Annotated in this window: 58 protein-coding genes (1 of these 58 cut by a window edge); 25 read left to right on the plus strand and 33 right to left on the minus strand. The window is 72.1% G+C overall.

Features of this window, described 5'->3' with window-relative positions:
* On the plus strand, positions 1-279 hold the 3' portion of the coding sequence (gene poxB, locus BJ975_RS11130) for a ubiquinone-dependent pyruvate dehydrogenase (protein WP_179425872.1). 1,437 nt of this gene lie to the left of the window's left edge; the window shows 279 of its 1,716 coding nt (coding positions 1,438-1,716); the start codon falls outside the window, past its left edge; it ends in the stop codon at positions 277-279.
* A gap of 19 nt (positions 280-298) precedes the next feature.
* Complete coding sequence (locus tag BJ975_RS11135) at positions 299-766, plus strand: aminoacyl-tRNA deacylase (protein ID WP_179425874.1); 468 nt, start codon at positions 299-301, stop codon at positions 764-766.
* Positions 767-785: 19 nt separating this feature from the next.
* On the opposite strand, the gene BJ975_RS11140 is transcribed toward BJ975_RS11135, so the two are convergent.
* The 3 genes from BJ975_RS11140 to BJ975_RS11150 form a co-directional block, all read right to left on the minus strand.
* Positions 786-3,620 (minus strand): UPF0182 family membrane protein, encoded by a 2,835-nt coding sequence (locus BJ975_RS11140; RefSeq protein ID WP_269305703.1) that lies wholly within the window; start codon positions 3,618-3,620, stop codon positions 786-788.
* Between the two features lie 137 nt (positions 3,621-3,757).
* On the minus strand, positions 3,758-4,303 hold the full coding sequence (locus BJ975_RS11145) for a PPA1309 family protein (RefSeq protein ID WP_218845860.1): 546 nt from the start codon (positions 4,301-4,303) through the stop codon (positions 3,758-3,760).
* Positions 4,296-5,366 (minus strand): YlbL family protein, encoded by a 1,071-nt coding sequence (locus tag BJ975_RS11150; RefSeq protein ID WP_179425878.1) that lies wholly within the window; start codon positions 5,364-5,366, stop codon positions 4,296-4,298. Before BJ975_RS11150 ends, BJ975_RS11145 begins: the two co-directional genes overlap by 8 nt.
* Before the next feature lie 68 nt (positions 5,367-5,434).
* Between BJ975_RS11150 and BJ975_RS11155 the strand changes: the two genes are divergently transcribed.
* Positions 5,435-6,739, plus strand: coding sequence for a zinc-dependent metalloprotease (locus tag BJ975_RS11155; protein WP_179425880.1), 1,305 nt, complete (start codon positions 5,435-5,437; stop codon positions 6,737-6,739).
* Positions 6,736-7,308: an NUDIX hydrolase gene (locus BJ975_RS11160; protein WP_179425882.1), complete on the plus strand. Its 573-nt coding sequence runs from the start codon at positions 6,736-6,738 to the stop codon at positions 7,306-7,308. The genes BJ975_RS11155 and BJ975_RS11160 overlap by 4 nt, the downstream gene beginning before the upstream one ends.
* Here the strand turns inward: BJ975_RS11160 and BJ975_RS11165 are convergent.
* Positions 7,232-7,738: a M48 metallopeptidase family protein gene (locus tag BJ975_RS11165; protein ID WP_179425884.1), complete on the minus strand. Its 507-nt coding sequence runs from the start codon at positions 7,736-7,738 to the stop codon at positions 7,232-7,234. The genes BJ975_RS11160 and BJ975_RS11165 overlap by 77 nt on opposite strands.
* A gap of 291 nt (positions 7,739-8,029) precedes the next feature.
* On the opposite strand from BJ975_RS11165, the gene BJ975_RS11170 reads away from it, so the two are divergent.
* The 3 genes from BJ975_RS11170 (at position 8,030) to BJ975_RS11180 (ending at position 10,474) form a co-directional block, all read left to right on the plus strand.
* Positions 8,030-8,188: a DUF5679 domain-containing protein gene (locus BJ975_RS11170; protein ID WP_179425886.1), complete on the plus strand. Its 159-nt coding sequence runs from the start codon at positions 8,030-8,032 to the stop codon at positions 8,186-8,188.
* A gap of 96 nt (positions 8,189-8,284) precedes the next feature.
* Positions 8,285-9,076, plus strand: coding sequence for a hypothetical protein (locus BJ975_RS11175; protein ID WP_179425888.1), 792 nt, complete (start codon positions 8,285-8,287; stop codon positions 9,074-9,076).
* 36 nt (positions 9,077-9,112) lie between these two features.
* On the plus strand, positions 9,113-10,474 hold the full coding sequence (locus BJ975_RS11180; protein WP_269305691.1) for an ABC1 kinase family protein: 1,362 nt from the start codon (positions 9,113-9,115) through the stop codon (positions 10,472-10,474).
* Positions 10,475-10,477: 3 nt separating this feature from the next.
* On the opposite strand, the gene BJ975_RS11185 is transcribed toward BJ975_RS11180, so the two are convergent.
* Positions 10,478-12,469 carry an ATP-dependent helicase gene (locus BJ975_RS11185; RefSeq protein WP_179425890.1) on the minus strand — a complete coding sequence of 664 codons (1,992 nt, stop codon included), beginning with the start codon at positions 12,467-12,469 and terminating at the stop codon, positions 10,478-10,480.
* A 151-nt stretch (positions 12,470-12,620) separates the two neighbouring features.
* Between BJ975_RS11185 and BJ975_RS11190 the strand changes: the two genes are divergently transcribed.
* The 3 genes from BJ975_RS11190 to BJ975_RS16985 are packed head-to-tail and all read left to right on the plus strand — an operon-like array spanning position 12,621 to position 13,407.
* Positions 12,621-12,866, plus strand: coding sequence for a mycoredoxin (locus BJ975_RS11190; RefSeq protein WP_179425892.1), 246 nt, complete (start codon positions 12,621-12,623; stop codon positions 12,864-12,866).
* Between the two features lie 49 nt (positions 12,867-12,915).
* Positions 12,916-13,230: a hypothetical protein gene (locus BJ975_RS11195; RefSeq protein ID WP_179425894.1), complete on the plus strand. Its 315-nt coding sequence runs from the start codon at positions 12,916-12,918 to the stop codon at positions 13,228-13,230.
* 42 nt (positions 13,231-13,272) lie between these two features.
* Positions 13,273-13,407 (plus strand): hypothetical protein, encoded by a 135-nt coding sequence (locus BJ975_RS16985; RefSeq protein ID WP_263280662.1) that lies wholly within the window; start codon positions 13,273-13,275, stop codon positions 13,405-13,407.
* A gap of 56 nt (positions 13,408-13,463) precedes the next feature.
* Here the strand turns inward: BJ975_RS16985 and nudC are convergent, their stop codons facing one another.
* From nudC to moeZ, 5 genes are read right to left on the minus strand one after another with little or no spacing between them, the layout of a single operon-like run.
* Positions 13,464-14,327, minus strand: coding sequence for an NAD(+) diphosphatase (gene nudC, locus BJ975_RS11200; protein WP_179425896.1), 864 nt, complete (start codon positions 14,325-14,327; stop codon positions 13,464-13,466).
* 3 nt (positions 14,328-14,330) lie between these two features.
* Entirely contained in the window at positions 14,331-17,459 is a 3,129-nt protein-coding gene (locus tag BJ975_RS11205) for a UvrD-helicase domain-containing protein (RefSeq protein ID WP_179425899.1), read from the minus strand.
* On the minus strand, positions 17,456-20,638 hold the full coding sequence (locus BJ975_RS11210) for an ATP-dependent helicase (protein WP_179425901.1): 3,183 nt from the start codon (positions 20,636-20,638) through the stop codon (positions 17,456-17,458). The genes BJ975_RS11205 and BJ975_RS11210 overlap by 4 nt, the downstream gene beginning before the upstream one ends.
* A 49-nt stretch (positions 20,639-20,687) precedes the next feature.
* On the minus strand, positions 20,688-20,978 hold the full coding sequence (locus BJ975_RS11215; protein ID WP_179425903.1) for an MGMT family protein: 291 nt from the start codon (positions 20,976-20,978) through the stop codon (positions 20,688-20,690).
* Positions 20,979-21,019: 41 nt separating this feature from the next.
* Complete coding sequence (gene moeZ / locus BJ975_RS11220) at positions 21,020-22,192, minus strand: adenylyltransferase/sulfurtransferase MoeZ (protein ID WP_179425905.1); 1,173 nt, start codon at positions 22,190-22,192, stop codon at positions 21,020-21,022.
* Positions 22,193-22,363: 171 nt separating this feature from the next.
* Here moeZ and BJ975_RS11225 point away from each other — a divergent pair, with 171 nt between their 5' ends.
* Together BJ975_RS11225 and BJ975_RS11230 are read left to right on the plus strand one after the other, a co-directional pair.
* On the plus strand, positions 22,364-22,999 hold the full coding sequence (locus tag BJ975_RS11225) for a TetR/AcrR family transcriptional regulator (protein ID WP_179425907.1): 636 nt from the start codon (positions 22,364-22,366) through the stop codon (positions 22,997-22,999).
* On the plus strand, positions 22,996-23,232 hold the full coding sequence (locus BJ975_RS11230) for a DUF3107 domain-containing protein (RefSeq protein WP_317628336.1): 237 nt from the start codon (positions 22,996-22,998) through the stop codon (positions 23,230-23,232). The genes BJ975_RS11225 and BJ975_RS11230 overlap by 4 nt, the downstream gene beginning before the upstream one ends.
* A 13-nt stretch (positions 23,233-23,245) precedes the next feature.
* Here the strand turns inward: BJ975_RS11230 and BJ975_RS11235 are convergent, their stop codons facing one another.
* Entirely contained in the window at positions 23,246-23,944 is a 699-nt protein-coding gene (locus BJ975_RS11235; protein ID WP_179425909.1) for a ferritin-like fold-containing protein, read from the minus strand.
* Positions 23,945-24,114: 170 nt separating this feature from the next.
* Here BJ975_RS11235 and BJ975_RS11240 point away from each other — a divergent pair, with 170 nt between their 5' ends.
* Positions 24,115-25,575 (plus strand): DEAD/DEAH box helicase, encoded by a 1,461-nt coding sequence (locus BJ975_RS11240; RefSeq protein ID WP_179425911.1) that lies wholly within the window; start codon positions 24,115-24,117, stop codon positions 25,573-25,575.
* Positions 25,576-25,683: 108 nt separating this feature from the next.
* Here BJ975_RS11240 and BJ975_RS11245 read toward each other — a convergent pair whose 3' ends face one another.
* Both BJ975_RS11245 and BJ975_RS11250 read right to left on the minus strand, forming a co-directional pair.
* Complete coding sequence (locus BJ975_RS11245) at positions 25,684-26,367, minus strand: L,D-transpeptidase (RefSeq protein ID WP_179425913.1); 684 nt, start codon at positions 26,365-26,367, stop codon at positions 25,684-25,686.
* Positions 26,368-26,453: 86 nt separating this feature from the next.
* Entirely contained in the window at positions 26,454-27,212 is a 759-nt protein-coding gene (locus tag BJ975_RS11250; protein WP_179425915.1) for a ParA family protein, read from the minus strand.
* Positions 27,213-27,371: 159 nt separating this feature from the next.
* On the opposite strand from BJ975_RS11250, the gene BJ975_RS11255 reads away from it, so the two are divergent.
* Genes BJ975_RS11255 through BJ975_RS11270 form a run of 4 tightly spaced genes read left to right on the plus strand, consistent with a single transcriptional unit; the run spans position 27,372 to position 31,393 of the window.
* Entirely contained in the window at positions 27,372-28,202 is an 831-nt protein-coding gene (locus tag BJ975_RS11255) for an ABC transporter ATP-binding protein (protein WP_317628335.1), read from the plus strand.
* Positions 28,199-29,779: an ABC transporter permease gene (locus BJ975_RS11260; protein ID WP_179425917.1), complete on the plus strand. Its 1,581-nt coding sequence runs from the start codon at positions 28,199-28,201 to the stop codon at positions 29,777-29,779. The genes BJ975_RS11255 and BJ975_RS11260 overlap by 4 nt, the downstream gene beginning before the upstream one ends.
* Positions 29,780-29,796: 17 nt before the next feature.
* Positions 29,797-30,555, plus strand: a complete 759-nt coding sequence (locus tag BJ975_RS11265) for an SDR family NAD(P)-dependent oxidoreductase (protein ID WP_179425919.1) — start codon at positions 29,797-29,799, stop codon at positions 30,553-30,555.
* A 4-nt stretch (positions 30,556-30,559) separates the two neighbouring features.
* Positions 30,560-31,393: an alpha/beta fold hydrolase gene (locus BJ975_RS11270; RefSeq protein ID WP_179425921.1), complete on the plus strand. Its 834-nt coding sequence runs from the start codon at positions 30,560-30,562 to the stop codon at positions 31,391-31,393.
* A 21-nt stretch (positions 31,394-31,414) separates the two neighbouring features.
* Here BJ975_RS11270 and BJ975_RS11275 read toward each other — a convergent pair whose 3' ends face one another.
* The 9 genes from BJ975_RS11275 to BJ975_RS11315 all read right to left on the minus strand — a co-directional run bounded on the left by BJ975_RS11275 (position 31,415) and on the right by BJ975_RS11315 (position 38,862).
* Complete coding sequence (locus tag BJ975_RS11275; protein ID WP_317628334.1) at positions 31,415-31,699, minus strand: transcriptional regulator; 285 nt, start codon at positions 31,697-31,699, stop codon at positions 31,415-31,417.
* Entirely contained in the window at positions 31,696-32,124 is a 429-nt protein-coding gene (locus BJ975_RS11280; protein WP_179425923.1) for a hypothetical protein, read from the minus strand. The genes BJ975_RS11275 and BJ975_RS11280 overlap by 4 nt, the downstream gene beginning before the upstream one ends.
* Positions 32,125-32,212: 88 nt before the next feature.
* Positions 32,213-33,037, minus strand: a complete 825-nt coding sequence (locus BJ975_RS11285; protein WP_179425925.1) for a PHP domain-containing protein — start codon at positions 33,035-33,037, stop codon at positions 32,213-32,215.
* Positions 33,038-33,047: 10 nt separating this feature from the next.
* Positions 33,048-33,653 carry a histidine phosphatase family protein gene (locus tag BJ975_RS11290; RefSeq protein WP_179425927.1) on the minus strand — a complete coding sequence of 202 codons (606 nt, stop codon included), beginning with the start codon at positions 33,651-33,653 and terminating at the stop codon, positions 33,048-33,050.
* A gap of 4 nt (positions 33,654-33,657) precedes the next feature.
* Positions 33,658-34,692 (minus strand): MaoC family dehydratase, encoded by a 1,035-nt coding sequence (locus tag BJ975_RS11295; RefSeq protein WP_179425929.1) that lies wholly within the window; start codon positions 34,690-34,692, stop codon positions 33,658-33,660.
* A 46-nt stretch (positions 34,693-34,738) separates the two neighbouring features.
* Complete coding sequence (locus BJ975_RS11300) at positions 34,739-36,043, minus strand: endonuclease/exonuclease/phosphatase family protein (RefSeq protein WP_179425931.1); 1,305 nt, start codon at positions 36,041-36,043, stop codon at positions 34,739-34,741.
* 109 nt (positions 36,044-36,152) lie between these two features.
* The gene (locus BJ975_RS11305) at positions 36,153-36,629 is read right to left on the minus strand and encodes a general stress protein (protein ID WP_179425933.1); all 477 of its coding nucleotides are present in this window, start codon (positions 36,627-36,629) and stop codon (positions 36,153-36,155) included.
* Between the two features lie 74 nt (positions 36,630-36,703).
* Positions 36,704-37,897 (minus strand): acyl-CoA dehydrogenase family protein, encoded by a 1,194-nt coding sequence (locus BJ975_RS11310; protein ID WP_179425935.1) that lies wholly within the window; start codon positions 37,895-37,897, stop codon positions 36,704-36,706.
* A gap of 83 nt (positions 37,898-37,980) precedes the next feature.
* Positions 37,981-38,862, minus strand: a complete 882-nt coding sequence (locus BJ975_RS11315; protein WP_179425937.1) for a DMT family transporter — start codon at positions 38,860-38,862, stop codon at positions 37,981-37,983.
* Between the two features lie 217 nt (positions 38,863-39,079).
* Between BJ975_RS11315 and BJ975_RS11320 the strand changes: the two genes are divergently transcribed.
* The 4 genes from BJ975_RS11320 to BJ975_RS11335 are packed head-to-tail and all read left to right on the plus strand — an operon-like array spanning position 39,080 to position 42,367.
* Positions 39,080-40,312: a magnesium transporter MgtE N-terminal domain-containing protein gene (locus BJ975_RS11320; RefSeq protein WP_179425939.1), complete on the plus strand. Its 1,233-nt coding sequence runs from the start codon at positions 39,080-39,082 to the stop codon at positions 40,310-40,312.
* A complete protein-coding gene (locus BJ975_RS11325; RefSeq protein ID WP_179425941.1) occupies positions 40,305-40,850 on the plus strand; it encodes a DUF1003 domain-containing protein in 546 nt (181 codons plus the stop codon). The genes BJ975_RS11320 and BJ975_RS11325 overlap by 8 nt, the downstream gene beginning before the upstream one ends.
* Positions 40,851-40,893: 43 nt before the next feature.
* The gene (locus tag BJ975_RS11330) at positions 40,894-42,045 is read left to right on the plus strand and encodes an Mrp/NBP35 family ATP-binding protein (RefSeq protein WP_179425943.1); all 1,152 of its coding nucleotides are present in this window, start codon (positions 40,894-40,896) and stop codon (positions 42,043-42,045) included.
* A 10-nt stretch (positions 42,046-42,055) separates the two neighbouring features.
* A complete protein-coding gene (locus BJ975_RS11335) occupies positions 42,056-42,367 on the plus strand; it encodes a sec-independent translocase (protein ID WP_269305639.1) in 312 nt (103 codons plus the stop codon).
* Positions 42,368-42,373: 6 nt separating this feature from the next.
* On the opposite strand, the gene BJ975_RS11340 is transcribed toward BJ975_RS11335, so the two are convergent.
* Positions 42,374-42,934 carry a sigma-70 family RNA polymerase sigma factor gene (locus tag BJ975_RS11340; RefSeq protein WP_179425945.1) on the minus strand — a complete coding sequence of 187 codons (561 nt, stop codon included), beginning with the start codon at positions 42,932-42,934 and terminating at the stop codon, positions 42,374-42,376.
* Positions 42,935-43,084: 150 nt separating this feature from the next.
* Here BJ975_RS11340 and BJ975_RS11345 point away from each other — a divergent pair, with 150 nt between their 5' ends.
* Complete coding sequence (locus BJ975_RS11345) at positions 43,085-43,714, plus strand: O-methyltransferase (RefSeq protein WP_179425947.1); 630 nt, start codon at positions 43,085-43,087, stop codon at positions 43,712-43,714.
* A 12-nt stretch (positions 43,715-43,726) separates the two neighbouring features.
* Here BJ975_RS11345 and BJ975_RS11350 read toward each other — a convergent pair whose 3' ends face one another.
* The 3 genes from BJ975_RS11350 to BJ975_RS11360 form a co-directional block, all read right to left on the minus strand.
* On the minus strand, positions 43,727-44,053 hold the full coding sequence (locus tag BJ975_RS11350) for a hypothetical protein (protein WP_269305635.1): 327 nt from the start codon (positions 44,051-44,053) through the stop codon (positions 43,727-43,729).
* Between the two features lie 24 nt (positions 44,054-44,077).
* Positions 44,078-44,239 (minus strand): DUF3117 domain-containing protein, encoded by a 162-nt coding sequence (locus tag BJ975_RS11355; protein WP_078700305.1) that lies wholly within the window; start codon positions 44,237-44,239, stop codon positions 44,078-44,080.
* Between the two features lie 91 nt (positions 44,240-44,330).
* Positions 44,331-44,843: a hypothetical protein gene (locus tag BJ975_RS11360; RefSeq protein ID WP_179425951.1), complete on the minus strand. Its 513-nt coding sequence runs from the start codon at positions 44,841-44,843 to the stop codon at positions 44,331-44,333.
* A 130-nt stretch (positions 44,844-44,973) separates the two neighbouring features.
* On the opposite strand from BJ975_RS11360, the gene BJ975_RS11365 reads away from it, so the two are divergent.
* Positions 44,974-45,867, plus strand: a complete 894-nt coding sequence (locus BJ975_RS11365) for an SGNH/GDSL hydrolase family protein (RefSeq protein WP_179425953.1) — start codon at positions 44,974-44,976, stop codon at positions 45,865-45,867.
* Position 45,868: 1 nt separating this feature from the next.
* On the opposite strand, the gene dapE is transcribed toward BJ975_RS11365, so the two are convergent.
* The 7 genes from dapE to murI all read right to left on the minus strand — a co-directional run bounded on the left by dapE (position 45,869) and on the right by murI (position 53,004).
* Complete coding sequence (gene dapE / locus BJ975_RS11370; RefSeq protein ID WP_179425955.1) at positions 45,869-46,933, minus strand: succinyl-diaminopimelate desuccinylase; 1,065 nt, start codon at positions 46,931-46,933, stop codon at positions 45,869-45,871.
* Positions 46,934-46,967: 34 nt separating this feature from the next.
* Positions 46,968-47,630 carry a VOC family protein gene (locus BJ975_RS11375; RefSeq protein ID WP_179425957.1) on the minus strand — a complete coding sequence of 221 codons (663 nt, stop codon included), beginning with the start codon at positions 47,628-47,630 and terminating at the stop codon, positions 46,968-46,970.
* Positions 47,631-47,676: 46 nt separating this feature from the next.
* Positions 47,677-48,291: an RdgB/HAM1 family non-canonical purine NTP pyrophosphatase gene (gene rdgB / locus BJ975_RS11380; RefSeq protein WP_179425960.1), complete on the minus strand. Its 615-nt coding sequence runs from the start codon at positions 48,289-48,291 to the stop codon at positions 47,677-47,679.
* On the minus strand, positions 48,288-49,007 hold the full coding sequence (gene rph / locus BJ975_RS11385) for a ribonuclease PH (RefSeq protein WP_179425962.1): 720 nt from the start codon (positions 49,005-49,007) through the stop codon (positions 48,288-48,290). Before rph ends, rdgB begins: the two co-directional genes overlap by 4 nt.
* A gap of 119 nt (positions 49,008-49,126) precedes the next feature.
* Positions 49,127-51,319 carry an immune inhibitor A domain-containing protein gene (locus BJ975_RS17135; protein ID WP_218845861.1) on the minus strand — a complete coding sequence of 731 codons (2,193 nt, stop codon included), beginning with the start codon at positions 51,317-51,319 and terminating at the stop codon, positions 49,127-49,129.
* Positions 51,320-51,439: 120 nt separating this feature from the next.
* On the minus strand, positions 51,440-52,201 hold the full coding sequence (locus BJ975_RS11395) for an MBL fold metallo-hydrolase (protein ID WP_179425964.1): 762 nt from the start codon (positions 52,199-52,201) through the stop codon (positions 51,440-51,442).
* Positions 52,198-53,004 (minus strand): glutamate racemase, encoded by an 807-nt coding sequence (gene murI / locus BJ975_RS11400; protein ID WP_179425966.1) that lies wholly within the window; start codon positions 53,002-53,004, stop codon positions 52,198-52,200. The genes BJ975_RS11395 and murI overlap by 4 nt, the downstream gene beginning before the upstream one ends.
* Before the next feature lie 127 nt (positions 53,005-53,131).
* On the opposite strand from murI, the gene BJ975_RS11405 reads away from it, so the two are divergent.
* Both BJ975_RS11405 and BJ975_RS11410 read left to right on the plus strand, forming a co-directional pair.
* Positions 53,132-54,460: a GH1 family beta-glucosidase gene (locus BJ975_RS11405; protein ID WP_179425968.1), complete on the plus strand. Its 1,329-nt coding sequence runs from the start codon at positions 53,132-53,134 to the stop codon at positions 54,458-54,460.
* Positions 54,457-55,677 (plus strand): MFS transporter, encoded by a 1,221-nt coding sequence (locus BJ975_RS11410; RefSeq protein WP_179425970.1) that lies wholly within the window; start codon positions 54,457-54,459, stop codon positions 55,675-55,677. The genes BJ975_RS11405 and BJ975_RS11410 overlap by 4 nt, the downstream gene beginning before the upstream one ends.
* Positions 55,678-55,737: the final 60 nt, after the last annotated feature.

Below are 55,737 nucleotides of genomic sequence, written 5' to 3' on the forward strand. Positions count from 1 at the left end.
CGCAACCCTGACTTCGCCGAGGTCGCCCGGGCCATCGGCATGCACGGCGCCCGCGTCGAGCGGTCGGAAGACCTCGCTCCCGCGCTCGAGGAGGCCTTCGCGCACGACGGTCCCGCGCTGGTCAACGTGATCACCGAGCGCCAGGAGGTCACGATCCCGCCGTCGGTCAAGGCGTCGCAGCTGAAGGGCTTCTCGCTCTACGCCCTGCGCACGGTGATGTCCGGCCGCGGCGACGAGATCGTCGATCTCGCGAAGGCCAACCTCCGCCAGGTGCTCTGAACGGACCTAGGCTCGGCACATGAGCGAGGAACGCGCGATCGCCGCCCTGGACGCCGCGGGCGTCGCCCACACCGTCACCCGTCACGGGCAGGTGGGCTCGCTCGCCGAGGCCGCCGCGGCACGCGGGGTCGACCCCGACCGCATCGTCAAGACGCTCGTGGTGCGCCGCTCCGGCGACGAGTACCTGTTCGTCCTGGTGCCCGGCGACCGGCAGATCAGCTGGCCCAAGCTGCGCGGCCTGCTGGGCGTCTCACGGCTCTCGATGCCTCCGGCGGAGGACGCCTTCGCGGCCACCGGCTACGAGCGCGGCACCATCACCCCGTTCGGCGCGAGCCACGCCTGGCCCGTGATCGCGGACGAGACCGTGCAGGGCACGATCTCGCTCGGCGCCGGCGCGCACGGCGTCGCCGTGACCGTGGAGGCCGCCGACGTGATCGCCGCGCTCGACGCGACGGTGGCCGACGTCACCGACTCCCCCACCGCCTGAGCGGTGGGGGCGCCGGCGATCACTCCCCGAGGAGTCGCTGCGCGGCCTCGAGGGCCTCGGCCATCGAGTCGATGCGAGCCTGGTACGTGGCCAGGTCGCCGTCCTCGAGCGCGGCCTGCGCCTGGTCGTAGAAGCGCGACGCGTCGGCCAGGTACTGCTCGGCCGTCTTCGTCTCCCCGCCGGCATCGCCACCGGCGTCACCGTCCGGCGCCGGCTCCTCCGGCGGAGGCGTGGCGTTCGGCTCCAGACCCAGCGCCGAGCGCAGCGCCTCGTCGAGGGTCTGGCCCACGCCCACGCCGTCGCCGAACGTGGCGGTGATGAGCTGGAGCACCGGGTACGAGCCCTCGCCCACGCGCTGGATGTAGATCGGCTGCACGTAGAGCATGGCGCCGCCGACCGGCAGGGTCAGCAGGTTGCCGCGCAGGATCCGCGTGTTCTGCGACTGCTCGTACTGCAGCAGCGCCGCTCGCACGCCGGCGTCGGACTCGAACTGGGCCGCGATCTGGTTCGGGCCGCCGACGCGCGTGTCGCTCGGCAGCTCGAGGATCTGCACCTTGCCGTAGTTCTCGGTGTCGGACGCCTCGGAGTTCACGCTCATGAACGACGCCAGGTTCTGCCGGTTGTTGGGCAGGTAGACGCTGGTCAGGCTGAAGCGCGAGGCCTCCTCGCCGGGGCGGCTCATCGAGAGGTAGTACGGCGGCTGCTTCGTGTTGCCAGAGGCCGAGGGGTCCTCGGGGATCTTCCAGCGCTCGCCGTCCTCGTAGAACGTCTGGGCGTTGGTCACGTGGTAGCGGCTGAGCACGTCACGCTGCACCTTGAAGAGGTCCACGGGGTAGCGCAGGTGCTGCAGCAGCGACTCGCTGATCTCGGACTTGGGCTCGACGACGTCGGGGAACACCTTGGACCACGTCTTGAGGATCGGGTCCTCGGTGTCCCACTCGTAGAGCTTCACGGTGCCGTCGTAGGCGTCGACGACCGCCTTGACCGAGTTGCGCATGTAGTTGACCTGGTCGGTCGGCAGCGCGATCTGGCTGGCGCCGTCGGTCAGCGTGTCGCTCGTGGCCTCGTTGAGCGAGCGCGACTCCGAGTAGGGGTAGGAGTTGCTCGTCGTGTAGCCGTCGACGATCCACACGACCCGGCCGTCGACGACCGCGGGGTAGGTGTCGCCGTCGAGCGTCAGCCACGGGGCCACCTTGCGGACGCGATCGCGCGGGTGACGGTCGTAGATGATCTTGGAGTTGCTGTTGACGCGGTCGGACAGCACGATCTTCGGCTCGGCGAACTTGAACGCGTAGAGCACCTGGCGGAACAGCGAGCCCATCTCCACGCCGCCCTTGCCGTCGTACGTGTTGGCGGTGGAGTCGCCGTCGGTGCCGTCGCCCTCGTCGGAGCCGCCGCCGCGCGGCGTGTCGACCTCGATCGGGTTGGCGCCGTCGGGACGGCCCACGATCGAGTACGACGGCGACTTCTCGCCGAAGTAGATCCGCGGGGCCTTCTCGAACTCCAGCTCGCCGGTGGGCGGGATGTCCTTCGCGACCCACACGGGCTCGCCCTGGGAGCCACGCTTGTTGCCGTACGCGGCGATCACGCCGTAGCCGTGGGTGTAGACGGTGTGGTCGTTCGACCACGTGCGCTGCGTGGACTGCAGGCCGTCGAGGTCGACCTCGCGCGCCGCGATGATGACGTCCTGCGGCTGCGGGTCGTCGCCGATCGCGTAGCGGTCGACGTCGAGCGTGCTCTGCACCGTGTAGTAGCCGCGCACCTGCTGCAGCTGCTGGAACGCCGGCGAGATGAGCGTGGGGTCGAGCAGTCGGGTGCTGACGCGCGACTCGGCCGACGCGTTGAGCTCCTGCGGCGTCAGCTCGGTCTTGGCCGAGTAGTCGGCCGTCTCGACGTCGGCGACGCCGAACGCCTCGCGCGTGCCGTCGATGTTCTTCTCCAGATACGGGCCCTCGCGGTCGGGCTCGGACGGGTTGACCTGGAACTGCTGCATGATCGCGGGCCAGGCGGCACCGATCAGCAGCGACGTCAGGAACCACAGGCCCAGGCCCAGCGCGGGCAGGGTCCACGAGCGCAGGAAGATCGTGGAGAAGAACATCAGGGCGCAGAGGATCGCCACGACCATGAGGATGTTCTTGGCGGGGATCTCGGCGTTGGCGGCGGTGTAGGTGATGCCGTCGAACAGACCCGACGTGTCGTAGGACAGCGCGTAGCGGTCGAGCCAGTAGTTGGCGGCGCGCACGAGCATCGCGAGGCCGACGAGGACCGCGACCTGCACCTGCGCGGCGCGGCTGAAGCTCGGGCCCTTGTTGCCCAGGCGAATGCCGCCGAAGACGTAGTGGACGAAGACCACCGCGATGGCCGAGATCAGCAGCAGCGCGAACACGAACGAGACGATGAACTGCAGCCACGGCATGTCGAAGACGTAGAAGCCCACGTCCTTGCCGAAGTGCGGGTCCTTCGTGCCGAACGGCTCGCCGTTGCGCCACAGCTGGAAGGTCTCCCAGCGGCTGCTGCCGATGATGCCGGAGAAGAAGCCGACGAAGGCGGAGACGGCGATCAGCGCCCACTTCGCGATCGGCGTGATCGCCATGCGGTAACGGGCGGCGGGGTCGTCGCGTCGCAGGCCCAGCGGGTTCGGCCGGTTGCGGTGCGCGAGCCAGACGTTGGCGCCCACGACGAGCGCGCCGAACAGGGCGAACACCACGAAGAGCGCCGAGCGCGTCAGCAGGACGGTGGTGAAGACGCCCTGGAAGTCGACCGAGCCGTACCAGAGCCGCTCGGTCCACAGGCTCACGAACAGCGAGCCCAGGACCAGCAGGGCCGCCAGCGTGACGATGGTCGGGATCAGCACCCTCCGCCCGCGGTCGGAACGCGGTTCAGGCTCGCGTCGAGGGGGTGTCGATCCGAAGATGTCGCTCACGGTGCTCCTGGCTCACAGCAGTGTGGGTCTGGTGGCGCAAGCCTACGGGGTGTGGAAGAACCGCGGACTCACGCGTCGTCCGCGAGCGTCCCGGCGACCAGGTCGGTCAGCCCGGGGACGAGGTCCGGGCCCTCGATCAGCGGCGCGTCCTCGGGTGCCCTCGGGCGCACCGCGACGTGTGCCGCGCCCTCGCGCAGCACCGCCGCGACGATGCGCATCTCCTGGCGGTCGGGGTGCTGCGCGGCGAACTCCGCGGCGGCGGCCGGGTCGTCCGGGAGGTCGTCCTCGGCCTCGGCGGGCAGCGTCAGCCGCTCCACCACGACGGCACAGCCGGCGACCTCCTCGGGCCAGCCGATCTCGGCCAGCAGGTCCTCGACCTGGCGGTCGGCGGGCAGCTCCTGCTCGATCGGCGTGTACGAGTCGGGGGCGCCCAGCTCGTCGGCCAGCTCGGGCTGCGCGGCGAGCAGGTCGCCCGTCAGCACGAGGGCGAACAGCCGCGGCGGCTGGTCCCAGCCACCGTCGTTCACGTGGGCCTCGACCTCGAGCGCGGCCTGGCGGACGGGCGAGTCCTCCCCCATGCCGCCACCGGTCACGGTCAGCTTCGGATCACTCACAGCTCGCCACCTTCGCCTTCGGGTCCTTCGCGAGCGTGCCCAGCGCATCGATCGCGTCCTGCAGCGTGGCCACCTTGACCAACGTCATGCCGAAGTCGTCCCCCTCGGCCGCCTCGCGGCAGTTGGCCGCCGGCACGAGGAAGATGTCGGCCCCGGCCTCGGCAGCCCCGGCCATCTTCTGGCGGACGCCGCCGATCGAGCCGACGGTGCCCTCGGGATCGATCGTGCCCGTTCCGGCCACGTTCTGCCCGCCGGTCAGGGCGCCGGGCGTGAGCGAGTCGTAGATCGCCAGCGCGAACATCGTGCCGGCGCTCGGGCCGCCGACGCGGTCGCCGATGTGGTTCTCGATGTCGATCGGGAACTCGAACGTCGAGCCCACGGCGATGCCGACGCGCGCCTGGTCGGGGTCGTCGTCCATCGCGGTGGTGCGGATCGTGACGGTGCCGTCCTTGCCGTCGCGCCGGTAGCCGATCGTGACGTCGTCACCCGGCTCGCGGTCGCCGACCGCCTGGCCGACGGACTCCTGCGTGGCGACCTTCTCGCCGTCCACGGTGAGGATGAGGTCGTCGACCTCGAGCCTGCCCTGCGCGGGACCGTCCTCGACGACGGCCGACACCTTCGGCACCTCGGGGACCGTGATCCCCGCGGCTCGCAGCGCGGCGGCGCGCGAGGCGTCCTGCGAGCTGGCCAGCTGCGCGGCTCCCTCGGCCGTGGACTGCTCGTTCGTCTGGTGGTCGGGGTAGACGAAGTCGTGCGGGACGACGTTGACGTCGGGGTCGAGCCAGCCCTCGATCGCGCCGGCCAGCGACATCCGCGACTCGGCGCGGGTGACCGAGACGGTCGTGAAGTCGAGGCGCCCGTCGGTGGGATAGGTGCGCACGTCGTCACCGAACGTGAGCATCGGGGTGCCGTCCAGCTCGCCGAGCGTGTTGAACACCGGCCCGGGCCGCATCGTCACGAAGGGCACCGGCAGGAACGCCACGAGGCACGTCAGCACCGTCACGACGGACAGGCCCACGGAGAGGGTGAGGGTGCGGCGGCTCAGGCGCAGCGGAGATGACACACCGACACCCTAGAGCCGGGCGGGAAACGCCGGGGCACGCCTCAGGACGGAGCGCCTAGGCTGGCTCCATGGCCGAGGAACCGCGCGAGGACCCCCAGAACCCCTTCAAGGGCACGCCCCTGGAGGGCCTGTTCGGACAGCTGGGCGCAGGTCAGTTCGACCTCAACCAGATGATGTCCCAGATGCAGCGGATGTTCGAGCCGCACGAGGGCACCGTCAACTACCAGCTCGCCGCCGACGTGGCCCGCCACGCGGTCGCCGCCGAGGGCGAGGACCCGAGCCCCCACAGCGGCCAGGCCGGTGCCGTCGCCGACGCCGGCCGACTGGCCGAGATGTGGCTCGACAAGGCCACCGACGTGCCCGCCGCCGCCACTTCCGCGCTGGCGTGGAGCCGCGCCGAGTGGGTCGAGCACACGATGCCCACCTGGCAGGTCATGGTCGAGCCCGTGGCGCAGCACGTCGTGTCCTCCATGGCCGACGCGATGCCGCCCGAGGCGAAGGCGATGGCCGGCCCGCTGCTGGGCATGCTCAACCAGGCCGGTGGCGCGATGTTCGGCCAGCAGATCGGCTCGGCCATCGGGGCCCTCGCCACCGAGGTGCTCTCCTCCACCGAGGTCGGGCTGCCGCTCGGTCCCGAGCACACCGCGGCCGTGCTGCCGCACAACGTCTCGGCGTTCGCGACCGACCTCGAGGCCAGCCAGGCCGACGTGCTGCTCTACGTGATGCTGCGCGAGGCCGCCCACCGTCGTCTCTACGCGCACGCCACGTGGCTGCGCGGCGCCGTGCTCGGCGCGATCGAGGACTTCGCCCGCGGCATCCGCATCGACGTCGGCTCGATCGAGGAGCAGATGCGCTCGATCGATCCCGGCAACCCCGAGGCGATGCAGGAGGCCCTCTCCGGCGGACTGTTCGACCCCGCGCCCACGCCCGAGCAGGAGCGCGCCAAGGAGCGCCTCGAGCTGCTGCTGGCCCTCATCGAGGGCTGGGTCGACGAGGTCGTCGCCCAGGCCACCGCCGGCGTCATGCCCGCCGCTCCCGCGCTGTCGGAGGCGATGCGTCGCCGTCGCGCCACCGGCGGCCCCGCCGAGGACACGTTCGCCTCGCTCGTCGGCCTCGAGCTGCGGCCCCGCCGCCTGCGCGACGCCGCCAACCTGTGGTCGGCGCTGCGTGACCGCCGGGGCGCCGAGGCGCGTGACGCCGTGTGGAGTCACCCCGACCTGCTGCCGACGTCGGCCGACCTCGACGACCCGCTGGGCTTCTGCGAGCGGCAGACCGCCGAGCTGAGCGATGCCGACTTCGACGCCGCCCTGCAGGAGCTGCTGTCGTCCGACGACTCCGGCGACGCGGACGACACCCCCGACGACCGCGCGTGAGCCTGACCGCGGACATCCGCGACGTCCTCGAGCAGTGGTCGGCGCCGTCGGGCGACCAGGACCACCTGCGCGTCCTCTTCGCCGCGTACGCCGGTGCGCATGACGAGCCAGGAGCGCGCGCCTGCGCGCCCGACCACGTGACCGCGAGCGCCCTCGTCGTCTCGGCCGAGCACGACCGTGTGGCCCTGGTGCTGCACCCGAAGTTCGGCCGCTGGCTGCAGACGGGCGGTCACTGCGAGGCCGGCGACCCGTCGCTCGCCGATGCGGCCCGCCGCGAGGCCGAGGAGGAGACCGGCATCGCCGGCCTCACGATCGATCCCGAGCCGGTGCTGCTGTCGCGCCACCCCGTGCGCTGCCACGAGGGCGGCCACCACCTCGACGTGCAGTTCGTGGCGGTCGCGCCCGCGGGCGCCGAGCCGCAGTGCTCGGACGAGTCCGACGACGTGCGCTGGTTCGCGCTCGACGCGCTGCCCGAGCCGACCGACGACTCGGTCAGGGCTCTCGTCGACGCTGCCAGGTCACGCCTTCGAGGAACCCCATCGCCTCGTCCATCCGCGGGTGTCGCCTGACGATCGCGTCGAACCGCGGGCCGTGGCCCGAGACGACGAGGTGGGTGAGCTCGTGCACCAGCACGGCGTCGACGACGTGGTCCGGCATGTCCTGGAGCCGGTGCGACAGCCGGATCGTGCGGTCCACCGGCGTGCAGGAGCCCCACCGCGTGTTCTGGTTGGTGACCCAGCGGACCGACGCGGGCTCGGGAGCCTCGGGCACGTAGCGGGCGGCCAGCTCGGCCGCGCGACGGGCGAGCGCCTCGTCGGAGCGCGGCGCCCGACGGCTCCGCTCGCGCGCGTCGAGCTTCGCGACCATCTCGTCGACGGCGCGTCGCTCCTCGCGGGCGGACATGGTCGCGGGGATCATCACGATCGTCAGATCGCCCTCCCGGCGCGCCGAGACGGTGCGGGTCCTGCGGGCGCTGCGGCGCACCTCGATCCGGGGCATGGACACCAAGGTAGACGGCTGTCCACACGAACCCCACACCCTCCGTCGGCGTTCCCCACACGATGTGCACAGGTTCATCCACAGGCGGTGGACAGAGATCCGACATACCCATTGACCGAGCCCCGGGAGTCGGCCTACCTTGAGCGCAGTCGAAGCCCCGCTCCGACGCGCAAGGGGAAGGCGCGCCGGGTGGGGCTTCGCCCTTGCTTGCCGCCTCTTTGCGCCGATTTGCGCCTAGGCTGATCGTGACCTGTGCCACATTGGGCGGCACACATCGGCAAGGAGGCCGCTATGGCGGAGACATGGACCGGCGAGTTCTACTGCGTGAAGTGCAAGGACAAGCGCGAGACCAGTGGCGAAGTCCAGGTCAGCGAGAAGGGCACCCGCATGGCCAAGGGTGTGTGCCCCGTGTGCGGGACGAAGCTCAACCGCATCCTCGGCAAGGCCTGAGCATCGCGGTGGGGGCGGACCGCCGCCCCCACCGCCGCTCCCCTCCCCTGTGGATCGCTCGGGCGCGCGTCCGCTGACCTGGGCCACGATGGCCCGATGGCGCCCACCCCGATCCGCGGTCCTCGACTCCTTCCGGGCGCCCTGCTGCTGCGTCGCGATGCCCGCACGCTCCAGATCGGCACCAGCCCCGGTGTCCCCGTCCGCGACCGGCCGGGCCTGGCGCGCGTGCTGCGCCTCCTCGACGGCTCGCTGCCGCTGCCCGTCCTCGCCGACCTCGTGGCGCGCGACGTGCCCGAGTTCGCCGACGATCTCCACGCCACGCTGCGCGAACTCCGTGCCGCGGGTGCCGTCGTCGATCCCGTCCCGGCACCTCCCCGTCCGCGCGTGGCCGTGCGCCACGACCGGTCCACACCCGACGTCGCCGCGCTGCTGATCGACTCCCTCGGATCGGCGACCGCCGAGCCCGAGCTCGAGATCCTCCTCAGCGCGGGCGAGCCCGGCCGCTCGACCGTGGAGCACCTCGTCGGCGCGGGGGTCGCCCACCTGCCGGTCGTCCTCGACGAGCGACGCGTGCGGATCGGGCCGCTCGTCGTGCCCGGCGTCACGCCCTGCCTGGGCTGTCACGACGCGCACCGCTCCGCAGCGGACCCGGGGTGGCGGGCCCTCGTCCCCCAGTTCGAGCGAGGACGCCTGCTCGCGTGCGGGCTGGCGCCGGGCGTGCTGTTCCGCGCGACCGCCGAGGTGCTGCACCAGGTCGACTGCCTGCGGGACGGCACCCGTCCGCCGGCGCTCGGGCGGGTCGTGTCGGTGGCCTCTCCGCACGACGCCCCCGAGGTCGAGGACGTGCCGTTCGCGACCGAGTGCGCGTGCCGGCTGCTCGCCGCGTGACCGGTCGGATGCGGCGGGCGCCACTATCCTGACCACGTGGCCGACACCGACCCGGACGACGCTCCCGACACTCCCCTGACCGGCAGTGCCCTGCGACGCGGGGCCCGCCTGGCCAGCCTTCCCGCCGGCTTCGCGGCTCGTACGACCTGGGGCATCGGCCGCAGACTCGTCGGCGCCCCCGCCGCCGCGGTGATGACCGACGTCCAGCGCCGCACCGCCGACCAGGTGTTCTCCGTCCTCGGCCAGCTCAAGGGCGGCGCGATGAAGTTCGGCCAGGCGCTGAGCATCTTCGAGGCCGCGCTCCCCGAGGAGGTCATCGCCCCGTACCGCGAGGCGTTGACGAAGCTGCAGGACGCGGCGCCGCCCATGGGCTCGCCCACCGTCAGGCGCGTCATGGAGCGCGAGTTCGGCGCCGACTGGCCCGAGCGCTTCCCCGACTTCGAGATGACGCCGGCCGCCGCCGCCTCGATCGGCCAGGTGCACCGCAGCGGCTTCGTCGCCGAGCCGGGCGCCGAGCCTGTCGAGGTCGCGGTCAAGCTGCAGTACCCCGGGGCCGCCGAGGCGCTGAACTCCGACCTGCGCCAGATCGGCCGGCTGGCACGCCTGCTCGGCACGATGATGCCGGGCGTCGACGTGAAGGCGCTGGTGCGCGAGCTGCAGGAGCGTGTCGCCGAGGAGCTCGACTACTCCCTCGAGGCCGACGCCCAGGCCCGCTTCGCCGAGGCGTTCGCGAACGACCCGAACATCGTCGTGCCCCGACCGCTCGCGCACACCGAGCGCGCCCTGGTGACCACGTGGCTGCCCGGCGACCGCTCGCTGGCCGACGTCATCACCGACGGCACACCCGAGGAGCGCGACCGGCTGGGCGAGACCTACGTGCGCTTCCTGTTCGAGGGACCGGCGCGTGCCGGGCTCCTGCACGCCGACCCGCACCCGGGCAACTTCCGCGTGCTGCCCGACGGGCGACTCGGCGTGGTGGACTACGGTGCCGTGGCACGACTGCCCGACGGACTGCCCGCGCCGATGGGTCCGCTGCTGCGGGCCGCCGCCGACGGCGACTACGTCACGGTGGCCGAGGGGCTGCGCCGCGAGGGCTTCGTGCGCCAGGGCAGCACCGTCGACCCCGACGTGCTGGGCCGCTACCTCGGTCCGATCGTGGAGCCCGTGGCGGTCGAGGCGTTCACGTTCGACCGCGACTGGCTGCGCCGCCAGGGGCAGCGTCTGTCGTCACCGGGCGCGGAGGGCATGGGCACGGCGCTCAAGCTCACCGTGCCGCCGAGCTACCTGCTGATCCACCGCGTGTGGGCCGGCGGCGTGGGCGTGCTGTGCCAGCTGGGCGCCACCGCGCGCTTCCGCGGGATCGTGGCCGAGGCGCTGCCGGGCTTCGACGCCGCCTGAGCCTCAGGAGCCGGCCACCACGGCCAGCACGTCGTCGCCGTACTTCTCCAGCTTGGACTGGCCGACGCCCGAGACCTGCAGGAGCTGGTCTCCGCTGCTGGGTCGCAGCGCCGCGATGGCCTTGAGGGTGGCGTCGTTGAAGACGGTGAACGCCGGCTTGCTCTCCTCCTGCGAGACCTCCTTGCGCCACGCGCGCAGACGCTCGAACAGCGCCTCGTCGTAGTCGAGATCGGGGGTGGGCAGCTTGACCTTGCGCTGGGGCGCGCGCGAGACCTGGACCTCCTCGGGCAGGAGGCGGTCGAGGAAGCGACTGGGCTTGCGGCGCGCCTGGCCCCCGGCCTTGCGCGCGGCCGACCACGACACCATGAGGTGGCGCCGGGCGCGGGTGAGGCCGACGTAGAACAGCCGACGCTCCTCCTCGACCGAGGCCGGGTCGTCCATCGTGGCGACGTACGGCAGCGTGCCCTCCTGGGCGCCGGCGAGGAAGACGGCGTCCCACTCCAGGCCCTTGGCCGCGTGGAAGGTGGACAGCGTGACGCCGTCGGTGGACGGGGCGTGCGCCTGGTCGGCCCGGCGGTCGAGGTCGGCGACGAGGGCGGCGAGGTCGGCCTGTGGCTGCTCCTGCGCCAGGTCGGCAGCCATCGTGTGGATCGCCTGCAGCGACTCCCAGCGGTCGCGGACGGCGCCGCGTCCCTCCGGCGGGGTCTCGGAGAAGTCCATCGCCGCGAGCACGGCCCGGACGTCGTCGGCCAGCGAGCCCGAGCCCTCGCCCGCGTGGGCCGACCCGCGCAGCAGGGTGACCGCCTGACGCACCTCGGGCCGCTGGAAGAAGCCCGTGCCGCCGCGCATCGAGTACGGGATCTGGAGGCGGCCGAGCGCCTCCTCGTAGACCTCGGACTGGGCGTTGATCCGGTAGAGCACCGCCATCTCGCGGTAGGGCACGCCCTGGCGGTGCAGCGCGACGATGCGGTCGGCGATCGCGTCGGCCTCGGCGGGCTCGTCGGCGAACGGGCGGTAGTCGACGGCGGGGCCGGGCGAGTTCTGCGACTGCAGCCGCACGCCGAGCGTGACCGAGGGGCCGCGCCCGGCGAACACCTCGTTGGCGGCGGCGACGATCTGGGGCGTGGAGCGGTAGTTGCGCACGAGCTCGATGCGGGGAGCGTCGGGGAACCGGCGCGTGGTGAAGTCGCCGAGGATCGTGGCCGAGGCGCCGGCGAACGTGTAGATCGTCTGGCGCGGGTCGCCGACCACGCACACCTCGTCGCGCCCGCCGAGCCACAGGTCGAGCAGCGTGGACTGGAGCGGGTTGACGTCCTGGAACTCGTCGACGACGAACCACTTGTACTGCCGGCGGATCTCGGCCGCGATGGCCGGATCGTCGGCGAGGATCGCGGCGGTGATGAGCAGGATGTCCTCCATGTCGATCCGGCCGCGGTCGCGCTTGACCTGCTCGTAGGCGCGCAGGACGGCGCCGACCTCGCCCGGGTCGATGTCGCCCACCGTGCGCTGGCGGCGGATCGCCTCGGCGCCGTAGTCGTCGGGGCGGACGTTGGACACCTTGGCCCACTCGACCTCGGCCGAGAGGTCGCGCAGCAGCGCCTGGTCGGCGCGCACGCCCACCTGTCGCGTGGCCTCGGCGACGAAGGCGAACTTGGACTCGAGGATCTGCGGGAACTCGGTGCCGTAGACGCGCGGCCAGAAGTAGCGCGCCTGGCGTAGCGCGGCGGAGTGGAACGTGCGCGCCTGCACGCCCGCGGCGCCCAGCGTGCGCAGCCGCTCGCGCATCTCACCCGCCGCCTTGACCGTGAACGTGACGGCGAGGACCTCGGTGGGCTTGTAGACGCCCGTGGCGGTGCCGTAGGCGATGCGGTGGGTGATGGCCCGGGTCTTGCCGGTGCCGGCGCCCGCGATGACGCACAGCGGGCCCCTCAGCGTGGTCGCGACCTCTCGCTGCTCGGGGTCGAGTCCGTTGAGCAGGTCGTCGGCGTCAGACATGGTCTCCCAGATCGTGTGCGGGGGTGGGCAGCGACCAGCGTAGCCGCGCCCGGCGACACGATCGGCGGTCGCACACAGGCCGCCGGGGAATGGGACGATCGACGGGCACGTTGACCATGACAGAAGCAATCGATCGACCGAGAGGGTCCCGATGTCCGACGCATCGTTCGTCCTGTACTCCACGCCATGGTGCGGCTACTGCCACCGCCTCAAGTCGCAGCTGCAGCGCGAGGGCATCGAGTTCACCGAGGTCGACATCGAGCAGGATCCGGACGCGGCCCTGATCGTCAAGCAGGCCAACGGCGGCAACCAGACCGTCCCCACGCTCGTCTTCGCCGACGGCACCGCCCTCACGAACCCCTCGGTCGCGCAGGTGAAGGCCCAGCTCGGGGTCTGAGTTCTCAGAAGCGCCCGCGAGGGCGACCCGCGGCCGGTAGCCTCGCGCCGTGACCCAGCCTCCGCAGCTCCCCCCGCCCGCCTACGGCTACGGCTACGTGCCGCAGCCCGCTCCGAGCGGGATGTACCAAGCGGCGGCCATCATCAATTGGGTGGTCCTGGGCCTCGTCGTCGTGGGCACGTGCGGACTCGGCATCATCGCGGCCGCGTGGTTCATCCCGATGACGATCAACATCCACCGCGGCGCGAGGGATCGTCAGAAGCACACCGCCCTGGCCGTCTGCACCCTGCTGTTCTGCAACCTCGTCTCAGGCATCCTGATGCTCGCCGAGGATTCGAACCGCTCGGAACGCCCGATCTACTGAGTCCTGTGGCGCGACGTCAGTGTTCGACGATAGGACGTCATCATGGCGCGGACCGAAGAAGCACACCTCGACGACGAGACCGCGCGTCGTAGGCGCATCGAACAGATCCAGGAACTCGCGGCCGACCCGCGGTTAGACGGCGAGGAACTCTACGACGCGTCGGGCCTGCCGCGGTAAGTGCTGGGAACGAGCTCTCGGCGCGCCGCTGGTCACTTCTCGAGGCCGGCCGGCGCCTACCAGGCGCCGGGGAGCTCGCCGCCGTACCACTGCTCGACGAGCCAGCGCGAGATCGAGACCTTCGGCGGCGGCAGCACGACCTGCTCGGACTCGACCGCCGCGAGCAGCTCCTCCCGGTTGAACCAGCGGGCCTCGGCGATCTCCTTGGGGTCGAGCACGAGCTCGGTGGTCTCGGCGACGGCGTTGAATCCGAGCATGAGGCTCTGCGGGAACGGCCACGGCTGACTGCCGAGGTAGCTCGCCCGCTCCACCTGCACGCCGACCTCCTCGGCCACCTCGCGGCGCACCGCGTCCTCGAGCGTCTCCCCCGGCTCGACGAAGCCCGCGAGCGTGGAGAAGCGACCCTCGGGCCAGTTCGGGTTCCGCGCCAGCAGGGCGCGGTCGTCGGCGTCGGTGACCAGCATGATCACGGCGGGATCCGTGCGCGGGTAGTGCTCGGTTCCGCACGACGGGCAGACGCGCAGGTGGCCCGCCTGGGCGCTGTAGAGGTACTCGCCGCAGCGCGAGCAGTAGGTGTGCGACTGCAGCCAGCGCGCCAGCCCCACCGCGTGGATCGCCAGGGAGAGCTCGTCGGGGTCGAGCAGCGGCGCCAGCACCCGGACGCTGACCGGATTCAGCTCGCGCGGGACCCGCTGCACCGCCACGGCCGCGTGACGCGTGCCGTTCTGGTCGCCGAGCAGGATCCACTCGCCGTCGGGCGCCTCGTCGACCGGCACCCAGCGCAGCGCGGGCCCGTCGATCGTGGCCACGTGCTCGCCGCCCAGGACCAGCACCCGCGTGTCGGGGGTCCGCCACAGCTCATCGCTGCCTCGCAGGTTTCCCGCTCGGTCGTGCCGGGCCCGTTCGAACGCGAAATCCACGCCTCACCGTAACCCGAGCCGCGTCTCGAGCGCCGCACGCTCGGGCAGGTCGTCGAACGTGTGCGACCGACCGAGGCGGACGTAGTGGAACGTGCCCACGACCAGACGCGGGTCGAGGTCGTGCATCTCGGCCCACGCGAGGCGGTAGAGCGCGAGTTGGAGCGGGTCGGCGTCGGGCGTGCGGTTGGTCTTCCAGTCGACCACTTCGAAGCCGGCCGTGCCGTCGGCGAGCTCGGTGGCGAAGACGGCGTCGATCCGGCCGATCACCTGCTGCCCGCCGAGGCGCAGCGTGAACGGCGCCTCGATCGCGACGGGCTCGCGTCCGGCGAACGGTCCGGACTCGAAGGCCTCCTTGAGCGCCTCGAGGTCGGACTCGTCCATCACCTCGGCGTCGCCGCGGCCCGGGAGCTCGTCGGGGTCGAGCAGCGTCTGCTGGCCGTACCGAGCCTCGATCCAGGCGTGGAACCGCGTGCCGAAGCGGGCCGCCGCCGAGGGCTGGCGCGGCATCGGCCGTGCCAGCGCCCGGACGAACGCCTCCTCGTCCTCGGCCAGCGCGAGGACGGACGTGGCCGACAGCGAGGCCGGGAGCTCGACGTGGATGGCTCTCTCGGCGCGGGCCCGGGCCTCCTCCAGCAGCAGGTCGAGGTCGGTGCGCAGCTCGGCGAGGCGCTCGTCGCCCTCGACCGGAGGCGCCTCCTCCGCGTCGAGATGGCGCCGGACGGCGGCGGCGAGCTCGCGGCGGCGGTCGAACGAGGTCAGCGCGACCGGCCACGGGACGGTCTGGTCGACCAGGTGCGGGTTCTGGTCGTCGTCGACGGGCGCCTCGGCCCACACCACGGGGTCGCTCCCGTGCTCGGCGAGCCAGTCGCGGACGTCGACGAGGAACTGCGACTCGGCGCGCGGCCTCAGCTGGGTGCGGCCCCAGCGGTGGCCACTGACGTGCAGGCGCCGCTTGGCGCGCGTGAACGCCACGTAGGCCAGCCGGATCTCCTCCATCAGCGCGTCACGGCGGGTGTCCTCCTCGAACGCCTTCTTCGCCGGGCTGGTGAACTCGGCGACCTGCGGGACGAACGCGACGTCGCCGCGCAGCGGTGCCGGGAGCGCCTTGGCGACCGTGGGCCAGCGCGAGCGCCCGCGACCGGAAGGGAAGACGGTGCCCGAGACGAAGGGCACGAAGACCTCCTCGAACTCCAAGCCCTTCGCACGGTGGATCGTCAGCAGCTTGATCGAGTCGGCGTCGGACGGAGCGCTGAGCTCCATGCCCTCGTTGTACTCGCGTTCGGCGTCGAGGTGCGCCAGCAGGCCCGGCAGCGAGGCGTAGCGGTCGTGCTGGGCGTAGTCGCCGATCGCGTCGATCAGCAGCGCGAGGTTGTCGGTGGGCACGCCCGCGACCGGCAGCTCGACGTCGAGGTCGAGCTCGGTGACGACGCGGCGGGCGAGGTCGAGCAGCGGCTCGTGCGCGTGACGGCGCAGTCGTCGCAGCATCGCGGCGAGGTCGGCGAACCGCGAGCGCGCCTCGTCGGAGTAGGCGGCGTCGCCCGGGTCCTCGATCGCCTCGGCCAGCGACACGATCTCGGTGGGGTCGACGCCGGTGGTGGCCTCGTCGAGCGCCGCCTGCAGCAGCGCGTCGGGGTCGCTGGCGTCGACGTCTCCCCCGTCGCGCCACTGGCGGCCGAGCTCGGCGGCGCGACGGCCCAGCAGGGCGAGGTCGCGCTCGCCGATCCGCCAGCGCACGCCGGTGAGCAGGCGAAGGACGGCGGGGTTGGCCGTGACGTCGTCGAGGACGGCCAGCACCGACAGCACGTCGACGACCTCGGGCTGCTGGAGCAGGCCGGTGAGGCCCACGATCTCGACGGGCAGGCCCCGCGAGCGCAGTGCCCGCACGATCTCGGGGTTCTCGTTGGTGGTGCGCACCAGGACGGCGATCTCACGACGCTCGGTGCCGCGCTCGACCGAGTCGACCACGAGGTCCACGAGCGCCTCGATCTCCTCGGCGACGCCCTGGTGCAGCGCGACCGACACCTCGCCCGACGGATTCTCGGGCGCGGCCTTCAGTGGCGTGACGATCTCGGCGACGCCCGGCGAGCCGTAGTAGTCGCGGGCGACGTGGCCGGCGAGGTCGATGATCTCGGGCGCGCACCGGCGGGTGACGTCGAGGCTGAACAGCCGTCCCTTCGCGCCGCCGGCGCCCGGGAAGTCGTCGAGGAACGCCGTGAGGTTGCCCGAGGCGGCGCCGCGCCAGCCGTAGATGCCCTGGGCCGGGTCGCCGACGGCGCTGATGGGCCGGCCCGCGAACAGGGCCTGCAGCAGGTCGCGCTGGGCCACCGAGGTGTCCTGGTACTCGTCGAGCAGGACGACGTCGAAGCGCTCGCGCAGGACCTGCTGGACCTCGGGCAGGGTGGCCAGCTGGGCGCCCCAGGCCATCTGGTCGGAGAAGTCCATGACCCCCGCGTCGGCCTTGGCGGCGCGGTACTCGTCGACGAGGTCGGCCAGCTCGTCGCGCTTGAGGCAGGCCGCGACGATCTCCTCGTGCCACTTGAGCTGCTTCTCGGCGGACTGGGCGCGCTCGATCGTGGCGCGGTCGAACTCCCGCAGCTCGTCGGTGGTGACGAGGTGCTCCGACAGCTGGCCGTCGAGCTCGAGGAGATCGCCGATGACGGTGGGCAGCCACGCCGAGACGTGGCGCAGCGGGCCCTCGTGACGCCGGGCGGTGCGGGCGGCGATCTGGAAGCGCGTGGCGTCGGCGAGCACGCGCAGGTCGGGCTCGATCCCCATCCGCAGGCCGTGCTCGGCGATGAGGGTGCCGGCGAACGCGTGGTAGGTGGAGACGGTCGGCTCGCCGAACTCGGAGAAGTCGCCGACGAGCTCGAGCGACTCGCGCACGCGGCCGGCCAGCTCGGCCGCGGCCTTCGACGTGAAGGTCAGTCCCAGCAGCCGGTCGGGGGCGTAGCCGAGGTGGCCCACGAGCCACACGACGCGTGCGGCCATCACGGCGGTCTTGCCGGCACCGGCGCCCGCGATGATCGCCTGCGGCTGCGCCGGGTCGGCGGTGATCGCGGCCAGCTGCGCCTCGCTGAAGGGGATGCCGAGCACCTCGCGCAGGTGGTCGGTGTCGCGCACGAGCGGCGTCACTCGGCACCTCCGATCGTGGGACCGGTGAGCACGGGACACAGCGTGCGGAAGTCGCAGAAGCCGCAATGGTCGTTCGGGCGGGCCACGAGGCGCTCGTCGCGGACCGCGCGCGCGGACTCGGCCAGCAGGTCGAGGGCGAAGAACGCCTCGTCGGGCGCGGGCGGGGCCTGCGGCTGCACCTTCGGCGAGTCGGGGTCCTTCGCACCGGCGGGGGTGCGCAGCTGGACCAGCTCGGCGCCGCCGGAGCGGGCCTCCTCGACGCCCAGCGACGCGACGGCGCCGTGCTCGACGGCCACCTGGTAGATCCCCAGCTGTGCGTGCTCGGCGATCTTGCGCGGGCCGGGGGCGTTGCGGCTGGTCTTGAAGTCGACGACGTGGACGTGGCCCTGGGCGTCGATCTCGACCCGGTCCATCGAGCCGCGCAGCAGCACCTCCTCGCCGCCCACGACGAGCGTGGTGGTGAAGGCGTGCTCGGCCGCGAGCGGCGTGCGCGGGTTGGCGCGGTGCCAGCGCGCGAAGCGGGTGAGGGTCTCGTGCGCGGCCTGCCGCTCGCGCTCGCCCAGCCAGGCCGCCTGGTGGTCGAGCCGGTGCCAGACCTCGTCGAGGCGTGCCGCCATCGCGATCTCGTCGGGCTCGACGCCGCGCTGGACGACGTCGGCCGCGAGGGCGTGGACGATCGACCCGAAGCCCTGCGCCGAGGTGGACGCGGACTCGCCGTGCGCCTCGCGTCCGAGGAACCAGCGCAGCGAGCACGCCGTGATCCCCTCGACCGCCGAGCCCGACAGAGCGAGCGGCTGGTCCGCCGGGCGCCACGGCGACTCGGCCTGCGTGGGCTCGGCCAGGCCCCACCAGCGGGCGGGGTCGGCGGCGCGCGTGAGGGCGAGGTCGGCGCGCACGATCTCGGCGAGCATCGCGGCGGCCTCGTCGCGCACGGTCTCGTCGTCGGACTGCTCGCCGATGCGGCGCAGCTCGGCCACGACGCCGCGCAGCGAGACGGGACGGGCGGGACGGCCCAGCGGCAGGTCGGCATCGACCCCGAAGCCCGCGGCGATCAGCTCGGTGACGAAGCGCGAGGGCTGGTCGCCGTCGTCGGTGGGCGTCTGCACGGCGGTGACGACGAGGCGGCTGGTGGCGCGGGTGCACGCGACGTAGAACAGCCGGCGCTCCTCGCGCAGCTGCTCGCCCCGGGCGCCGGGGCCGACCGGCCCGTCGAGGTGCTCCGAGCGGAGCAGGCTGCCGCGCGACCTCAGGTCGGGCCAGCGGTCGGCCTGGACGCCGGCGACGACGACGAGCGGCCACTCGAGGCCCTTCGAGCGGTGCGCGGTCATCAGTCGGACCGCGTCGGGTCGCGCGGCGCTGGTCTCGAGCTGGTCGGCCGGGATCTGCTGGGCGCGCAGCTCGGCGACGAAGTTCACGGTGTCGCGACGACGACCGCCCTCCTCGGCGCGCGCCGCGTGCCGGAACAGCGCGCACACGGCGTCGAGGTCGCGGTCGGCGTGGACGCGGCCCTCGACGGTGCCCCACTGCTCGCGCAGGCGCGCGGGCCAGCGAGTGCCGTCCCACAGCAGCCACAGCGCCTGCTCGGGCGGCTCACCACGGCGCAGGACGGCCGCGGCACGCCCCAGCAGCGCCGCGAGGTCGCGGGCGGCGCCGACCGCGTCGGCGGTGGAGGGGTCGGAGGTGTCGACGCCCAGTGCGGTGGGGTCGTGCAGGGAGGCGGCCACGAGGTCGCTCGAGGGCGTCTCGGGGTCGCGGCGGCGCAACGCGCGTCCGAGCCGGCGCATCGCGGGTCCGTCGAGCCCCGCGAGCGGACCCGTCAGCAGGGCCTCGGCCATCTCGGGGTCGAGCGGCTCCTCGCGCGCGATCCGGTCGGCGGCCTCGAGCGCCAGCAGCAGGGTGCGGACGGACGGCTGGGCGACGAGGGGGACCTCGTCGCCCGCGACCTCGACCGGCACACCCGCCGGACCCAGGACGCGCTGGAGACGCGTGAGGTCGGCGCCCGTGCGCACGAGGACGGCCATGTCGGACCACGCCAGACCGTCGTCGAGGTGGGCGCGGCGCAGCACCCCGGCGATGTGCTCGGCCTCGGCCGTGGCGGAGGCGTAGGTGACGACCTCGACCCGGCCCTCCTCACGGGCGGCCGAGTGCAGGTTGCGGTGCTGGCCGGCAGCGCGTGCGTCGAGCCCGGGCGGGACCGGCGGGCTGCCCAGTGCGACTCCGGCCGCGGCGAGGATCCGCGGTCCGAAGCGACGCGTGGTGGTGAGGGCGACCGTGGGGGCCGGCCGGTCGGCAGCGCCGAACTGCTGGGGGAACCGCGTGATCGCACTCGGATCGGCGCCGCGGAAGCCGTAGATGGCCTGGTCGTGGTCGCCGACCACCACGAGGTCGCGACCGTCGCCGGCGAGGTCGTGCAGCAGCCGCACCTGGAGCGGATCGGTGTCCTGGTACTCGTCCACGACCACGAGGCGGTACCGATCGCGCAGCGCGCGGCGGTGGTCGAGGTCGCCCGCGATGGCGGCGGCACGCGTGACGAGGTCGGTGTAGTCCGTGCGGTTCTGGAAGTCGATGACCTGGTGGTACTCCTCGATCGCGTCGGCGACGCGGGCCCACTCCGGCCGCTCGCGCGTGGCGGCGAGGGCACGCAGGTCGTCGGGACCGAGACCCCGGGTGACCGCGGCGGCCATGAACGACTGGAGCTCGGCCGCGAGGCCGCGGGTGCCGAGCGCCTCGCGCAGCGACGCGGGCCAGGACGACGCGTCGTGCCCGCCGAGCAGGTCGGCGACCACCGCGTCGCGCGTGGGCGCGGTCATCAGCTCGGGCGGTGCGGCGAAGGCCTCGGGGTCGCTGAACTCGCGCACGAGGGCGTAGCAGAACGCGTGGAAGGTCATCGCCGGAACCGTGCCCGACGTCGCCGACAGCCGGCGCCCGATGCGGTCGCGCAGCTCGCCGGCGGCCTTGCGGCTGAAGGTCAGGACAAGGATCTGGTCGGGAGTGAGCTCGCCCGACTCGATGCGGTCGACCACGACCTCGACCAGCGTGGTGGTCTTGCCCGTTCCGGGCCCCGCGAGGACCAGCAGCGGGCCGCCGCGGTGGTCGACGACGGAGCGCTGCGACGCGTCGAGCGCGGGCGCGTCGGCGCGCACGGGCTCGGGCCGCTGCAGGACGAACTCGGGTGGCACACGCCCATGGAACCAGACCCCGCCGACAGTCCTCGGGAGCCGGGGAGGATCAGAAGTCCGGCGCGAGGGCGTCCTTCACGATCACCCGGCCGCTGCGGACGGGAGTGCCCTCGTCGCGCCAGTGCTGCTGGGCGTCGATCACGAGATGAGCGGGCAGGGAGCCGTCGGCGCGCACGACGCGCCACCACGGGACGCCGCCGCCCTCGAGCGACATCACGCGTCCGACCTGACGCGCGCCGCCGCGCCCCAGCCGCTCGGCGATCAGGCCGTAGGTGGCGACGCACCCCGGCGGGATCTGCTCGACGACCTCGAGGACGGCCTCGGTGAACTCCTCGTCCATGACCCCGATCCTGTCAGCAGGACCGGGGCCACGACGAGCGGTCAGTAGTTGGGCTGGCTCGGGTCGATCTGGTTGACCCAGGCCACGACGCCGCCGCCGACGTGCACGGCGTCGGAGTAGCCGGCGCCCTTGAGCACCGCGAGGGCCTCGGCCGAGCGGACGCCCGACTTGCAGTGCAGGACGACCTGCTTGTCCTGCGGCAGCTGGTCGAAGGCACGGCCCGCGAGGACCTCGCCCTTGGGGATCAGGACCGATCCGGGGATGCGGTTGATCTCGTACTCGTTCGGCTCGCGCACGTCGACCAGGACGAAGTCCCGACCACCGTCGCCGCGCTCCTTGAGCCAGCTCTCGAGCGTGGCGACCGAGATCGTCGAGTCGGCCGCGGCGTCGGCGGCCTCGTCGCTGATCGCGCCGCAGAACGCCTCGTAGTCGCCCAGCAGCTCGGTCGGCAGCACGCCGTTCGGGTCGCGGCGGACCTTGAGCGTCGTGTACCGCATCTCGAGCGCGTCGTAGACCATGAGGCGGCCGATCAGCGGATCGCCGATGCCGGTGATCAGCTTGATCGCCTCGGTGACCATGATCGAGCCGATCGAGGCGCACAGGACGCCCAGCACGCCGCCCTCGGCGCACGACGGGACCATGCCCGGCGGCGGCGGCTCGGGGTAGAGATCGCGGTACTGCGGACCCTCCTGCGCCCAGAAGACCGAGACCTGGCCCTCGAAGCGGTAGATCGAGCCCCACACGTACGGCTTGTTGAGGATGACGGCCGCGTCGTTCACGAGGTAGCGCGTCGCGAAGTTGTCGGTGCCGTCGAGGATCAGGTCGTACTGGCTGAAGATGTCCAGCACGTTGTCGTTGTCCAGGCGCACGTGGTGCGTGATGACGTTGACGTAGGGGTTGGCCTCCGCGACCGCCTCCGCGGCGCTCTGCACCTTCGGCTTGTCGATGTCGGACTGCCCGTGGATGATCTGGCGCTGCAGGTTGGACTCGTCGACGACGTCGTCGTCGATGATGCCCAGCGTGCCGACGCCGGCGGCGGCCAGGTACAGCAGCGCGGGGCTGCCGAGACCGCCCGCGCCGATCACGAGGACCTTCGCGTTCTTGAGGCGCTTCTGTCCCGTCATCCCGACGTCGGGAATGATCAGGTGACGGCTGTACCGACGGACTTCGTCGATCGTCAGTTCGTCGGCGGGCTCGACCAGGGGCGCGACCACGGGCTTCTCCTTCGATTGCGGGGCTCACCGGGCTCAACCCGGCGCCGACGACCATTGTTCCCGTCCGGTCCCAGCATGTGGCGGGCCGTCCGCTGGGTGGACAGCACGCCACACGGCCCGCAACGCCGCGCTGCAAGCGACCGGTGGGTAACCGACCGCTAGGGTTGGGGCGTGACCCAGACCCCTGAGGCTCGGCCCCGCGCTGGACGGCTGCCGCGCACCGCTCGGCGGGCCCAACTGCTCGACGTGGCCCTCGACGTGTTCGTCGAGCAGGGCTACCACGCGGCCTCGATGGACGAGATCGCCGAGCGCGCGGGCGTCTCCAAGCCCGTGCTCTACCAGCACTTCCCCGGCAAGCTCGACCTCTACACCGCGCTGGTCTCCTCGGCCGTCGACACGGTGATCGAGGGCGTGCGCGAGGCGCTCGCGTCCACCCAGGACAACCGCGAGCGCGTCCAAGCCAGCATGCGCCTGTGGTACGACAGCGTCGCCGACCGGGAGAAGGCGTTCCGCCTCGTCTTCGAGTCCGACCTCACCAGTGATCCCGAGGTCCGCGAGCTCGTCGACCGGGTCACCTCCGAGTCCGCCGCGGCGATCGCCGACGTGATCGTCGAGGACACCGGCCTGTCGCAGGGCGCCGCCGAGCTGCTCGCCGCCGGCCTCGTCGGCATGGGCCACGTCGGCGCCCGCGCCTGGCTGTCCGGCGCGTCGGGCCTGTCGCGCGACGACGCCGTCACACTCGCCTCGACTCTCGCCTGGCGCGGGATCGGCGGGTTCCCCAAGCCCACCAACCAAGGAGATGAGTGACCGTGGAGGTCAAGATCGGCGTGCAGAACGCCGCCCGTGAGCTGTCCGTCGACACCGACGTCGAGCCCGACAAGGTGCTGGCGACCCTGAACGACGCCCTCAAGGACGACTCGCTGTTCACCCTGACCGACAGCAAGGGTCACACCGTGGCCGTGCCGGCCGACAAGGTCGCCTACCTGTACTTCAACGCCGACAGCGGCCGCAAGGTCGGCTTCGGCCTCACGAGCTCCTGAGCCGGCGCCCGCCTCAGGCGTCCAGCCCGAGGCGGGCCATGCGCTCGGCATGGGCCTCGGTGATGCGCGTGAACATGCGCCCGATCGAGGCCAGGTCGAAGCCGCCCGGTCGATCCGCGGCACCGACCACCACGGCCGTCAGCACGTCGCGCTCGGCCACCACCATCTGGGCCTGGCTGAGCGCCTCGCCCATCAGTCGCCGGCCCCACAGCGCGAGCCTTCCGGCCACCCGCGGGTCCGCGGCGATCGCCTCGCGCACCTGGTCGACGACGAACTCGCTGTTGCCCGTCTGGCTCATCGTCTCCAGCACCAGCTGGCGGGTGTCGGCGTCGAGGAACGCCGCGATCTCGCGGTAGAAGTCGGCCGCCAACCCGTCGCCCACGTAGGCCTTCAGCAGGCCCTCGAGCCAGTCCGACGGCTCGGTCTTGCCGTGGAAGCGGCTGAACGTGGTGCGGAACGAGTCCATCACCGCGTAGGGGTCCTCCCCCAGCTCGACGAGGCGGTCGCGCAGCTGCACGAAGTGGCTCCACTCCGACGCGGCCATCGTCTGGATCGCGACCTTGGTGCGCAGGTCGGGCGCCTCCTGGGCGTCCTGGTTGAGCTGCTCCACGGCGCTGAGCTCGCCGTAGCTGAGCAGGGCCAGCAGCTCGACCACGCCCGCACGGTAGTCGGGGTCGTCGAGGGGTCCACCGGGGGTCGCATCGGAGCTCATGATCGGGACTGTAGCGCGGCGTCCGCCCGGCCCGAGGCACGCGACGTTACAGTGGAGGGGTATTCGCCGATCCTGTCGCCACAGGATCCAAGCCATTTCAGATCCGCTGACAGTAGATCGCGCACAGAAACCAGAGCAGACCCCTGACTACCTTCACCGAACTGGGCGTCATGCCCGAGATCGCCGACGCCCTCGCCGACAAGGGCATCATCGAGGCCTTCCCCATCCAGGAGATGACCCTCTCGGTCGCCCTCGTGGGCACCGACCTCATCGGACAGGCCCGCACCGGCACCGGCAAGACGCTGGCCTTCTCCATCCCCGTCATCCAGCGCACCGTGGCGCCGCACGACCCCGACTACGACCAGCTGGTCGAGCCGGGCAAGCCCCAGGCCCTCATCGTCGCGCCGACGCGCGAGCTCGCGATCCAGGTCGCCGGCGACGTCGCCACGGCCTCGAAGAACCGCGGCACGCGCAACCTCACCATCTACGGCGGCGTGCCCTACGAGCCGCAGCTCGAGGCCCTCGAGGCCGGCGTCGACATCGTCGTCGGCACCCCGGGCCGCATCCTCGACCTCGTCAACCGCGGCGCGCTCGACATCAGCCACGTCAAGTCGCTCGTCCTCGACGAGGCCGACGAGATGCTCGACCTGGGTTTCCTGCCCGACGTCGAGTCGATCCTCGCGCGCACGCCCGAGACCCGCCAGACGATGCTGTTCAGCGCGACGATGCCGTCCTCGATCGTCACCCTGGCGCGCAAGCACATGCGCCACCCGATGAACATCCGTGCCGAGTCGGCCGAGGCCGGCCAGACCGTGCCCGCCACGAGCCAGTTCGTCTGGCAGGCGCACGACATGGACAAGCCCGAGGTCGTCGCCCGCATCCTGCAGGCCGACGACGTCGAGCGCGTCGTGATCTTCACGCGCACCAAGCGCCAGGCGCAGCGCGTGGCCGACGACCTGGCCGACCGCGGCTTCCCGGCCTCGCCGCTGCACGGCGACATGGCCCAGAAGGCCCGCGAGAAGGCGCTCGACGGCTTCCGCGAGGGCAAGGTCAGCATCCTGGTCGCCACCGACGTCGCCGCCCGCGGCATCGACGTGGCGAACATCAGCCACGTCATCAACTACACGTGCCCCGAGGACGACAAGACCTACGTGCACCGCATCGGCCGCACCGGTCGCGCCGGCGCGACCGGCACCGCGGTCACGTTCGTCGACTGGGCCGACATCCAGCGCTGGAAGCTCATCAACAAGGCGCTCGACCTGCCCTACGACGAGCCGCAGGAGACGTACTCCACGTCGGACCACCTGTTCCACGACCTCGGCATCGACCGCAACGTCAAGGGTCGTCTGAAGCCGCCGGCGCCGAAGGAGCCCCGCTCCGAGGGCGGCCGCGACGGCCAGAAGCGCGACGGCGATCGTCGCGACGGTGGCAGCCGCAACCGCAGCCGCAGCCGTCAGCGCACCCGCGGCGGCCAGCCCGTCGAGGGCGCCGAGCGTCCCGCGGCCGAGACGGCCTCCGCGACCTCGGGCGAGGACAAGCCGGCCGGCGAGGGCCAGGCGCGTCGCCGCCGCCGTCGCCGCCGTCCCTCGGGCGAGCAGGCCTCCGGCTCCACCCCCGCCTCCGCGTCCTGACGCGACGTGACAGTTTCCCCGGTTAACCGGGGAAACTGTCACTGAGCGAGGTTTGCGAACCCTGTGAAGTGACAGGAAACCTCGTGAAGTGGGCCGGGCTCGTCGCCGTCACGCCGTGACGACGACCGGAGTGCCGTCGGGTGCCCAGTCCCAGAGGTACTTGGCGTCCGACTTCTCCTGGCGGATGCAGCCCGCCGACAGGGCCTGGCCCAGCTGCTCGATGGTCTGTTCCGGCTTGCCGTTGTTGTAGACCGGGATCGAGTGGAAGCCGATGGGCGCGTTCTGGCCGGTCGTGAACTGCACGAAGTACTCCATCGTGCCGGTGTAGTCGAAGCTCGTGGCGTGCCGCGTGCGCGACTGCACGGCGTAGCTGCCCGGCTGGAGGTTGTCGAAGCGGCTCCCCGAGACGAGGTAGGTGCGGTCGACGGTCCCGTCGGCCTCGATCAGCCAGACCCGCTGGTCGGACTGGTCGAACACGATGCGGCGTCCCTCACCGGAGCTCGCCGGGGGCGGCGGGCTGGCCTTCGCCTTCGCGGCCTGCTGCTTCGCCTTCTTCTCGGCCAGGGCCTTCGTGCGCTGGGTCTGGAGGGCGAGCTCGCGCGTGGTGTGCGCCTGCTCGCCGGCGGCCGTGATCACGGGAGCCACCGTCTCGACGACGGCGGTGCCGGTTCCGGCGGTGGCGGACGTCGCGGGCTCGCGCACGAGCGAGACCGCGGAGACGGTGGCGGTGAGCGCGACGGCGCCGATGAGCGCGGCGACGCGGCCGAGACGGACACGGGGCGGGGAAGCCATGTCCTCCACGGTAGGCGCGACCTTGCGCCGATGGCCGACTTCGCGCGGTGTGCGCGTGGCGGACTCGCCGGGCCCGTCGGGTCCGGTCATCGGGCCCCGACCAGGACGCGGGCGACGGCGCGGTAGGCGTCGGCCCCCTTGTGGGCACGCGCCGTGCTGAGGATCGAGCGGCCGATCGCGGGCGCCTCGGCGAAGCGGATGGTCTTGGGGATCGGGGGCTCGAGGACCTCGAGGTCGTAGGTGTCGCCGATGGCCGCCAGGACGTTGCGCGCGTGCGCGGTGCGGCCGTCGTACATCGTGGCCAGCACGCCGCGGATCACCAGATCGGGATTGATGAACTGGCGCACGTCGTGGATGGTGTCGAGCAGCTGGCCGACGCCGCGGTGCGAGAGCGTCTCGGCCTGCAGCGGGATGACCACCTCGTCGGCGGCCGACAGCGCGCCCACCGTGAGCACGCCCAGCGCGGGCGGGCAGTCCAGCAGGATCCAGTCGTAGTCGTCGGCGATCTTCGCCAGCGCGACCCGCAGCCGCTGCTCGCGGCCGGTGCGGGTGACGAGGTTCTCCTCGGCCTCGGCCAGCGCGATGTTCGCCGGTAGCAGGTCCAGGCCCTCCTCGGTGGTGACGATCGCGTCGCCGGCGGGCGCCTTGCCCAGCAGCACCTCGGCGATCGTGACGTCGAGCTCCTCGGGGTCGATGCCGAGGGAGAACGTGAGGCTGCCCTGCGGATCGAGGTCGACCAGGAGCACGCGCTGTCGCTCCTCGAGGAGCGCGGCCCCGAGCGACGCGACGCTGGTGGTCTTGGCGACGCCGCCCTTCTGGTTGGCGAGGGCCACGGTGGTGGTCACGCGGCAATTGTGCCATCGACGGGCGACCGTCGGGACGCGGACGAGCGCGCGTCCGCCACGTGAACCCGCCGGCTGCCTAGCGTGGCGGCATGGACGACGTGGTGGCCGTGCGCGGTCTCGTGAAGATCGTTCCGCGCGCTGGACGCGTTCGACCTGACCGTGAAGGCGGGCGAGGTGCACGGGTTCCTCGGCCCGAACGGGGCCGGCAAGTCCACGGCGCTCCGCTGCCTGCTGGGCCTCCTGCGTCACGACGCCGGCACCGCGACGGTGCTCGGGCTGGACCCGTGGAGCGACACGGTCGCCCTGCACCGGCGACTGGCGTACGTGCCGGGCGACGTCGTGCTGTGGCCGAACCTGACCGGCGGCGAGATCGTCGACCTGCTGCTGCGGACCCGCGGCTTCGAGCCGCGCCGCACGCGCCGGGACGAGCTGGTCGACGCGTTCGAGCTCGACCCCGCGAAGCGGGCCCGCGCGTACTCGAAGGGCAACCGGCAGAAGGTGGCGCTGGTCGCCGCCCTGGCCGCGCCCAGCGACCTGCTGCTCCTGGACGAGCCGACGTCCGGGCTCGACCCGCTGATGGAGCAGGTGTTCGTCGGCTGCGTGGCCGAGCACCGCGCGGCCGGGTCCACCGTGCTCTTGTCGAGCCACGTCCTCGGCGAGGTCGAGCGACTGGCCGACAGCGTCACGATCATCCGCGAGGGCCGCACCGTGGAGAGCGGCGCCTTGGCCGACCTGCGTCACCTGCGCCGCAGCCGCGTGACGGCGACCGTCGCCCGGCCCGAGGCGGTCGCGGGGCTGCGGCTCGACGGCGTGCACGACGTCCGCGTCGAGGGCTGCACCGTGTCGTGCACCGTAGATGCCGAGGCGATGACACCGCTGCTGGGCGCCCTGGCCGGGGCCCAGGTCGAGTCGCTCACCAGCACGCCGCCGACGCTGGAGGAGCTGTTCCTCGACGCCTACCAGTCCACTCCGGCCGAGCAGGTCCCATGAGCCAGACCTTGGCCGGCGCGCCCACGCTGCTGCGGCTGGCGGTGCGACGCGACCGGTGGTCGATCCCCGCGTGGCTCGCGGTCCTGACGCTCGTGTGCGGCACGTCGGCGGCGGTCACCCCGGGCCTCTACCCGACCGAGGCCGACCGGGTGGCCGCGGCGGCCGGTCTCAACGCGAGCGCCGGCATCGTCGCCCTCTACGGACCCGTCCTCGACCCGACGAGCCTCGGCGAGCTCGCGATGACCAAGATGACCGTGACCTACTCGGTCCTGGTCGCCGTGATGACGCTGTTCCTCGTCCGCCGACACACGCGGAGCGAGGAGGAGACCGGTCGCGCCGAGCTCCTCGGCGGCGCCGGCGTCGGACGGCTCGCGCCGCTGGTCACCGCGCTCGGCCTCGCGGCCGTGGTCTCCGCCCTCCTCGGGCTGCTCGTCGCCGTGACGAACGCCCTCGCGGGCCTGCCGTGGACCGGCTCGGTGGCGTTCGGCGCGGCATGGGCCGGGACGGGACTCGTGGGAGCGGCGATCACCGCCGTGTGCTGCCAGGTCTCGGCGAGCGCCCGCACGTGCGCCGGGCTCGCCGCCGCGGTCCTCGCGGTCCTGTTCGTCGCCAGGGCCGCCGGTGACGCCTCCGGCGCGGAGTGGCTGAGCTGGCTGTCGCCGTTCGGGTGGAACACGCGCCTGCAGGCCTACGGGGACACCCGGTGGTGGGTGCTGGGCCTGTACGTCGCGCTGGCCGTCGCGGCGGCCGCCGTCGCGGTCGCGCTCGCGGCCCGGCGCGACCTCGGCGCGGGCCTGCTCGCGCCGCGGCCGGGTCCGGCCCGAGGTCCGGGCTGGCTCGCCGGTCCCCTCGCCCTCGGCGTGAGGTCCCACGTGGCGCCGCTGTGGGGCTGGACGGCCGCGGTCGCGCTGATGGGACTGCTGTTCGGCGCGATCTCGCCGAACCTCGACGGCATCCTGTCCGACGAGACCGAGCGCCTGCTGGAGGGGCTCGGCGGCACGGGTGCCCTGCGCGACACGATGATCGCGTCGATCGCCTCGATCGCGGCGCTCATCGTGTGCTGCTTCGGCATCACGATCCTGACCCACGCCGCGGACGACGAGCGCGACGGGCGCACCGAGATGGTCCTGTCCACGCGGGTGACCCGCGCCCGCGCGTACTGGTCGGTCGTGACGCTCGCGCTGGGCGGCGTCACGTGGCTGCTGCTCGTCGCGGGGCTCGCCCTGGCACTCGGCGTCCGGCAGGGCACCGACCACTCCCCGGCCCGGATCGTCGAGGCGGCCCTCGGACAGGCGCCCGCCGCCTGGGTCACGGTGGCCGTCGGGGTGCTGCTGTTCGCGTGCCGAGCCCGCTGGGCCGTGGTCGGCTGGGGCGTCCTCGTCGCCTTCGGCACGCTGGGACAGATCGGGGAGCTCCTCGGCCTGCCCGACGCCGCCCTGTGGCTGTCGCCCTTCACGCACGTCCCCCACCTCCCGCTCGAGGGCGCCGATCCCGTGTCGACGCTGGCTCTCTCGGGTGTCGCGGCCGCCCTCCTCGGGGTGGGCTGGTGGGCCTACCGGGGCCGGGACCTCGCGTGACTGGCATGCTGGGCTCCATGACCCGCACGGCCCTGATCACCGGCGCCACCGCCGGCATCGGAAACGCGTTCGCCCGGCAGCTGGCGCGACGGGGGACGAACCTCGTCCTCGTCGCCCGAGACACCGTCCGGCTGGAGCAGGTCGCGGCCGAGCTGACCGACGCGCACCGGGTCGAGGTCGAGGTCATCACCGCCGACCTCACCACCCTGCAGGGCATGGATCGCGTCGCCGACCGCCTGTCCGAGTCCGGCCGCCCGATCGACCTGCTGGTCAACAACGCCGGCGCCTCGCTCGCCGGCTGGTTCGGCACCACCGACATCGCCGACGAGGACCGCCAGCTCGACCTGCTGGTGCGAGCCCCGATGCACCTCATGGACGCCGCCATCAAGTCGATGTCCGGACGCGGACAGGGCGGGATCATCAACGTCGCCAGCGTCGCCGCGTTCACCCCGCGGGGGGCCTACTCCGCGCACAAGGCATGGCTCGTGAACCTCTCCCAGTGGGCCAACTGGCACTACTCCGACGTGGGCATCACCGTGCAGGCGCTGTGCCCGGGTTTCACCCGCACCGAGTTCCACCAGCGGATGGGCGCCGAGATCGGCGACGTGCCGCGGTGGATGTGGCTCAAGGCCGACGCCGTCGTCAAGGGCTCGCTGCGCGACCTCGAGCGCGGCAAGGCGATCTCCGTGCCGTCGGCGCGGTACAAGGTCCTCGCCGCGATCGCCCGCCATGCTCCGGCCACGGTGGTCGCGAAGATCGCGCAGCGGGGTCGATGACCCGGTGAGCGTTCCCAAGACCCTCGACATCCCCGAGGGCGTCGAGGTCCTCCGCGCCGAGACGTCCCGCACCGAGCACGCCGTGCACCTGGCCCGCGCCACCGGCGAGCGGCTCGGCTCGATCCTGCTCGTGCCCGGCTGGACCGGCAGCAAGGAGGACTTCACGCCCGTCCTGCCGCTGCTCGCGGCGCTCGGGTACGACGTCGTCGCCTTCGACCAGCGCGGGCAGTACGAGTCGCCCGGTGACCCGCTCGACGACTACTCGCTCGACGCGCTCGCCGAGGACGCGCTCGCCGTCGCCGACACCCTTCTCGAGGACGAGCGGTTCCACCTCTTGGGCCACTCGTTCGGCGGGCTCGTGGCGCAGACCCTGACGATCGCGCACCCGCAGCGGGTCCGCAGCCTCAGCCTGCTGTGCACGGGCCCGGGCGCGCTCGGCGACTCCCCCACCCGGCCGCTGCAGCGGATCGCCGCGGCGATCGGCAAGGTGCCGCTGCTCGACATCCACCAGCTGCGCGAGCAGGGCATCAAGCGCCCCGCGCAGATCACGGCCTTCCTCGCGAAGCGGTTCACGGCCAACGCGCCGGCCTCGCTCAAGGCGATGACACAGCACCTGCTGGACGCCCCCGACCGGGTGGACGAGGTCGCCGCCACCGGCGTGCCCGTGTGGGTCGCGCGCGGCGAGACCGACGACGCCTGGCCCCACGACGCGCAGGCCGAGATGGCCGAGCGCCTGGGCACCGAGATCGTCGTGCTGCCCTCCGCGGCCCACTCCCCCGCCGTCGAGGCCCCCGAGGAGCTCGTCGACGACTGGCGCGGCTTCCTGCTCGCCCACTGACGCCTTCCGGAGCCGCGGCGGTCAGCCGACGATGGCGCGGAGGGCCTCGACGTGGCCGCGGTAGGCGGCGCGGCCTGCCTTGGTGAAGGCGGCCCAGGAGCGGACCCGACCGGCGCGGGTGGCCTTGGTGACCTTGACGTAGCCGGCGTCCTCGAGCGCCTTGACCTGCTTGCTCAGCACCGACTCGCTCACGTCGAGCCGCTCGCGCAGCAGCGCGAACTCCGTCTTGTCGACGGTGTCGAGGATCGCGCAGATCTGCAGCCGGTGCGGGGCGTGGATCAGCGGGTCGAATCCGTCCGAGCTCACGGCTGCTCCTCGATGCTGCGCACCCAGTCGGCGTCCCAGCGCGGACCGAGCACGGCCCACGTCGCGGTGGTCACCAGCGCGGCCACGGCCGCGACCACGGGCCCGAGGAACGCCAGGCCGAGCGAGACCAGCGAGACGGCCACCATCAGCCACGCACGCCAGGCGCCCGGCTCGCGCAGCGTCGCGAACGTGACGATGCCCGTGTGCTTCGTGTACCAGGTCATCGCCCCGAAGGTCGTCGCCAGGCCGACCGCGTAGAGCAGCCAGCGGACCCAGCCGTCGAGCCCCAACCCGAGGATCACGAGCCCCATCCCGAAGCCCGCCACCGCGTAGTAGCCACGCGGGCTCGCAGCCCGGTGCGCCGTCTCGCGCCGCGTGGCGGCGATCTGCTCGAGCGCCTCTCGCGCCTCGTCCCGTTCCGTCATGATGCCTCCGTCTCGACTTGCCAACACGGAAAGTCTAGACCCCGACTTTCCATTGTGGCAAGCCACTGCGGCAAGCCGATACGGAAAGTCAGCCGAGGAGGCGCTCCAGCTGCTCGGGATCGGTGAGGTTCGCGCCGAGGTGGAACGCGGAGCCCTTGCCGGTGCCGTGGTGGTCGCTGGAGCCCGTCCGGGCGAGGTCGAGGTCGGCGGCGATGGCCGCGAGCTCGGCGCGGGCGCGGGCGTCGTGGTCGGGGTGGTCGACCTCGATGCCGGCGAGGCCGACCTCCGCGAGCTCGGCCAGCAGGTCGGGGGTGACCTTGCCGCGGCTGTCGCGCGCCCAGGCGTGGGCGATCACGGGCCGTCCGCCCGCCTCGCGCACGAGCCGCACGGCGTCGAAGAGGCTCGCGGCGTAGCGCGCGACGTACGCGGGCTTGCCGGGAACGAGCCAGTCGCGGAACGCCTCGTCGCGGTCCTGGATGTAGCCCTTGGCGATCATCGCGTCGGCCACGTGCGGGCGCCCCCACGCGGCGGCGTCGCCGGCCACCGCCAGCACCTCCTGCTCGGTGAGCGGCATCCCCAGCGCCGCGAGCTTGTCGAGGATCCGCGGCAGGCGCTGGTTGCGGCCACCCAGCACGCGCTCCAGCTCCTCCACGAGCGGCGCGTACGTCGGGTCGAACTCGTAGCCCAGCAGGTGCACGCTGAGCCCCTCGAACTGCGTGGAGATCTCGATGCCGCGGATGAGCCGCAGGCCCACCTCGTCGGCGGCCTCCTGCGCCTCGGCCCAGCCCTCGGTCGCGTCGTGGTCGGTGAGGGCGATCGCGTCGAGTCCCTCGGCCTTCGCCTTGCGCACGAGGTCGCCGGGCGTGTCGGTGCCGTCGGACCGCGTCGAGTGGGTGTGGAGGTCGATGCGCACGTTCAGAAGACTAGGCCCTGCTCGCGCGACCGCCCTGCTGGACGTTCCACTGCTGGACCACCGGCTGACCCCGGTCGTCGCCGAGCACCGAGTAGGTCGCCGTGTCGATCGCGAACACCCGTCCGTCGGCCACCTCGAGGCCCAGCCAGCGCGCCGCCAGGACGCGCAGCGAGTGCGCGTGGGCGAACACCAGCGTGCGCCCGCCGAGCGACCGCGCCCGCTCCACCACGCGGTCGAGGCGCGCGCCGAGCTGCTCGGCCGTCTCTCCCCCGGGCGTCGGGTGCGACCACACGGTCCAGTCCGGCACGGTCTGGCGGATCTGCTGCGTCGTGATGCCCTCGTACTCGCCGTAGTTCCACTCGACGACGTCCTCGACCACCTCGGGCTCGAAGCCGGCCAGCTCGGCCGTCACGAGCGCGCGACGCCGCGGGCTGCTCCAGACGCGGTCGAACCGCACGCCCGACAGCTGCGGGCGCAGCGCCTCGGCCTGCTCGCGCCCGAGGGCGGTCAGCTCGACGTCGGTGACCGACGTGTGCTTCCACGAGCGGCTCCACTCCGTCTCGCCGTGACGGACGAGCCACAGCTCGCTGGTCTCGGGCTCCTGCTCGGCGCTCATGGACTCAGCGTGGCACGAGGACCCAGTAGTCGAGGTCCAGCAGCACGCCAGGCGCGTACTTGCCGTCCTCGCCCCTGAGGGTCATCGCCTCGTCACGGCCCTTGGTGGCGACGAGCCGCAGCCGCAGCGCGCCGACGCCGGGCGCGGAGGTCTCGGCCTTGTCGAGCACCTCGCTCCACGCGTAGATCGTGTCGCCGGCGAACGCGGGCGACGTGTGCGCGCCGGCGTTGATCGCGGCGATCAGCTGGGCGTTCGCGAGACCGTTGAACGACAGGGCGCGCGCCAGCGAGATGACGTGGCCGCCGTAGACGAGGTTGTTGCCGTCGGGACGCGCCTCGACGTTGAAGTGCACCTTGGCCGTGTTCTGCCACAGGCGCGTGGCCTGCTGGTGCTCCGAGGCGGTGAGGGTGACGCCGTCGACGTGATCGATCCGCTCGCCGACCTCGTAGTCGTCGAACCGGTGCGGCTCGCCGGCGGCGACGAAGTCGTACCCGGTGAAGTCGAGCCCCTGCGGGACGACGAGTTCCTCAGGGGCCACGAACGGCGCCAGCTCGGGGATCACGGTCTCGGGCGCGGCGGCCTCGGTGTCGCGCTTGTGCACCATGACCCAGCGCGCCCAGTCCAGGACGACCTCGTCGCGCTGGTTCGTGGCGGTGGAGCGCACGTAGACGACGCCGGACTTGCCGTTGGAGTTCTGCTTCAGGCCGATGACCTCCGACGAGGTGGAGATCGTGTCGCCCGGGACGATCGGCGCGTGGAAGCGGCACTCCGCGTAGCCGAGGTTCGCGACCGCGTTGAGCGAGACGTCGGGCACGGTCTTGCCGAACGCGACGTGGAACCCGATGAGGTCCTCCACCGGGTGCGGGTCGAGGCCCACCGAGGCGGCGAACGCCGCGGACGAGGGCACCGCGAACCGCGTGGGGTACAGCGAGCCGTAGACGGCGCGGTCACCCTCGGTGATCGTGCGCGGCGTGGCGTGCTGGATCACCTGTCCGAGCGTGAAGTCCTCGAAGAAGTTGCCCGGGTTCGTCTTGCTCATGTCGTCCTCACTGTCGCCGATGGTGCGGGACCATCATGGCGGATCGTCAGAACGCGAGCGTCGCCGCGACCATGTGGTGGTCCGACGGCGGGGTCGCGCGGTAGCGCGCGGTGCGCAGGTTGGCGTCCACGACCGTCTCCCAGCCGCGCGCTCGGATGCCCGCCGCGAGCACGTAGTCGATCCGCGTGCCCTGGTGCTTGTAGTACGCCGCCGGCGTCGAGCCGCGCGGACGCTTGAGCTTCTTGTCGCGGTACATGCACGTGTTCTTCGCGCTGCCCGGGCCCTTGCCCGCGACGGCGTTGGACGAGTTGTACGAGACGTTGATGCGTCGCTTGACGTGCAGCGGCACGCGGGCGAAGCGGGTGGCGGACAGCGACGAGGTCACGCCGACGGACTTGCACGAGCCGCGCCACTTCGCGCTCTTGGAGCGGTAGACGCGGCGGTCGGTGCCGAGCAGGTCGACCAGGCCGGCGCGCGTGAAGTCGTCCACGGCGGTCGTGCTGCGGGTGCGGCCGTTGCTGTTCAGGTCGCCCACCAGGACGGCCGGCAGGCTGCCCGCGCGCAGCTGCTTGACGGTCGCGAGCACCTGGGCCGCCTGCTTGCGGCGGAACGAGTTCGACGCCGAGGTCGTGATGGCCTTGCCGCGGTAGCGGGCGTCGAGGTGCGTGTTGGCGAAGAGGAACTGCTTGCCGGTGGCGCGGACGCGGAAGATCGTCCAGTCCAGCGTGCGCTTCGTGCTGGTGGCGCTGGACAGCGGGCGCGAGCCGTGGCGCACGACCTCGAGGACGCGCGAGTCGTAGACGGTGCGGTTGTCCGAGGAGCTGGCCGAGGCCGAGGTCGTGCACGTGCGCCACGGGGCGCGCTCGCCGTGCCACGTGCCGTTCCAGACGGCGGGGTTCGGGCCGGTGGTCGGGCACGACTTCCGGTACGTGTTGGTGACGCGGTACGGCGCGCCGGGCGTGCGCGCATTCATGAGGTCGACGACGTGCTCGAACTGCGCGTGGTTGCGCGAGCCGGGCGGGCGGCGCTGCATCCAGGCCTCCGAGGCCTCCTGCAGGCCGATCACGTCGGGCGAGCAGCGCATGATCATGCCGACCACGCGGTCGGCGCGCGACTCCCAGCCGGGCATCGTGCCGGCCGAGGCGTTGTAGCCCGCGATGTTGTACGACGCCGCGAGCAGCGGCGTACGCCCGGCGAGCACTCCGCCGGCCGAGGTCTCGCGGACCACGTCGTGGTACGCCGCGCAGCGCGCGTTGGCCGCCGACGCGGGCGCGACGGCGGCGAGCGGGGCGACGAGCAGGCCGGCGGCGACGGCGAGGGCCAGCGCCAGGGCAGCACGAGGGGAACGCACGGGAGACCTCCGGAGGACGTGCGACCCACCCGGTCGCACGGTCTCCCATCCTACGTTCCCACGCGTCACTCCAACAAAAAACCGTCACATCCGCCGCAGCGGACGCGCGTCAGAACGTCGGGGTGGCGCCGGGCAGGCCCGCGAGCAGCTCCTGGCCCCGCGCGAGGTGCTTGTGCTCGACGAGCAGCTCGTACTTGCTCGGCAGGATCGTCTTGACGCTGCTGAAGTCGCGCTGCCCGCGGGTGGAGGCGTAGCCCACCGCCGCGATGATCGCGCCCCACACGACGCCGAGCAGGATGCCGGTGAGGACCGCCGCGAGCCAGTCGCCCTCCGCGGCGAAGATGCCCAGCAGCAGGCCGATGAGCAGGCCGAACCAGGCGCCGCCGAGCACGCCGCTGAGGATCACCCGCCCCCACGTGAGGCGCCCGGTGACGCGCTCCAGCTGCTTGAGCTCGGTGCCGACGATGAGCACGTTCTCGACCGGGAAGTCGTGGTCGGAGAGGTGGTCGACGGCCTTCTGCGCCGCGTCGTAGTCGTCGTAGACGCCGAGGGACTGCGGGTACTCCAACGAGAAGATCTGGGCCATGCGGCCAGCCTAGACCCGTGAACGCACGAGAACCCCGCGTCCACGGAGTGGATGCGGGGTTCTCGTCGCGGGACTCAGAGCTTGTAGTCCTTGAGCAGGTTGCGCCCGATGATCATCTTCTGGATGTCGGACGTGCCCTCGCCGATCAGCATGAAGGCCGACTCGCGGTAGAGCCGCTCGATCTCGTACTCCTTGGAGTAGCCGTAGCCGCCGTGGATGCGGAACGACGCCTCGACGACCTCGTTGCAGTACTCGCTCGCGAGCATCTTGGCCATGCCGGCCTCGACGTCCATGCGCTTGCCCGAGTCCTTCAGGCGCGCGGCCCGCACGACCATCGTGTGGGCGGCCTCGACCTTGGTGGCCATCTCGGCCAGGCGGAACAGGATGGCCTGGTGCTGGGCGATCGGCTTGCCGAACGTCTCGCGCTGCTGCGCGTACGCGATGCCCAGCTCGAAGGCGCGGTTCGCGATGCCGACGGCGCGGGCGCCGACGTTGACGCGGCCGACCTCGACGCCGTCCATCATCTGGTAGAAGCCCTGGCCGGGCGTGCCGCCGAGGATCTGGTCCGCCGAGATCTGGTGCTTCTCCAGGATCATCTCGGTGGTGTCGATGCCCTTGTAGCCCATCTTCTCGATCTTGCCGGGCACCGTGACGCCCTGGGCCGTCTCGCCGAAGCCCGGCTCCTTCTCGATGAGGAAGGTGGTCATGTTCTTGTAGACGCTGTCCGAGCCCTCGTCGGTCTTGGTCAGCACCGCGACGAGCGTGGACGAGCCGCCGTTCGTCAGCCACATCTTCTGGCCGGTGATCTCGTACGAGCCGTCGTCCTGCTTGGTGGCCTTGGTGGAGATGGCCGAGACGTCGGAGCCGAGCGAGGGCTCGCTCATGCTGAAGGCGCCGCGGACCTCTCCGGTGGCCATCTTCGGCAGGTACTTCTGCTTCTGCTCGTCGGTGCCGTGCTGGATCAGCATGTAGGCGACGATGAAGTGCGTGTTGATGACGCCCGAGACGCTCATCCAGCCGCGCGCGATCTCCTCGACCACGAGCGCGTAGGTCAGCAGCGACTCGCCGAGTCCGCCGTACTCCTCGGGGATCATCAGGCCGAAGATGCCGAGCTCCTTGAGGCCCTCGACGATGTCGGTCGGGTACTCGTCCTTGTGCTCCAGGTCCGTCGCGACCGGAATGATCTCCTTCTCGACGAACTGGCGAACGACCTTGAGGATCTCGACCTGCTCTTCGGTCAGGCCCTCGGTGCTGACAAGACGCCCCATGACGGTGCTCCTCGAATCTCGGTGGGAATCGGGGCGAGCCTACAGTGGCGCGCTGCCGGGCACCGGGTGGGGACCGCGCGGATTCAGTCGGCGACGAGGGTCTCGGCCCGGCGCGCCCGCCCCGTGGACGCGGTCACCACGGCGAGGCCGGCGAGGATCAGCACGATGCCGCCGTACGTCAGCCACGGCAGCGACTCGCCCAGGAACGCCGCGGCCAGCAGGGCCGCCCCGGGCACCTCGAGCAGCAGCATGAGCGACACGACCACGGGCGACATGACGGCCAGCAGGTGGTTGATGACGGAATGCCCGAGCAGCTGCGCGCACACCATGACCGCCACGATCATCACCCAGGCCCGGGCCGACCAGCCGCCCAGCGGGACGCCGGCGACGAGGCAGACGACGAGCAGGATCGCCGAGCAGATGCCGTAGCAGGTGAAGGTGTAGGCGGTCGTCGAGAGCGTCTCCCGCACGCGGGCGCCCACCACGACGTAGATCGCGGCGAACAGGCCGCCGGCGAGCGCCAGCGCGTCGCCCCACAGCGCCTCCTTCGACAGCGAGAGGTCGACGCCGGAGATCGCGGCCACGCCGACCACGGCGAGGAGGGAGCCGGCGACCACGGCGGGCGCGGCGCGCCGACCCCGCAGCGCGTCGATCGCGATGACGAAGAGGACCTGCATCGAGACCAGCGCCGTGGCCGCCGCGACCGAGGTCAGCTTGAGCGAGCCGACCCAGCAGGCGAAGTGCGCGGCCAGCGCGGCGCCCGCGACGATGGCCAGCGTCCACCCGTGCCGGTCCTGTCCCGTGATCGCGGTGCGGTGCCGGGTCAGCGCGATCGGCGCCAGCAGGCCCGTGGCCATGGCGTTGCGCCAGAAGGCGATCGCGAGCGCCGGTGCCGCCGTGGCCGCCATCAGCGGACCCGACATCGACACGCCGATCACCGCGACGAGCGCGAGCAGATAGTTCACCGCGTCAGTCTCCCCCGCCCTTCCGGTGACCCGCGTGCTGGGGAGGCGGTGAGTCCTCAACCCTTCCCTCGCTCGGGCGGTGCGCCATCAACCCCATCGGCCTTCGGTCCGGTTGCTGGCTCACCGCCCATCAGCCGTCCGCCGACCGTAGGGTTGACCACTCACCGCCCCACCAGCCCCCAGCGGCGGGCGACCCCCGGCCGGTAGCCTCGGACCCGTGAGCAGCCAGCCGACCCGGATCTTCGTGTCCCGTCTCGTCGGGCAGGCCGTCTTCGACCCCGTGGGCGACCAGGTCGGCAAGCTGCGCGACGTCGTCGTCGCCGTCCGCAGCGCCACCCAGCGCCCGCGCGTGCTCGGCCTCGTCGTCGAGGTCCTCGGCCGGCGCCGCGTGTTCCTGCCGATCACCCGGGTCACCTCGATGGATTCCGGTCAGGTCATCACCACGGGCGTGCTGAACCTCCGTCGCTTCCAGCAGCGCTCCACCGAGACCCTCGCCGTGCACGAGCTGTTCGACCGCCAGGTCACGCTCGCCGACGGCACGCCGGCCGCCCTCTACGACATCGCGATCGAGCAGGACCCGCGCCGCGACTGGTACGTCTCCGCCGTCGCCGTCGCCGAGCCCCACAAGCGCTTCGGCCGCCGCGGCACCAGCCACGTCGTCGAGTGGGACGAGGTCCGCGGACTGGCCAGCGAGACCGCCGCCCAGGGCGCCACCCACCTGCTCGCGATGATGGACGAGATGCGCCCGGCCGACATCGCCAACGCGCTGCGCGACCTGCCGCCCAAGCGCCGCATGGAGATCGTGCGCGAGTTCGGCGACGAGCGCCTCGCCGACGTCCTCGAGGAGATGCCCGAGGCCCTGCAGGTCGAGGTGCTCGGCATCCTCGACCCGAGCCGCGGCGCCGACGTGCTGGGCGAGATGGACCCCGACGACGCGGCCGACCTGCTCGGCGAGCTGCCCGCGCAGACCGCCGAGGAGCTCCTCGGCCTCATGGAGCCCGACGACGCCGAGGACGTCCGACGCCTCCTCTCCTACGAGGAGCGCACCGCCGGCGGCATGATGACCACCGAGCCGGTCGTCCTCGACCCGAGCGCCACGATCGCCGACGCGCTGGCCCTGGTCCGCGAGCCCGAGCTGAGCGTCGCGCTGGCCTCGATGGTCTACGTGTGCCGGCCGCCGCTGGAGACCCCCACCGGCCGCTTCCTGGGCGCCGCCCACTTCCAGGCGCTGCTGCGCGAGCCGCCCTCCACGCTGGTCAGCCAGATCATCGTCAACGACATCGACTGGCCGCGCCCGGAGGCCTCGCTGGCCGAGGTCGCGGGCCTGCTGGCGGCGTACAACCTCGTCGCCGTCCCGGTCGTCGACGAGAACCAGCACCTGCTGGGCGTCGTGACGATCGACGACGTGCTCGACCACCTGCTCCCGAAGGGATGGCGTGAGCATGGCTGACCGCGAACGCCTCGACCAGCCGCGCGACCTGCGCCGGGGCCTGCGCCGCAACCTCGCCGCCCGCAAGGACGCCGATCCCGAGCGCTTCGGCCGCTTCGCCGAGTCCGCCGCGCGCTTCCTCGGCACCGCCACGTTCATCGCCTGGATGACGCTGTTCATCTTCGTGTGGATCGTGTGGAACGTGCCGTACGGCCCCGACCGTCCGCGCTGGGACGAGTACCCCTTCATCTTCCTCACGCTGATCCTGTCGTTGCAGGCGTCGTACGCCGCGCCGCTGATCCTGCTCGCGCAGAACCGGCAGGAGGCGCGCGACCGCATCGCCGCCGAGCAGGACCGCGAGGCGGCCAGCCGCTCGCACGCCGACATGGAGTTCCTGGCGCGCGAGGTGGCGAGCCTGCGGATCGGCCTCGGCGAGGTCGCCACCCGCGACTTCCTGCGCAGCGAGCTGCGCGGCTTCCTGGCCGAGCTGGACAAGGACGAGGAGCCCGACGAGCAGGACCGGACCCGGCCCGACCGGCCCTCACCGTCCGGACCTTGACGCGACCCCCGGACGTTCGATAGGGCCCCGTAGACTTCACGGCATGGCTGACGTCACCCAGGACCAGATCACCGAGGCGCTCTCGACCGTCAACGATCCCGAGATCAAGCGCCCGATCACCGAGCTGGGGATGGTCGACACCGTCACGATCGGCGAGACCGAGATCGTCGTCCGCCTCCTGCTCACCGTCGCCGGCTGCCCGCTCAAGGACACGCTGACGCGCGACGTCACCGCCGCCGTGGCCAAGGTCGCCCCGGCCCACACGGTCCGCGTCGACATGGGCGTCATGACCGACGAGCAGCGCAAGGCGATGCAGGAGCACCTCCGCGGCGGCCGCGCCGAGCGCGAGATCCCCTTCGCCCAGGCCGGCTCGCTCACCAAGGTCTACGCGATCGCCTCGGGCAAGGGTGGTGTCGGCAAGTCGTCCGTCACCGTGAACCTCGCCGTCGCGATGGCCAAGCGCGGCCTCAAGGTCGGCGTCGTCGACGCCGACATCTACGGCCACTCGATCCCCGACATGCTCGGCGTGGGCGACCAGCGCCCCACCCAGGTCGAGGACATGATCATGCCCGTCCCGGCCCAGGTCGGCGACGTGTCGCTGAAGGTCATGAGCATCGGCATGCTCAAGCCCCGCAAGGACCAGGTCGTCGCCTGGCGCGGCCCGATGCTCGACCGCGCGCTCGTGCAGATGCTGGCCGACGTCTACTGGGGCGACCTCGACGCCCTCTTCCTCGACCTCCCGCCGGGCACCGGCGACATGGCCATCAGCCTCGGGCAGCACCTGCCCAACGCCGAGGTCGTCGTCGTCACGACCCCGCAGCAGGCCGCGGCCCAGGTGGCCGAGCGCGCCGGCACGATGGCCTCGATGATGCACCAGCGCGTCGTGGGCGTCATCGAGAACATGTCGTGGCTGCAGCTGCCCTCGGGCGAGAAGCTCGAGGTCTTCGGCTCGGGCGGCGCCGCCGAGGTGGCCACCACGCTGACCGCGCGCCTGGGCTACGACATCTCCCTGCTCGGCCAGGTGCCGCTGGAGGAGAAGCTGCGCGAGGGCGGCGACAGCGGCTCCCCGATCGTGATCGAGGATCCTGACGCCGAGAGCGCCAAGGTGCTCCAGCAGATCGCCGACGGCCTCAGCGGCCGTTCCCGTGGCCTGGCCGGCATGCAGCTCGGCCTCGCCCCCGCCGGCCGACTGTAAGGTCGCGCCCGTGGGCCTGGGCTGGATGGAGATCGGTGCGATCGCCGTCGTCGCCGTCATCGTCTTCGGACCCGACCGGCTTCCCGGTCTGGCGCGTCAGGCGGCGCAGTTCGTCAAGACCGTGCGCCAGATGGCCGAGAGTGCCAAGTCCGAGCTGGGCAAGGAGCTCGGCGACGAGTTCAAGGACATCAACCTGCGCGACCTCGACCCGCGGGCCGCGGTGCGCGACGTGATCCTCTCGGACACGACTCCCCCGCCCGTCCCGAGCGTGCGCATCCTGCGCCCGGGCGAGATCCCGCCCTTCGACTCCGAGGCGACCTGATTCCGGTCAGATGCCGAGGGCGCCGAGGACGCGGGTGCGGCCCGCGCGGGGCTCGCGGTGGGCCAGCTCGCGACGCAGCGCGGCGCGGCCTCGGTGCACGCGCGTGCGCACCGTGCCGGGCTTGACGCCCAGCAACAGCGCGATCTCCGCGTGCTCGAGCTGCTCGACGTCGGACAGCACCACGGCCACGCGCAGCTGGCTGGGCAGCGTCGCGAGCGCCGCCTCGATGTCGGGGTCGAAACCGGCGTCGTGGACGAGGTCGTGCGGCAGGTCGCCGTCGTCGACGAGGCGCGACTCGTGCGCGTCGGTCAACGCCGCAGTGGGCTGACGACCCGCGCGGCGGGCCCGGTCGAGGAAGAGGTTCGTGGTGATCCGGTGGAGCCAGCCGGCCAGGTTGCGGGCCTCGTAGCGGTCGAGCGAGGTGAACACGCGCTCGAACACGTCCTGCGTGAGGTCCTCGGCGTCCTGACGGTTCCCGGTGAGGCGCGTGGCGAGGCGACGGACCTGGGTCCCGTGCTGGGCGTAGATCTCGGCCTGGTCCTGCAGCGTGGGCTTCCCGTCGGGCATGCCACGATCCTCGACCCTCAACCTGAGAGCAGTCGAAGAACGCCCTGACGGTTGGCGAAGTCCGGTGGGCCCTGACCCGCGCGTCCCCTGCGCTCCCGGGGCTCCGCGTCGATAGGCTGGACCCACCCGCCGAACGATTGCGAGGGGACGATGACTTCCGAAGCCAGCCAGGCCTACGTCGAGCAGTACCGGTCCGAGGACGACCACCTGCGCACTGCGCGCCAGCACGCCGAGACCGTCGGCGTGGTCCCCGTCCTGCCCGGCGCGCGCGCCGCGCTGACCTTCCTGGCGGGCGCCGCCGGCGCCAAGAGCATCGCCGAGATCGGCACGGGCACCGGCGTCTCCGGACTCGCCCTGCTGCGCGGCATGCTGCCCGACGGCGTGCTGACCTCGGTGGACCTCGAGGCCGAGAACCAGCGCCTGGCCCGCCAGGTCTTCCTCGCCGCCGGCATCTCCCCCACGCGCTTCCGCCTCATCACGGGGTCGGCGCTCGACGTCCTGCCGCGGCTCAACGACGGCGGCTACGACCTGGTGTTCTGCGACGGCGACAAGGTCGAGTACGGCGAGTACCTCGACGAGGCGCTGCGCCTCACCCGCGCCGGCGGCTTCGTGGTGTTCGACAACGCCCTGTGGCACGACCGCGTGGCCGACCCCTCGCAGCGCGACCCCGAGACCGTGGCCATCCGCGAGCTCGTGGAGCGCGTGGGCGCCGACGAGGACCTGTCCTCGCTGCTGCTGCCGCTCGGCGACGGCCTGCTGGTGCTGCAGAAGCCGCACTGACGCGGCGGTCGGTCAGCCCTCGAAGCGCGCGGAGGAGCGGAAGCCCGCCGGGCCGCGCACGACGGCGACGACCTCGAACGGCTCGATCTCGGGCAGGGCGCCGATCAGCGCGGTGCCCGGGGCGTCGGCCGCCCGGGTCTCGAAGTCGGCCTGGAACGCGGCTCGCGCCTCGTCGCTGACGAAGACGTAGGTGCCCTCGAACCACTCGCCCTCGCGGGCTCGCCACGTCTTGAAGCGCAGGCCGGCCAGGCCCGCGAACTTCGCGTGGGACTCGGACTCGACGTACTCGTGCAGCTGCTCGAGCACGCCGTCAGGCGCGTCGGCCAGGGGCCAACGCACGGAGAGTCCGTACATCCAGCGTGCTCAGACGGCCTTGAGGGCGTCACCGAGCGTGGCGGCCTCGTCGTTGTTGAGCTCGACCACCAGACGTCCGCCGCCCTCGAGCGGGACGCGCATGACGATGCAGCGTCCCTCCTTGGTGACCTCCATCGGTCCGTCGCCGGTCCGAGGCTTCATGGCGGCCATCTGTACCCCTCTCGTTGGTCGCCCGAATTTTCGGGCCGGGATCCATTATCGCGCATCGCGACGACGGAATCACGCCAAGGGGGCGAAAGCGTCAGGCGGAGCGCAGCTCGCCGGACGCGTCGCCCCGCTCCGCGCCCTCGGCCTCGGCGGCCGGGGTGACGATGCGGGGGTCGATCTCGGGGCGCACACCGAGCATCGCGACGAGCTCCTGCTCGGTGGCCAGACGCTCCTCGAGCTCGTCGATCTGGGCGCTGCCCGCGGCCAGGTCGGCGCGCAGGCGGGAGATCTCGGCCTCGCTCGCTCGCAGGCGCTCGGAGACGGCGCGACGGAAGGACGCGTCGACGTCGAGGTGCTCGCGCTCGCGCTCGGCGATGACGCGCGCGTCGCGCACGCGGTCCTTCGCGAACTTCTGGCGAACCTCGCGGATCTCCTCGGACATGAGAACGGTCGACGTGATGCCGGCCGAGAGGGCCACGCAGGAGGCCATGATGAGGGCCGGGATCGTCTGCATCGCGACAGCGGCGATGACGACGACGGCGGCCAGAGCAAGCACGATCGCGGCGGATGTCACGCGCAGCGAGCGGGGAAGTGTGCGGCTGGACATGCGGCCCAGATTAGGCGGGGCGCGAGGTGGACTCGTGACGGCACGCCGACGGCGGTCCGACAAACTTTCAGGTGAAGCCTGAGGCTTGCTCCGAGTGGACGTCGCGGCGCCGAACACTACGGTGGGACGGGTGCGATCTTCCACGACGCTGCGGCTGGCCTGCGCGCTGGCCCTCGCCCTCTCGGCCCTGACCGCCTGCTCCACCCGGGTCGCTCCCCCGGCCTCCGACGCACGGCCGCAGTACCTCGCGATCGGCGACTCCTACGCCGCCGGCTACCGGCCCGCTCTCGACGGGGAGCCCGCGCAGAACACGACCTCGGGGTTCGCCTGGAAGGTCGCGCGCGACCGCGACCTGGAGCTCGTGAACGTCAGCTGCGCGGGGATCACGGCGGTCGCGTTCGTCGGGGGCGAGACGTGCGACGAGGAGTTGCGCGGACCCGACGCGCCGCCGCTGGACGGCGGGTCCCCCGCGGACGCGGTGGTGCGTCACCTCGACCGCTACGGCGACGACGTGAGGCTCGTCACGGTGGTGCTCGGGGCGAACGATCTGCGAGGCTGCTCGCTGGACGCCGAGCTGCGCTCGTGCGTGCAGGCGGCCGTTCCCGAGACCACCGCCGCCATCGATGCGCTGCTGGGGCAGATCCGCGAGCGCGTGGGCGCCGACGTGCCGATCGTCGGGTTGACCTACCCCGCCTTCTGGACCGGTGAGCCGGTGCGCCGGCCCGACTCCGACGTCGCCCGCGCCGTGGCCGACGAGACCGTGGACATGTTCCGCACGATCCTCAACCCGGCGCTGCGCGCGGTCTACGCCAAGCACGATGCGGCGTTCGTCGACGTCACCGAGGAGTTCGGGGCCTACGCCTCACCCGACGCGACGGTGGTGTCCCCCGACTTCGGGACGATCCCCGCGCGCGCCGAGGACATCTGTGCCCTCACCTACTACTGCGCGCTCGGGGACATCCACCCCACGAGCGCGGGCCACACCGTGATCGCGCGGCTCGTGGAGGGGGCGCTGCGGTCCTGACTCACGCGTCGCCGCTGAGCCAGCGACGCAGGCGGTCGTGCACGCGGTGCAGGTGCTCGACCGGGACCTGCTCGTCGGCCTTGTGCGCGTAGATCGGGTCGCCGGGACCATAGTTGACCGCCGGGACACCGAGCAGGGTGAACTTCGCGACGTCGGTCCAGCCGAACTTCGGCCCCACCTCGCCGCCGACGGCCTCGACGAACGCGGCTGCGGCCGGTCGCTCGAGGCCGGGCAGGGCGCCGGGCGCCGAGTCGGTGACCGTGAGCTCGAAGCCGTCGAAGACCTCGCGCAGGTGGACCAGCGCGGCCTCCTCGTCGCGGTCGGGCGCGAAGCGGTAGTTCACGGTGAGGACCGCCTCGTCGGGGATCACGTTGCCGCTCACTCCCCCGCGGACGCCGACCGCGTTGAGTCCCTCGCGGTAGGTCAGTCCGGCGATGTCGACCGTGCGCGGCTCGTAGGTCGCGAGGGTGGCCAGCACCGGCGCGAGGTCGTGGATCGCGTTGTGCCCCATCCACGAGCGGGCCGAGTGGGCGCGCTCGCCGGTGGTGCGCACGTCGACGCGCATCGTGCCCTGGCAACCGGCCTCGACGCCCGCGTTGGACGGCTCCATGAGGATCGCGAAGTCGCCCGCCAGCCACTCGGGGTGCTCGCGCGCGATGCGGCCGAGGCCGTTGTGGACGGCGGCGATCTCCTCGGCCTCGTAGAACACCCACGTGACGTCGCGGACCGGTTCGGCGAGGGCCGCGGCGAGGCTCAGCGCGATCGCGACGCCGCCCTTCATGTCGCACGTGCCCAGGCCCCACAGGATGTCGCCCTCGAGCCGCGAGGGCATGTTGCCGTTCTCGGGCACGGTGTCGAGGTGACCGGCGATGACGACGCGCTCGGACCGCCCGAGGTTCGTCCGGGCGATGATCGTGTGCCCGTCGCGAACCACCTCGAGGTGGTCGTGCGACCGCAGCGCGGCCTCGACCGCGTCGGCCAGGACGGCCTCGTCGAGGCTCTCGGACGGCACGTCCACGACGGCGCGGGTCAGGGTGACGATGTCGACGCTCAGGTCCAGGCTCACGCCCTCCACCCTAGGCCCCCGCCCGCGCGGCGGATCAGGCGTCGAAGACGCAGAACTCGTTGCCCTCGGGATCGGCCATGACGGTCCAGCGGCGGTCGTCGCCGGGTGGCAGCAGCACCGTGGCGCCGCGCTCCACGAGGTCGTCGACCGTGGCGTCGCCGACCAGCCTGACGTCCCAGTGGATGCGGTTCTTGACCGTCTTGGGCTCGGGCACCGTGACGAAGTCGAACGACTCGGTGGGCGAGCCCGGGATGTCGTCGACCCACGAGTACTCCTCGTCGCTGCTGTAGCTGGCGCCGAAGACGTCGGCCCACCACGCGCCGATGGCGGCATGGTCGATCGCGTCGACCACGACGTCCTTGAGGCCGTCGGGACGCTCGCCGCCCTCGAAGACGCAGAACTCGTGGCCCTCGGGATCGAGGAAGGTCGTCCAGCTGAACTGGCCGGGCTCGGTGAGGCGCTCCAGACCCTCGAAGGGCGCGAGGTCGCGCGCGACGATGTCGAGGTGGACGCGGTCCTTGACCGTCTTGGGCTCGGCGGGGTTGATCCAGATCGTCTGCCCCGGGTCGTCGCCACGCAGCACGGCGCCGACCTCGTCGGTCTCGCCGCGCAGGTGCAGCCAGCGCCCCCACCGCTCGGCGGCGGCCGCCGGGTCCTCGACGTCGATCACCAGGTCCTTGAACTCCACGAGTGCCATGGAGCCCACGCTAGGGGCGACCACCGACGGCGTCACCCCGAGCGCGTCAGGACGTGAGCGCCTCGGCGACCACGGGCGCGATCGCGCGCAGGGCGCGACCGCGGTGGCTGATCGCGTCCTTGTCCTCGCGCGAGAGCTCGGCGGTCGACACCTCGTGGCCCTCGGCGGCGAACAGCGGGTCGTAGCCGAAGCCGCCCGCGCCGCGCTCCTCGCGCAGCACGCGACCGGGCATCTCGCCGACCTCGACGACCTCGGTGCCGTCGGGCAGCACGAACGCCATCGCGCACCGGAAGGTGGCGCCGCGGCGCTCGTCGGGGACGTCGGCCAGCTGGGCCAGCAGCAGTCGGTTGTTCGCGGCGTCGCCACCCTGGTCCTTCGGAACGCCGGACCAGCGCGCGGACAGCACGCCGGGCATGCCGTTGAGCGCGTCGACGCAGATGCCCGAGTCGTCCGCGAGCGCGGGCAGGCCGGTGACCTGCGCGGCCGTGCGCGCCTTGATGAGGGCGTTGCCCTCGAAGGTCGGCTCGGTCTCGGCCGGCTCGTCGTAGGGCTCCACGTCGGCCAGGCCCAGCACCTCGACGCCCGGCACGAGCGGCTCGAGGATCCGGCGCAGCTCGTCGAGCTTCTTGGCGTTGCCCGAGGCCAGGACGACGCGGGTCACGAGGCGAGCGCCTCGCGCTGCAGGCGGGTCAGGTCGGCGCAGCCCTTCTCGGCCAGGCCGAGCAGCGCGTCGAGCTCGGAGCGGTCGAAGGCCGCGCCCTCGGCGGTGCCCTGGACCTCGATGAACTTCCCCGATCCGGTCATCACGACGTTCATGTCGGTCTCGGCGCGCACGTCCTCGACGTAGGGCAGGTCGAGCATCGGGGTGCCGTCGATGATGCCGACGCTGACGGCGGCGATGGAGTCGACGAGCGGGTCGCCCTTCACGGCGCCCTGGGACTTCAGCTGGGCGATCGCGTCGACCAGCGCGACGTAGGCGCCGGTGATCGCGGCGGTGCGGGTGCCGCCGTCGGCCTGGAGGACGTCGCAGTCGATCGCGATGGTGTTCTCGCCGAGCTGCGAGAGGTCGACCGCGGCGCGCAGCGAGCGCCCGACGAGACGGCTGATCTCGTGCGTGCGGCCGCCGACCTTGCCCTTGACCGACTCACGGGCGGAGCGGTCGTGGGTGGCCTGCGGGAGCATCGCGTACTCGGCGGTGAGCCAGCCCATGCCCGAGCCCTTGCGCCAACGCGGCACGCCCTCGGTGGCGGCCACGGCGCACAGCACGCGGGTCTTGCCGAACTCGATCAGGCACGAGCCCGCGGCGTGGTCGAGCCAGCCTCGGGTGATCGTGATCGGTCGCAGCTCGTCGGGGGTCCTGCCGTCTTCTCGGGTCACCCCGCCACGGTAGCGGCCCGCAGTTTCCCCGGTTAAGTGGGTTTCCTGTCACTGAACGAGGTTTGCAAACCTCGCGAAGTGAGAGTTTCTCCACTTAACCGGGGAATCCGTCAGTCGGCTCAGCTGCCGCCGGGCTGCAGCTCGCCGTTGACGGTCAGCTTGTACGGCGCGTACTGCTGGACCATCTCGGTGGAGTCGTCGTAGCTGACGATCGCCACGATCTGCTTGGCCGGCTTGAGCGCGATCAGCGAGAGCTTGTCGAGCTTGACCGAGCTCTTGCCGTCCGAGGCCACCTGGGCCACGTACGGGACCTTGCCCGGGCGGATGCCGACCAGCTTGACGTGCCAGTTCTCGACGGGCGTCGGACGGATCTGCGTCGGCGACTGGAAGTCGTCGAGGTTCGAGCCGTCGCTGATCGTCGTGTCACCGACGACCACGTTGTCGATCTTCAGGCCGCCCTCGTTCACGCCGCCGTCCGAGATGTACCGGAAGGACAGCAGGATCTCCTGGCCCGCGTAGGCCGAGAGGTCGAACACGTGCGGCTCGAAGCCGTCGGTGGTGCCGGCGAGCGCCGGACCCTGCGGGCCGTCGACGGTCTTGTCGCCGGCGAGCGACGTGTAGGTGGCGCCGCCGTCGGTGGACACCTGCACGTAGCCGTAGTCGTAGCCCTCCTCGGCGCCGTACTTGGCGTCGAGCGTCAGCGTGGGCGAGCCCGCCGGGACCGTCACCGGGGTGACCGCCGCGACGTCGAGGCTGTTCTCGTTGCCCGAGAACAGGACCGCGTCGCCGGGGCGATCGCTGTCGTCGGTCACCGAGGTCCAGCGCAGCGGCTGGGCCGGGAGCGTCTTGGCGCCCTCGAACGTCGCGCTGCGCAGCTGGGCGCCGGTGATCTGCTTGCCCTTGACCGTGAGCGGGACGTAGTCGGCGCCGTTCGGGGCCGCACCCGGCGTCGCATAGGCGGCGGGGTTGTCCAGGTTCACCGACGAGCGCAGGCTCGGCGTGGTGACCTTCGACTTCGTCGTGCCCACGATGAGCGCCTTCTTGGCGTCGCCGACCAGCTGGTCGAGCAGCGTCATCGACTGGAAGTCGTGGAACACCTTGCGGAAGCTGGTGCCCTTCGCCTTGAGCTGCTTGTCGATCGCGGCGATGCCCTGGGCCTCGCCGTCGCGGTGCAGCTCGGAGATGAAGTCCTCGCCGAACCTGTCGCCCAGGTACAGCATCAGCTGGTACGCGTGGCCGTAGTCCGCCAGGACGCCCGAGGACGTGTTGCCCTCGTCCCAGAGATTGAAGGAGTTCTCGGGGCCGCCGCAGTCACGCGGGTTCGTGTTGTACGGGGTCTGGACGGTGCCGTAGCCCTGGAAGCAGTAGAGGTGGCCGTCGCCGCCCTTGTCGTAGACGGTCTTCGTGCCGTCGACGTAGCCCACGAGGGTCTGCGCCCAGTCGGACAGGCCCTCGTTGACGGCGATGCTCTCGCCGGGATCGGTGTAGTACTGCAGCAGGTGCTGGTACTCGTGCGCGAACGTGCCCTCGTAGAGGTGCGGGCGCGCCGGACGGCTGGTGCACACGTCGCCGGTCGGCTCGTCGGCCGGGTCGGCACCGGTGCGGTGCTCCCAGTCGAACGCGTCGATCGTCATGATGTTGCGGTCCATGTACTCGTTGAAGATCGACCAGAAGAAGCCCGCGATGTAGGTGGGAGCCGCCGGGAAGTCGTAGTAGTTGTCGTCGCGGACGTTGTCGACGAGCGTCACGATCTTCTCGCCGCCGCCGCTGAAGTCGCCCTCGATGAGCGCGTTCGACCCGTCGCGGGCCGGCGGCGTGCTGAACGCCTCGGACTCCTTCGGGTAGATGTTCGAGTCGAACTCCTCGACCAGGCTCTCGACCTGGGCGTCGGTCACGACCGTGGCGTCGTCACCGCGGCAGTCGCCCTCGGGGAACGCGATGTCGTTGGCGACCCACACCTCGATGTTGTCGCCGGACCCGCGCAGTGTGTAGTCCTTGTAGTAGATCGAGCCCTGCACGTCGTCGAGCGCGAGCCACTCGCGCACGGTGCCGACGGGCGGGGTCTCGCCCGCCGGGGCGGCCGAGCGGCTCTGGGCGCGCTTCCCGGCCTTGTACTGCGTGGTGGTGTCGACCTTCTTGCCCTGGAAGGTGAGGTCCTTCAGGTCGAGGTCGGGGTGGAACGGCTGGGGATCGGCGGCCTTCGCGGAGGTCGGCGCGGCCGCAGTGGCCGTGCTGCCGGCGATCGCCGGCCCCGTCAGGGCCGAGGCCGCGAGTGCTGCGGACACGGCGAGTGGCTTCCATGAGATCTTCACGATCTACCTCTCTTGGTGCCCGTCCCCCCGGACGCACACGCCGTGCCCTGATGGCACGGTGGCTGGGCACCGAGAGTCACTTAACCCTCTGGCGCCCCGCCAGGGCAATGCCCCGGAGAGTTACAACTCGACTACGTCACCCGATCGCACGAGCGTGTAGTCGCCGGTGTAGGTGGTGAGCAGGTCGGCCTCGACCTCGGCGCGGTCGGTCCACGGCGGGATGTGCGTCAGCAGCAGTCGCGCGCTCTGCGCCTTGGTGGCGAGGCGGCCCGCGTCGGCTCCGGTGAGGTGCAGGTCGGGCGGGTTCTCGGCCGACTCGACGAACGACGCCTCGCACAGGAACACGTCGGCGCCGGAGGCGAAGTCGGCCAGGTCGTCGTCGGGTCCGGTGTCGCCGGAGTACACCAGGACGCTGCCCTCGTGCTCGATCCGGACGGCGTAGGCCTCGACGGGGTGCGGGGTCCGCCGGGCCTTGAGCGTGAACGGCCCGATCGTGGTCTCGAGGCCGTCGGCCAGCTCGTGGAACTCGAACGGCAGGGTCATCCCGTTGGGGGCCGTGGTGCCGTAGGCGTTGGACAGCTGCCAGTCGCTGCCGGGCGGCGCGTAGACCGGGATCTTCGGCGGCGGGCCCGACGGGTGGTACTTGCGCACGACGTAGAGGCCGCTCATGTCGAAGCAGTGGTCGGCGTGCAGGTGCGACAGGCTGATCGCATCGATGTCACGCAGGTCGATGACGTCCTGCAGCGGCCCGAGGGCGCCGGAGCCGAGGTCGAGCAGCAGCCGGAACGTGCGGCCCTCGAACGGAGCCTCCACGAGGTAGCAGCTGGCGGCCGACTCGGGTCCGGGGAAGGAGCCGGAGCAGCCGACGATCGTGAGCCTCACGTGGCCACCCAGGCGAACTGGTCGACCGACTCGACCTCGGGACCGAGGAAGCGACGGCCGAGGTCAGCGAACTCGGCGGGATGCCCCGTGGTGAGGAAGCGGTGCTCGGGCGGCGGCAGCGCGCCGTCGCGCTCGAGGCCGTGCGACGCCAGCAGGCGGTACACGTCCTTCGCGGTCTCCTCCGCACTGGACACGAGGGTCACGCTATCGCCCATCACGTACGCGAGGACGCCCGTCAGGAGCGGATAGTGGGTGCAGCCGAGCACGAGCGTGTCGACACCGGCCTCCTGGAGGGGCGCGAGGTACTCCTGCGCGACGGCGATCAGCTCGGGCCCGCCGGTGATGCCGGCCTCGACGAACTCGACGAAGCGCGGGCACGTGCTGGTGTGCAGGTCGATGCCGGGATTGGCGGCGAACGCGTCGTCGTAGGCGCCCGACGTGGCGGTGGCGGCGGTGCAGATGACGCCGACCCGGCCGTTGCGCGTGGCGTTCACGGCGCGGCGCGTGGCGGGCAGGATCACCTCGACCACGGGGACGTCGTAGCGCTCGCGCGCGTCGCGCAGGACGGCGGCGCTCGCGGAGTTGCACGCGATCACGAGGGCCTTCACGCCCAGCGCGACGAGGTGGTCGAGGCACTCGAGGGCGTACTCGCGGACCTCGGAGATCGGCTTCGGCCCGTAGGGCTGCCGGGCCGTGTCGCCGAGGTAGACGATCGGCTCGTGCGGCAGCTGGTCGAGCACGGCCCGGGCGACCGTGAGGCCTCCGAAGCCCGAGTCGAAGATGCCAATGGGTGCGTCGCTCACACGTCAGAGGGTAGACACCTCGCCGCCCCGACGGGCAATCGAACGGGCGTGAGGTCCGTCATCACGGCGAGACGACGGTGTCGCCGAGGGTCCCCCGCGGGTGCAGGTTTCGGTGCAGGATGGGCGCATGCGTGATCTGCCTCACTTCGGACCCGACTTCACCTGGGGCGTCTCGACCGCCTCGTACCAGATCGAGGGGGCGGTCGACGAGGACGGCCGCGGGCGCTCGGTGTGGGACGAGTTCAGCCACACTCCCGGCCGCATCCTGAACGGCGACACGGGCGACGTGGCCTGCGACCACTACCACCGCTACCGCGAGGACGTGGCTCTCATGGCCGACCTCGGGGTGGACGCGTACCGCTTCTCGATCGCCTGGCCGCGGATCCAGCCCGACGGCGTGACGGTCGAGCCACGCGGGCTCGACTTCTACGACCGGCTCGTCGACACCCTGCTGGAGCACGGCATCGAGCCCAGCGCGACGCTGTTCCACTGGGACTCGCCGCTGGCGCTCGAGGCGGGCGGCGGCTGGGAGAACCGGGACATCGCCGACCGGTTCGCCGAGTACGCGCGGATCGTCGGCGAGCGCCTCTCCGACCGCGTGACGCGCTGGTTCACGCTCAACGAGACCGTGGTGTTCACCCTGCTCGGTCACGCCACCGGCATCCACGCGCCGGGCAAGGAGCTCGGGTTCGGCGCGCTCCAGGTCGCCTGGCACCAGCTGCTCGCCCACGGCCGGTCGGTGCAGGCGCTGCGCGCGGCCGGGGCGCAGCAGGTGGGACCGGCGAACAACCACTGCGAGGTGCTGCCGATCGAGGACACGCCGGAGCACCGCGACGCCGCGGGCCTGTTCGACCTGATCTACAACCGCGCGTTCCTCGACCCGATCCTGCGGGGCACGTGGCCGCTGGCCGGGATCGTCGACCCCGTCGCGCAGGACGGCGACCTCGAGCTGATCTCGCAGCCGATCGACTTCCTGGGCGTCAACTCGTACAACCCGCAGTACGTCGCCGCGGCCGAGCCCGGTGCCGAGATCCCGTTCGAGATGGTCACGCCCGAGGGGCTGGAGTACAACGACTTCGGCTGGCCGATCATCCCCGAGGGCTTCACGCGGATGCTGACGGGACTGAAGGACACCTACGGCGACGCGCTGCCGCCGATCCTCATCACCGAGAACGGCGGCGCGTTCAACGAGACGCCCGGCGAGGACGGCCGGGTCCGCGACCAGCGCCGGATCGACTACACCGCCGCGCACCTCGGCGCCCTGCACGACGCGATCGACGCCGGGGTCGACGTGCGCGGCTACTTCCACTGGTCGTTCATGGACAACTTCGAGTGGGCCGAGGGGTACTCGCAGCGCTTCGGCCTCACGTACGTCGACTACGAGACGCAGCAGCGCATCCCGAAGGACTCGTTCGCCTGGTACCGGTCGGTGATCGACGCGCAGCGGGATCGATGACCACGCCCGTCGAGCGACGGGCGCCCGTGCGCCTGCCGTGGCTGCTGTCGGTCGCGGTCGTCAACCTCGGCACGTACGTCGCGTTCTTCGGCCCCCTCGCGGTGCTGCTGCCCCAGCAGACCGAGGCGATCGTCGGCGACGGCAAGGAGACGGCGCTCGCGATCGTCACGGGCATCGGCGCGGCGATCTCGATGGTGGCCAATCCCCTGTTCGGCGCGCTGTCCGACCGCACCCGGTCGCGCTTCGGCCGACGGGTCCCGTGGATCACGGCCGGCTCGGTGGTCGGCGCGCTGGGCCTGACGATCCTGTCCGGCGCCAGCGAGTTCTGGCAGGTCGTCGTCGGGTGGTGCCTCGTGCAGGCCTCGGTCAACGCCTCGCTGGCCTCGATCACGGCGACCCTGCCCGATCGGGTGCCGGTCGCCCAGCGCGCGTGGGCCGGCGGGCTCGTCGGGCTGGGCCAGACGCTCGGCATCCTCGTCGGTGCGGGGCTCGCGATCGCCTTCGGCGGCACCCGCGCGGGCTACCTCGCGTGCGCCGCCTTCCTGCTGCTGAGCGCCCTGCCGTACCTCGGGCGCAGCCACGACGAGCCGCGCACCGAGCGCGTCCCCTGGTCGACTCGTGCGTTCGCGCGGTCGTTCTGGATCTCCCCCAGCCGGCATCCCGACTTCGCGTGGGCGTGGCTGACCCGGTTCGTCGTCAACCTCGGCAACGCGATCGCGACGCTGTACCTCTTCTACTTCCTGCAGGACGCGGTCGGCGTGGAGGACCCGGACGGCGGCGTCTTCGTCGTCATCGCGGTGAACTCAGTGGTGGTCGCGATCTCGGCCGTGGTCGCCGGGCGCTGGTCCGACCGCGTCGAGCGCCGCAAGGTCTTCGTCGTGTGGGCCGGCGTCGTGATGGCGGTGGCCGCGCTGCTGCTGGCGTTCTGGCAGACGTGGCCCGGCGTGCTCGTGGCCGCCGTGGTGCTGGGCGTGGGCTTCGGGGCGTTCATCGCCGTCGACCTGGCGATCATCACCGAGGTCCTGCCCGACGAGGCGGGGTTCGCCAAGGACCTCGGCGTCATCAACATCGCCAATGCCCTGCCGCAGGTGCTCGCGCCCGTGGTCGCCGCGGTCATCGTGACCTCGCTGGGCGGCTACACGACCCTCTACGTCACGGCCGCCCTCGTCGGACTCGCCGGCGCTCTGGCCGTCGTGCGCATCCGCGGCGTGCGCTGAGACGCACAGACGCCCCCACTTCTGGAACGGTTGACACGTTTTCGCGGAGCGAAGGCGTGC

The organism is Aeromicrobium tamlense (assembly GCF_013408555.1).
GTDB lineage: Bacteria > Actinomycetota > Actinomycetes > Propionibacteriales > Nocardioidaceae > Aeromicrobium > Aeromicrobium tamlense.

Bases quoted from the DNA above. Each gene is read 5' to 3' on its own strand.
- BJ975_RS16985 (WP_263280662.1), top strand. From the start codon at position 13,273: ATGGCGCGGACCGAAGAAGCACACCTCGACGACGAGACCGCGCGTCGT.
- BJ975_RS11345 (WP_179425947.1), top strand. From the start codon at position 43,085: ATGACTTCCGAAGCCAGCCAGGCCTACGTCGAGCAGTACCGGTCCGAG.
- BJ975_RS11280 (WP_179425923.1), bottom strand. From the start codon at position 32,124: ATGACGGAACGGGACGAGGCGCGAGAGGCGCTCGAGCAGATCGCCGCC.
- BJ975_RS11360 (WP_179425951.1), bottom strand. From the start codon at position 44,843: ATGTCCAGCCGCACACTTCCCCGCTCGCTGCGCGTGACATCCGCCGCG.
- BJ975_RS11190 (WP_179425892.1), top strand. From the start codon at position 12,621: ATGTCCGACGCATCGTTCGTCCTGTACTCCACGCCATGGTGCGGCTAC.
- BJ975_RS11340 (WP_179425945.1), bottom strand. From the start codon at position 42,934: ATGCCCGACGGGAAGCCCACGCTGCAGGACCAGGCCGAGATCTACGCC.
- BJ975_RS11185 (WP_179425890.1), bottom strand. From the start codon at position 12,469: ATGTCTGACGCCGACGACCTGCTCAACGGACTCGACCCCGAGCAGCGA.
- BJ975_RS11405 (WP_179425968.1), top strand. From the start codon at position 53,132: ATGCGTGATCTGCCTCACTTCGGACCCGACTTCACCTGGGGCGTCTCG.
- BJ975_RS11295 (WP_179425929.1), bottom strand. From the start codon at position 34,692: ATGAGCAAGACGAACCCGGGCAACTTCTTCGAGGACTTCACGCTCGGA.
- BJ975_RS11245 (WP_179425913.1), bottom strand. From the start codon at position 26,367: ATGGCTTCCCCGCCCCGTGTCCGTCTCGGCCGCGTCGCCGCGCTCATC.
- BJ975_RS11375 (WP_179425957.1), bottom strand. From the start codon at position 47,630: ATGGCACTCGTGGAGTTCAAGGACCTGGTGATCGACGTCGAGGACCCG.
- BJ975_RS11265 (WP_179425919.1), top strand. From the start codon at position 29,797: ATGACCCGCACGGCCCTGATCACCGGCGCCACCGCCGGCATCGGAAAC.
- BJ975_RS11305 (WP_179425933.1), bottom strand. From the start codon at position 36,629: ATGGCCCAGATCTTCTCGTTGGAGTACCCGCAGTCCCTCGGCGTCTAC.
- BJ975_RS11330 (WP_179425943.1), top strand. From the start codon at position 40,894: ATGGCTGACGTCACCCAGGACCAGATCACCGAGGCGCTCTCGACCGTC.
- BJ975_RS11235 (WP_179425909.1), bottom strand. From the start codon at position 23,944: ATGAGCTCCGATGCGACCCCCGGTGGACCCCTCGACGACCCCGACTAC.
- BJ975_RS11260 (WP_179425917.1), top strand. From the start codon at position 28,199: ATGAGCCAGACCTTGGCCGGCGCGCCCACGCTGCTGCGGCTGGCGGTG.
- BJ975_RS11240 (WP_179425911.1), top strand. From the start codon at position 24,115: ATGCCCGAGATCGCCGACGCCCTCGCCGACAAGGGCATCATCGAGGCC.
- BJ975_RS11165 (WP_179425884.1), bottom strand. From the start codon at position 7,738: ATGCCCCGGATCGAGGTGCGCCGCAGCGCCCGCAGGACCCGCACCGTC.
- BJ975_RS11355 (WP_078700305.1), bottom strand. From the start codon at position 44,239: ATGGCCGCCATGAAGCCTCGGACCGGCGACGGACCGATGGAGGTCACC.
- BJ975_RS11325 (WP_179425941.1), top strand. From the start codon at position 40,305: ATGGCTGACCGCGAACGCCTCGACCAGCCGCGCGACCTGCGCCGGGGC.
- BJ975_RS11310 (WP_179425935.1), bottom strand. From the start codon at position 37,897: ATGGGGCGTCTTGTCAGCACCGAGGGCCTGACCGAAGAGCAGGTCGAG.
- BJ975_RS11155 (WP_179425880.1), top strand. From the start codon at position 5,435: ATGGCCGAGGAACCGCGCGAGGACCCCCAGAACCCCTTCAAGGGCACG.
- BJ975_RS11215 (WP_179425903.1), bottom strand. From the start codon at position 20,978: ATGGACGAGGAGTTCACCGAGGCCGTCCTCGAGGTCGTCGAGCAGATC.
- BJ975_RS11410 (WP_179425970.1), top strand. From the start codon at position 54,457: ATGACCACGCCCGTCGAGCGACGGGCGCCCGTGCGCCTGCCGTGGCTG.
- BJ975_RS11290 (WP_179425927.1), bottom strand. From the start codon at position 33,653: ATGAGCGCCGAGCAGGAGCCCGAGACCAGCGAGCTGTGGCTCGTCCGT.
- BJ975_RS11170 (WP_179425886.1), top strand. From the start codon at position 8,030: ATGGCGGAGACATGGACCGGCGAGTTCTACTGCGTGAAGTGCAAGGAC.
- BJ975_RS11175 (WP_179425888.1), top strand. From the start codon at position 8,285: ATGGCGCCCACCCCGATCCGCGGTCCTCGACTCCTTCCGGGCGCCCTG.
- BJ975_RS11135 (WP_179425874.1), top strand. From the start codon at position 299: ATGAGCGAGGAACGCGCGATCGCCGCCCTGGACGCCGCGGGCGTCGCC.